The sequence below is a fragment of the Alistipes sp. Marseille-P5061 genome, from assembly GCF_900290115.1.
In the GTDB taxonomy this organism is placed as follows: domain Bacteria; phylum Bacteroidota; class Bacteroidia; order Bacteroidales; family Rikenellaceae; genus Alistipes; species Alistipes excrementigallinarum.
The window spans coordinates 135,978-180,285 of record NZ_LT985751.1; the positions used below are offsets into that span (position 1 = coordinate 135,978).

Consider the following 44,308-nt stretch of genomic DNA (forward strand, 5'->3'; position numbering starts at 1 on the left):
CCAGGAACTTCAGCACGTCGAAGACCCACGTGGGGGTGTTCTCCACGCCGATGACCAGCCGTCCCTTGTGGTGAAGCTGCACGCCGCCCGTCGAGTCAATCCCCAGCGCCGTGTTGTAGATGTCGATGTAGCCGCCACCCTCGTAGGGCCGCGCCGTCTCGGACTGCGTCCCGGCGGGGTAGTGGCGCAGCGTGTTGGCCCCCGTGATGAGCATCGCCCCCGACTGCCGCTCGCGCAGCAGCGCGGCGAAGCGCTGCACGGGGTCGGATGCACGGAGCGACGACTCCCACCAGTAGCCCGGCACGGCGGTCTCGGGCAGCAGGATGTAGTCGGCATCGGCGGGAGCCTCGCCCGCCAGTTCGAGCAGGTTCTCCATCTGCTGCCGTTCGGTGCCGGCGGCAAACTTGTCGTAGCAGTCGACGTTGGGCTGCACGAGCGTCACGCGCGCCCGGGCCTCGGGCTCCTCGTAGCCCGCATAGAGCCCCAGCGAGAGGAGCATCGGCAGGAGCACGGCGGCGGCCGTCGTGAGCGCCCGCCGGCGCGAGGGGCTGCGCAGCGTCTCGAAGAGGAGGATGTTGACGAGCAGCACCCAGAGCGAGCCTCCGAAGACGCCCGTGTATTCGTACCACTGCACCAGGCGGATGTCGTGCGAGAAGCCGTTGCCCAGGATGAGCCACGGCCACGAGAACTCTCCGGTCGTGTACCAGTATTCGGTGGTGAGCCACCCGGCGACGAGCAGCGTGTAGGCCAGTGCCTTCGGCGCCCGTTTCGAGACGGTGTGGAAGGCCATGAAGGCGAGCATGTTGAGGAATGTCGAGGCGAGCGTTGCGGCGATGGGGCCCACCGGCGTGGCGTTCCAAATCCACCAGACGGTCATCGCATTCCAGAGCACGAAGGTGAGCAGCGCCCAGCCGAACATGCCCCACCAGGCGCGGCGCGAGCCGTCGCGCTCGGCGCTGAGCCAGAGCAGCGGGACGAAAGCCACCAGCAGCGTGAGGCCCGTCATGCCGAGCCATCCCGTCGAGAGGAGGAGTGCGGAGAGAATTGCCGCCGCGAATTTTCGGAGCATGTGTGTCGTTTTAACGAGCACAAAAGTAGTCAAAGCAACCGAGAATTTCAAAATAATCCCTATTTTTGTATCATAACGACAACCAAAAACTCTTGCCTATGAAGAACTTCGCATGGATGGGGCTGGTGCTTTGCGCGCTGCTTGCCCTGAGCGGCTGCACGTCGCCGCACGAAGGGTACCGTATCGAGGAGGGGGTGCTCGTCTTCGACACGCCGCCCCGCGAGCCGGGCCAGCAGTCGGTGCTCGGTCTGGCGGTGGAGCCCATCCCCGTGGTGCGGGTGGGGTTCATCGGTCTGGGCATGCGCGGGCCGGGGGCCGTCGAGCGCTTCACCCATCTGGACAGCGTGCGGATTGTCGCCCTGTGCGACCTCTACCCCGAGCGGGTGGCCTCCGCGCAGCGGATTCTTGCGAAGCGGGGGCTCCCCGCCGCGGCCGAATACAGCGGCGAGGAGGGGTGGAAGGAGCTCTGCCGGCGCGACGACATCGACCTGGTCTACATCTGCACGCCGTGGCAGCTCCACGTCCCGATGGCGGTCTACGCCATGGAGCAGGGCAAGCATGTGGCCGTCGAGGTGCCGGCCGCCACGTCGCTCGAGGAGTGCTGGCAGCTGGTCAACACGGCCGAGAAGCGGCAGCGCCACTGCATGATGCTCGAGAACTGCGTCTATGACTTCTTCGAGCTCACGACGCTCAACATGGCGCAGCACGGGCTCTTCGGCGAGCTGCTCGAGGCCGAGGGGGCCTACATCCACAACCTCGAACCCTTCTGGGACTACTATCAGGGCAACTGGCGCCTCGAATTCAACCGCACCCACCGCGGCGACGTCTACGCCACCCACGGACTGGGGCCCGTCTGCCAGCTCTTCGACATCCACCGCGGCGACCGCATGCGCTACCTGGTGGCGATGGACACCCCCTCGGTCAACGGCCTCAAACTGGCCCGCGAAAAGACGGGTGCCGACTCGTTCGCCAACGGCGACCACACGCTGACGCTCATCAGGACCGAGCGCGGCCGCGTCATCCACCTCCAGCACAACGTCTACACGCCGCGTCCCTACAGCCGCATGTACTCCGTCACGGGGAGCGAGGGCTATGCGAGCAAGTATCCCGTCGAGGGGTACGCCTTCCGTCCGGCGCAGCTCTTCGGGGCGGGGGTTCCCGACCTTGAGAACCTGAGCGAACACGCGTTCCTGCCCGATGCGGCGCGCGAGGCGCTCATGCGGCGCTACGAGCACCCCATAGCGGCCGAAATCGCCGGGAAGGCGAAGCAGGTGGGGGGCCACGGCGGCATGGACTTCATCATGGACTACCGGCTGGTCTACTGTCTGCGCCACGGGCTTCCGCTCGACCAGGATGTCTACGATGCGGCCGAGTGGTCCTGCATCGGGGCGCTGACGGCCGCCTCGCTCGAGCGGAACAGCATGCCGGTGGCCGTGCCCGACTTCACGCGGGGCGACTGGAATAAGGTCGACGGCTACCGCCACGCCATGGCCCGCTGACCCGCCGGCTTTCTGATACGCCGGCTCGCTGGCCCGCCGATTGCTGCCCGTAGACGCGCCGCCTCGCCGGTCCGCAGACGTGCCGGCCGGAGTGTTTGATTTGCCCGTCGTGTCATGCCGGCCCGCCGACGCGCCGCCTCACCGCTCTGCTGCCCCGCCGGCCGGAGTGTTTGATTCGCCAGGTCGTGGCATGCCGGCCTGCCGATTGCCGGCCTGCTGATTGCTGCCCGCCGACGCGCCGCCTCACCGGTCCGCCGACGCGCCACCTCACCGCACCTCTGCCCCGCCGCCCGGGGGCGGGCTGAGCCTGCAGAAGTGGGGGCGGAGAAGTGTTCGTTTTGTCTCTTCCCGGAGGCTGCCGCAGGGCGGTTGCGGAGCCTTGGAGGGCGGAGGTTCGGTTTTTTGGCGAAATCGTTCGCCCGTTGTGTTTGATAATTAGATTTTTTTGGGATTATTTCCTACCTTTGCGGCTTCGTCGTCGCGCCGGCTCTGCGCAGCCCCCTCCGCACGGCATCGGAACGGGGTGCCGGAGAGCCTCCGGCCGCCTTCCCGGCCGTCCGGTAAAAGGCTCCGTACGGTTGTCGTGTTGAGGCGCCTGAAGAAGGCCTGGACGCAGGGGTGGAAGGACTCCGCCCGGCCGCCGGAGAAAGACCTCGGAGGCAGGGGTAGAAGAACTCCGCCCGGCCGCCCGGTTGGTGCGCGGATGTGGAATTTTTCCACGGAGGTGTGGCGCGCTCCCCACCCTCGGGGTGTCGCCCGGATGCGGCCCAGAAGGCTGCCCGAGAGCGCCTTGCGGCGGATGCGGCCCGGCCGGCATGGATTTTGGACCTTAAGGAACACTTGTTTTTTTAGAAGAAACTGAAGTCTCATCTATATGAATCTCGAACGGATTTTCGAACGAATCAAGTCGGGTGTCGTACGCTGGACCCCCGATTTCGTAAAGCGGGCGTTTGCCCGGATTCCCCGCGTGCAGATACATCTGAGCCGCCGGCAGCAGATTGCGGGCGGCGTGCTCCTGCTGCTGGTGGCGGGCGGCCTGCTCTGGCTCTGGCTGCGGCCGCGCCCCGAAATCGTGGTGCTGCCCGTGGTGGAGGTCGAGCCCGTCACGACCCAGGATGTCAACATCTACGGCGAATACGTGGGTCGCATCCGCGCCCAGCAGTTCGTCGAAATCCGCGCCCGCGTCGAGGGCTACCTCGAAAAGATGCTCTTCGCCGAGGGTACCTACATCCAGAAGGGACAGACGCTCTTCGTCATCGACCCCCGCCTCTACCGCGCCCGCGCCAACAAGGCGGCCGCCCAGCTCAACAAGGCCCGCGCGCTGGAGACCAAGGCCAAGCGCGACCTGGACCGCATCCGCCCCCTCTACGAGCAGAATGCCGCCAGCCAGCTCGACCTGGACAATGCGGTGGCCACCTACGAGAGCGCCGCGGCCGACGTGGTGGTCTGCGAGGCCGACCTCACGCAGGCCGAGATGACGCTCGGCTACACCACCGTGCAGTCGCCCATCGCGGGCTACATCTCCGAACGCCACGTCGACATCGGTACGCTGGTCGGCCCCGGCGGACAGTCGCTGCTGGCCACCGTGGTCAAGAGCGACACCGTGCGCGTCGACTTCAGCATGACGGCCCTCGACTACCTGCGCAGCAAGGAGCGCAACGTCAACCTGGGCCAGAAGGATACCGCCCGCAAGTGGAACCCCTACATCACGGTGACGCTGGCCGACGGCTCGCAGTACCCCTACCGCGGTCTGGTCGACTTCGCCGACCCGCAGGTCGACCCCCAGACGGGTACCTTCTCCGTGCGCGCCGAGATGGCCAACCCCGACCACATCCTGCTGCCGGGCCAGTTCACCACCGTCAAGCTGCTGCTCGACGTGCGTGAGGACGCCGTGGTGGTCCCCACCAAGGCGGTGGTCATCGAGAAGGGCGGCGCCTACATCTTCGTGGTGCGCCCCGACAGCGTGGTCGAGAAGCGCTTCATCGAGACGGGCCCCGAAATCGGCAACAACATCGTCGTCGAGCGCGGTCTGGCCCCCCGCGAGGACATCGTCATCGAGGGCTATCACAAACTTTCGCACGGCATGCGCGTAGAGCCCGTGGCGGCCGGTTCGCGCACCGGAACGCGCGACGAGGAGGCGGAGCCGGAACAGTAAGAGGAGGAACACGAGCCTATGAAAAGCGACTTCTTTATCGACAGGCCCGTCTTCTCGACGGTGCTCTCCATCATCATCGTAATCGTCGGCTGCATCGGCCTTGCGCTGCTGCCCGTCGACCAGTACCCGCAGATTGTCCCGCCCGTGGTGAAGATTTCGGCCTCCTATCCGGGAGCCGACGCCCAGACCGTATCGCAGGCCGTGGCCACCCCCATCGAGCAGGAGCTCAACGGTACGCCCGGCATGATATACATGGAGTCGTCGAGCTCCAACTCGGGCGGCTTCTCGGTGACGGTGACCTTCGACATCTCGACCAACCCCGACCTGGCGGCCGTCGACATCCAGAACCGCATCAAGGAGGCCGAGTCGCGCCTGCCGGCCGAGGTGGTGCAGAACGGCATCTCGGTCGAGAAGCAGGCCTCGAGCAAGCTGATGACCATCACGCTGCTCTCGAACGACCCGAAATTCGACGAAATCTACCTCTCGAACTACGCGACGCTCAACGTGCTGGACATGCTGCGCCGCATCCCGGGCGTGGGCCGCGTGTCGAACGTCGGCAGCCGCTACTATGCCATGCAGATTTGGGTGCAGCCCGACCGTCTGGCCGCCCTCGGCATCACGGTCAAGGACCTGCAGAACGCCCTCAAGGACCAGAACCGCGAGTCGGCCGCCGGCGTGCTGGGTCAGGCCCCCATGTCGGGACTCGACGTGACGACCCCCATCACGGCGCAGGGACGCCTCTCGTCTGTGAGCCAGTTCGAGGACATCGTCGTGCGGGCCAACCCCGACGGCTCTATCATCCGCCTGCGCGACGTGGCGCGCATCTCGCTCGAGGCGCAGTCCTATTCGACCGAGAGCGGCATCAACAGCGACAACGCCGCCGTGCTGGACATCTACATGCTGCCGGGCGCCAACGCCATGGAGGTGGCCGAGTCGGTGCGCGCGGCGATGGATGAAATCAGCCGCAACTTCCCCGAAGGCATCTCCTACGAGATACCGTTCGACATGACCACCTACATCGCCGAGTCGATTCACCACGTCTACCGCACGCTCTTCGAGGCGCTGCTGCTGGTGATTCTGGTGGTCTTCCTCTCGCTGCAGAGCTGGCGCGCGACGCTCATCCCCATCGTGGCGGTCCCCATCTCGCTCATCGGTACCTTCGGCGTGATGCTCATCTTCGGCTTCTCGCTCAACATGCAGACGCTGCTGGGTCTGATTCTGGCCATCGGTATCGTCGTCGACGACGCGATTGTGGTGGTCGAGAACGTCGACCGCATCATGAACGAGGAGCACCTCTCGCCCTACGAGGCGACCAAGAAGGCGATGAGCGGCATCGGCGGCGCACTGGTGGCCATGTCGCTCGTGCTGTGCGCCGTCTTCGTCCCCGTGAGCTTCCTCTCGGGCATCACCGGACAGCTCTACCGCCAGTTCACCATCACGATTGCCGTTTCGGTCATCATCTCGACCGTCGTGGCGCTGACGCTCAGCCCCGTGATGTGTTCGCTCTTCCTGCGTCCCGAAGGCGAGGGCCGCAAGCCCCGCATCTTCCGCCTCATCAACCTTGGCCTGGCCCGCGGCAACAACCTCTACAGCCGGATGATTGGCCGCTCGCTGACCCGTTCGCGGCGGATGTTCGCCGCCTTCGGCATCGTGCTCGTCGGCATCTGGCTGATGAACCGGCTGGTGCCTCAGAGCTTCATGCCCCAGGAGGACCAGGGATACTTCACCGTCGAGCTGGAGCTGCCCGAGTCGGCAACCATCGAGCGTACGCGCGAGGTGACCGACCGTGCGATGAGCTACCTGATGAAGGACCCCGACGTGCGCTACGTGCTCAACGTCACCGGTTCGAGCCCCCGCGTGGGTACGAGCCAGGCGCGCAGCCAGCTGACGGTGATTCTCAAGGAGTGGAACGAGCGCGAGACGGAGGACGTGAGCGAGGTGATGGAGCGCGTGCGCGAGGAGTTTGAGCGCTACCCCGAATGCAAGGTCTACCTCTCGCGGCCGCCGGTGATTCCGGGTCTCGGCACCTCGGGCGGCTTCGAGATGGTGCTCGAGGCGCGCTCCGATGCCGGCTACGCCGACCTGCAGCGGGCCGTCGACACGCTGATGCACTACGCCGAGCGGCGCCCCGAACTGACGGGCCTCGCCTCGTCGATGCAGAACGACATCCCGCAGCTCTACTTCGACGTCGACCGCGACAAGGCGCAGATGCTCGGCGTGCCGATGTCGGACATCTTCTCGACGATGAAGGCCTTCACGGGCTCGATTTACGTCAACGACTTCAACATGTTCAACCGCATCTACCGCGTCTACATCCAGGCCGAGGCGCCCTACCGTGCGCAGCGCGACAACCTGAACCTCTTCTTCGTGCGGGCCTCGGGGGGTGAGATGGTGCCCGTCACGGCGCTCGGCACGACCCACTACACGACGGGTGCCGGCACCATCAAGCGCTTCAACATGTTCACCTCGGCGGTCATCACGGGCGAGGCGGCCCACGGCTACAGTTCGGGCCAGGCGATGGACGTGCTGCAGCGCATCGTGCGCGAGCATTTGCCGGCGAACATCGGCGTCGAGTGGAGCGGCCTCTCCTACCAGGAGAAGCACGAGGGCGGACAGACCGGCACGGTGCTGGCGCTGGCCTTCCTCTTCGTCTTCCTCTTCCTGGCGGCGCAGTACGAGAGCTGGTCGGTGCCCGTGGCGGTGATTCTCTCGCTGCCGGTGGCCGGTATCGGCGCCTACCTGGGCATCTGGCTCTGCGGGCTGGAGAACAACATCTACTTCCAGATTGGCCTGGTGATGCTCGTGGGTCTGGTGGCCAAGAACGCCATCCTGATTGTCGAGTTCGCCAAGGAGGAGGTCGAGAAGGGTCGCGACGTGGTCTCGGCGGCGCTCACCGCCGCGCGGCTGCGCTTCCGCCCCATTGTGATGACCTCGCTGGCCTTCATCCTGGGTCTGCTGCCGCTGGTCTTCGCCTCGGGTCCCGGTTCGGCAAGCCGTCAGGGCATCGGTACGGGTGTCTTCTTCGGCATGCTGGTGGCCATCTCGGTGGGCATCGTCTACGTACCCTTCTTCTTCGTCTGGATATACCGGTTAAAAGCCAAGCTGAAAAAATGAAACATCGTACGATACTTGCTCTGCTTCTGCTTCTGACGGCCCTCGCCGCCACCTCCTGCTCGGCGGTGCGCGAATGCCGGAGCCCCGAGCTGAACCTCCCCTCGACCCTTGCCGAGGGGGATGCCGACTCGCTCACGGTGGCCGACCTGGCCTGGTGGGAGTTCTACGGCGACCCGGCCCTGCGCCGCATCATCGAACGGACGCTCGAGAACAACAAGGACATGCTGGCCGCCGCGTCCCGTGTCGAGGAGTACCGCCAGCTCTACCGCGTGAAGAAGGCCGAGCGGCTGCCCTCGTTCAGTGCCCCGGTCTATGCCAACCGCGAGACGAACGACTACTACGGCAAGAACTTCATCAACGACCCCGAAATCGGCGTGAAGGCCTCGGTGAGCTGGGAGCTCGACATGTGGGGCAACCTGCGCTGGGCCAAGCGCAAGGGGGGTGCCGAATACATGGCCACGGTCGAGGACGAGCGTGCGATGCGCATGACGCTGGTGGCCGAGGTGGCCACGGCCTACTTCAATCTGGTGGCGCTCGACAACGAGCTGACCATCGTGCGGCAGACGCTCAAGACCCGCAGCGAGGGGGTCAAGCAGGCGCGGCTGCGCTTCGAGGGGGGGCTGACCTCCGAGACGGTCTTCCAGCAGGCGAAGGTGGAGTACGCCTCGACGGCGGCGCTCATCCCCGACCTGGAGCGGCGCATCGAAATCACAGAGAACAGCATCTCGCTGCTCATGGGCGAATACCCCGACTGGGAGGTGGTGCGCAGCGGCATGGATACCGAGGTGATGCTCTCCGACACGGTCCCCGTGGGGCTCCCCTCGGAGCTGCTCCAGCGGCGTCCCGACGTGCGTTCGTCGGAGCAGCGGCTGCGTGCGTCGATGGCGGCCGTGGGCGTGGCCTACGCCGACCGCTTCCCGCGGCTGATGCTGACCCTCACGGGCGGCGTTGAGGACGGATACTTCAACCACCTCTTCGAGGCGCCCTTCACCTACATGGCCGGGACGCTCTCGGCACCGCTCTTCGCCTTCGGGCGCAAGAAGGCGCGCTACCGCGCCGCCGTGGCGGCCTACGACCAGGCGCGGCTGGGCTACGAGCAGAAGGTGCTCGAGGTCTTCAAGGAGGTCAACGACGCCGTGGTGACCTACCGCAGCGTCCGCAGTTCGGCGACGCTGAAGGCCAACCTGCGCGATGCGGCCCGCAAGTATGTCGACCTGGCGCAGCTGCAGTACCGGGCCGGCAGCATCAACTACCTCGACGTGCTCGACGCCCAGCGGCGTTATTTCGACGCCCAGATTGGCGTGAGCAACGCCGTGCGCGACGAGCATCTGGCACTGGTGAATCTCTACAAGGCGCTCGGTGGCGGCTGGACCACTCCGGAGGAGCAGTCGGCCGGTGAGCCGGAGGGCGCGGCCGACGGGAAGAAGCCCTCGGAGACCCCCTCGGAGAAGAGCTCCGGGCGGCAGTCGGAGCGGTAGTGACGCGCTGCGGCGCAGGAGGAAAGAAGCGGGAGCTTCGGAACATTGTCCGAAGCTCCCGCTTCTTTTTGCAGCCTTGCTGCCGGTCCGGATGGTCGCGGCCGACGTCCGGGGCTCAGTGCAGCTCCGGGGATTGCTTGCTCCTCTGCTCCGGCACCTGCTCGCTTCTTTGCTATCGCCCGGCGACCGGTCCTCCCCGCTCCATTCCCGGGGCGGGGCGCTCTCTTCCCGGCCGGCACTCCTTCGAGGCCCTTTCGCTATCGGCCGGCCCGGTTCTTCTCCGCCCCTTTTCACGGGGCGGGGCGCTCTCTTCCCGGCCGGTACTCCTTCGAGGCCCTTTCGCTATCGGCCGGCCCGGTTCTTCTCCGCACCTTTTCACGGGGCGGGGTGCTCCCTTCCCGGCCGGCACTCCTTCGAGGCCCTTTTGTTGCCGTCCGATGCCCTTTTTTACTCCTTCCCGGGGCGCTCCCTTTCCGGCCTGCCGGTGCTCCTTCGGGCCTGCCGGTGCTCCTTCGGGCCTGCCGGTGCCCCTTCGGGCCCCCGTCGCTACCGCGCGGCGGCGAACTCCTTGAGCAGGGCAATCTCCTCGGGCCAGCGCTCCTCGTCGGGGGTCTCGAGGATGAGCGGAATGCCGTCGAAGCGGGCATCCGAGGCGATGTAGCGGAAGCAGGTGATGCCGAGCGTCCCCTCGCCCAGCGGCGAGTGGCGGTCGACGCGGCTCTCCAGCGGCTTCATCGCGTCGTTCAGATGCATCCCCTTCAGATAGCGGAACCCCACCACGCGCTCCAGTTCGGCGAAGGTGCGCTCACACGCCTCCTCCGTCCGCAGGTCGTACCCCGCGGCGAAGGCGTGGCAGGTGTCGATGCAGACCCCCACGCGCGACTTGTCCTCGACGCGGTCGATGATGTAGGCCAGATGCTCGAAGCGGTAGCCCAGGTTGGAACCCTGCCCCGCCGTGTTCTCGATGACGGCCGTCACGCCGTGCGTGCGGTCGAGCGCCATGTTGATGGACTCGGCAATCAGGTCGAGGCTCTGCTCCTCGGTCACCTTGCGCAGGTGGCTCCCGGGGTGGAAGTTCAGCCGGTCGAGCCCCAGCTGCTCGCAGCGGCGCATCTCGTCGAAGAAGGCCTCGCGCGACTTCTCGAGCCCCTCGCGCTCGGGATGGCCCAGATTGATGAGGTAGGAGTCGTGGGGCAGAATCTGCGCCGGGGTGTAGCCCAGTTCGGCGCAGGCAGCGCGGAACGAGGCTATTTCTGCCTCGGTGAGGGGCTTGGCCATCCACTGGCGCTGGTTTTTGGTGAAGAGTGCAAAGGCCGTGGCGCCGATGCGGTGCGCGTTGCGGGGGGCATTCTCCAGCCCGCCCGAGGCGCTGACGTGTGCTCCGATGTATTTCATGGTTGCGTTTTTGCGGTGTTTGGTTGACGATTAACAGCCGTAAAGTTAATGTATTTGCAAATAAATTCCTAAATTTGCAAGGTATTGTTTCAGTCAACTGCTTCATTATGAAATACATTGCTCCGTTGTTGCTGCTCGCGGCCCTCGGCCTGGCCCTTCCGGCCGCCGCCCAGATATCGATTGACGAGGTGAATGCCGAAGAGGAGGAGGTGACCTTCCGCGACGAGCTCAAGCCCACGTCGGTCGACCTGACCTACTTCAACCGGGCACGCTACCGCGCCGAGCGGGCCGCCATCCGCAAGGAGCGCAACTACCTCGAAATAGGCTCGAGCCTCCAGGGTACGCTCTCCTCCTACAACGACCCGTGGATTGCCGTCTCGGGCGGTGACAACTCCATCGCGCTGATGGCGTCGCTCTACCTGCGCCACACCTTCACGAAGAACCTCTTCTCCATCACGACGACCGTCGACGCCATGTTCGGCTACAACCGGATGAAGGTCGAGACGACCGACGCCGAGGGCAATACGACCAGCAACGGCGTCTGGTACAAGAACCAGGACGAGTTCGCCATCTCGGTGGCCCCCTCGTTCAAGATGTCGAAGAACTGGTCCTACGGTTCGATTTTCAAGTTCCGCAGCCAGTTCGCCAACGGCTACATCTCGCGTACGCAGCAGACGTCGGATTATCGCAAGAGCACCTTCATGGCGCCGGGCTATCTTGACATCTCGTTCGGTATCACTTACAAGAGTCCTCAGCCTAAGTTCCCGATTTCGATTAACATCTCGCCTTTTGCCCTAAGTGCCGTCTTCGTAGAGAGCGCTATTGTGCGCCATAACAAGTGGGACGATAAGGAGGGCTGGGAGGCCTACGGTCTGGCTGACCCCGACCGCACGTCGAAGTACGAGGGCGGCTCCTCCATCCAGCTCGATTTCGACCGCTCGTTCGGCAAGAACGGCTTCCTGCGCTACCGCACGACGCTCTTCTCCTTCTACGGTTGGATATCCGACATCGGCGTGAAGAACAAAATCAGCGACTACTCGTCGTGGAAGAGGGCCTACGACGCCTGGAACGGCATGGAGAACAAGGACCCCAAGCAGAAACCCGTGCTGCCCATCCATCCGACGGTGCGCTGGGAAAATACGATTGAAATCAAGGCAACAAAATTCATCGCCACAACGTTGACATTCCAGCTCTACTACAACCGGGCGCAGAACGTCGACGTGCAGACGCAGACGCTGCTGAGTGTCGGTCTGAGCTATACGTTCAAGAACAAGTAACCAGTAATACCAAAACCGCAGTTCCGGCCCCGAGGGCCGGAGTCCGCTCCCGACGGTGCGACCGTGCGGGGGCGGCTTTGCATCTGAGAACTATGTACAAGAATTCGAAACGCACCGTGATTTTCCCGCTGCTGCTGGCCGCGGGGGTGGTGCTCGGGCTGCTCATGGGTCAGTTCATGGGGCGCAACAGCGTCGAAGCCCGCATCAAGGGGGTGCTGAGCCACATGGCCTTCCCCAACAACAAGCTCACCTATACGCTCTCGCTCATCGAGAACCAGTACGTCGACTCCATCTCGATGGATTCGCTTGCCGAGCATGTCATCCCGCTGCTCGTGCGCGAACTGGACCCCCATTCGGTCTACATCCCCGCCTCGGAGATGCAGGCGCTCAACGAGCCCCTCGAGGGTGAGTTCGACGGCATCGGCGTGGTCTTCAACATGGCCACCGATACGGTCATCGTGCTCAACGTCATCCCCCACGGTCCGAGCGACAAGGCGGGGGTGCGGGCCGGGGACCGCATCCTCGAAATCGGCGACTCGCTCGTGGCCGGACGCGGCATTCCGCAGCAGAAGGTGGTCAAGATGCTGCGCGGTCCGCGCGGCACGAAGGTCCGTCTGGGGCTGGGCCGGCAGGGGATTCCCGACCTGGTTCCGGTCGAGGTGGTGCGTGACGTGATACCCATCCGAAGCGTCGAGTCGGCCTTCCGCATCGCCGACGGCATCGGCTACATCCGCCTGGGGCAGTTCGCCCGGACGACCCACGAGGAGCTGGCGCGGGCGCTCGACACGCTGCGCGGCGAGGGGGTCCGCAAGCTGATTTTCGACCTGCGCGGCAATTCGGGCGGCTTCCTCGACCAAGCGATTCTGGTGGCCAACGAGTTTCTCCACAAGGGGCAGCTGATTGTCTACACGGAGGACCGCCACCACGAGCAGCTGCGCCAGTATGCCGACGGCACGGGGCGCGCCCAGGATATGGAAGTGGCGCTGCTCATCGACGAGGGGAGCGCCTCGTCGAGCGAGATTCTGGCTGGCGCGCTGCAGGACAACGACCGGGCCACCATCCTCGGCCGCCGCTCCTTCGGCAAGGGGCTCGTCCAGCGGCAGATACCCTACAGCGACGGCTCGGCGCTGCGGCTCACCACGGCCCGCTACTACACGCCGACGGGCCGCTCCATCCAGAAGCCCTACACCATCGGCGACGGCGAGGATTACGAGGCCGACCTGTGGCACCGCTACGAGAACAACGAGTTCTTCACGGCCGACAGCATCCACTTCGCCGACTCGCTCAAGCGCATCACGCCGGGCGGCAAGGTGGTCTACGGCGGGGGCGGCATCATGCCCGACATCTTCATCCCGGCCGATACGACCGACGTGACCCCCTACTACGTCGAGGTGGCCGGGCGCAACATCCTCTACCGCTATACGATTGAGTATGCCGACCGCCACCGCGACGCGCTTAACGCCGTGCGGAGCGTCGACGGGCTCAAGGCGCTGCTCGACTCGGACCGCAACCTGGTCGAGGATTTCGTCCGCTACGCCGCCCGCAAGGGGGTTGCCCCGCGGCGCGGCGACATCGCCCGCTCGCGAAGGCTCATCGAGGCGCAGCTACGTGCCTACATCGGCCGCAATACGGCGCTCGAGGATGACGGCTTCTATGCCAACATCTATCCGGTCGACAACGTGATTACGGCGGCCATCAAGGTGCTCCGCGATTCGACGCAGCAGACGGCGGCAGCTTCTGCTGCTGCCCCGACGGCTGTTCCGACGACATCGGAGGGCTCGGCCGAATCGGCTGCTGCCTCGGGCAGGTAGTGAGCTGCACGGCCGTTTCGGGCAAACGGTAAGCCTTAGCCGCGGCCGGGACGGTGCGGCTCCGAAATATGGCGCGGCTCCGGAACGCGTTGCGGATGCGTAAAGGCGGCGCAGATACAAAAAAAGAGCGGCGGCATCGCTCCCTTGAAGGGAAGGATGCCGCCGCTTCTTTTTATCGCCTTATCGTCGGGTTCCGGCGGGGCCGTGAACCTTGCAGCGCCGGTTTAGAAGAACTTCACCTGCTTGCCCTCGATGGCCGTGAGCAGGTTGTTGGCGGCCGAAGAGGCTCCGATGCGGAAGAGCTCGGTCGTGAGCCACTCCTTGCCCAGAATCTCCTCGACAATCGTGTAGTAGAGCACCGCCTCCTCGGGGGTGCGGACACCGCCGGCAGCCTTGAAGCCCACCTTGCGGCCCGTGCGGGCGTAGTAGTCGCGAATCGCCTCGCACATCACCACGGCAGCCTCGGGCGTGGCTGCCACGTCAATCTTGCCCGTCGAGGTCTTCACGAAGTCGGCACCGGCGAACATCGAGAGCAGCGAGGCCTTGCGAATCAGCTCCGGCGTCTTGAGCGCCCCCGACTCGATGATGACCTTCAGCACGATGTCATCGTCCATCTCCTTGCGGATGACCTCCACCTCGTTGGCAGCCTCGTCGTATTCGCCCGTGAGCATGTGGCCCACGTTGAGCACGATGTCTATCTCGTCGGCGCCGTTCTCGATGGCCATGGCCACCTCGAGTGCCTTTACCTCCAGATAGGTCTGCGAGGCGGGGAATCCGCCGGCCACGCTGGTGATGCGCATCGGCGTGCCGTCAACGGCCACCCCGACCGTCTCGACGAACGAGGGGTAGATGCAGATGGAGGCGACGTTGGGGATGTGGGGGAATGCCTTGTAGAACTCCACGGCCTTGCGGGCAAGCTCCGTCACGGAGGTCACCGAGTCGTTGCACGAGAGGGTGGTGAGGTCGATGGCCGAGTAGCAGAACTTGTAGACGTCGGTCGTGGCGTTGCGGGCTGCGAGGCCCTTGATGCGGGCGACCTCTTCGGCAACCTGAGCCTCGCTCGGTGCCGGGGCATATTCGTTGAGGTGATTGGCGTATTCCATAGGTACAGTCGCTAATTTTTACAAAAATAGGAAAATAAATCGAGACGTCGGGCACAATGCGGGTGAATATTTTCGTCCGCGGCGCTCTTTTCCCTCATTGGACCCGGAAGCGGTCCGGAGGGGTTGTTGCGAGCGTGTCGGTTGGGGTGTCTTGGATTGGACGAGTCGACCCGAATGGGTTGGCTCGGAGGGGTTGTTGTGAGCGTGTCTGTTTGGATGCCTTGGAGCGGACGAGTCGACCCGAATGGGTTGGTCCGGACGGGTTGTCGCGAGCGTGTCGGTTGGGATGCCTTGGGCCGTCCGAGCCGACCCGAATGGGTTGGTCCGTGCACGGTTTGGATTCGTTCATTTTGGTTCGAGACGGCCGTTCCCGGCCTGCTTTTCCCCTGCGCTTCGGGCCGCTGCCTTCCGTGCTTTGTTCCGCTGTCTCCTATGCCTCGCCCGCACCTCCTTGCACCCGGGCGTTGCCTTCCTGTGCTTCGGACTGCTGCCTTCCGTGCTTTGTTTCGCTGTCTCCTATGCCTCGCCCGCACCTCCTTGTACCCGGGCGTTGCCTCCTGTAGCCCACGGCCCGCTTCTCTCAGTCCACGGCCCCGCTCTTTCCTGTTCTTCGGCCCGCTCTTTCCTGCCCTTCGGCCCGCTTCCTCTTGCTCTTCTCACTCTGCCCGCGCTCCTCCCCGTGCAAAAGAAAACCCCCGAAGGCCTGGCCTTCGGGGGTTTCCGGTTATTGTCGGTCGCGAATTACTTCGCAAGAGCCTTCAGGTTGACATCCTTGGCTGCCTTGTCGGCCAGCTTCGGGTTCTTCGAGATGGCGCTCTTGAGCTGTGCCTCGGCTGCGGTGAGGTCACCCTCCTTGACAGCGATGACGGCACGCAGGTAGTCTGCCTCGGCCGAGTTGTCCTTGGCAATCGACTTCTTGGCACCTGCCAGGTCGTTGTTCATCACCTGAGCGATGGCAGCGTTGTAGCCCTCAAGACCGTTGGCAGCGCTCTTGTAGTCGCCCTGAGCGGCGGCCAGAGCAGCCTTCGACTGTGCGTCGGCAGCCTGAGCGTACTTCTTGGCCTCGGCCGTGTTGCCGTTCGACAGGTTGGCCAGCACGAGGTTCTTGTTCAGCTCGGGAGTGGTGTTGCCCAGCTCGGCAGCCTTCTCGAACGACTTCAGAGCGGCAGCCTTCTCACCGGCTTTCTCCTGAGCGATACCCAGGTTGTTGTAGGCGCGGGCGTCGTTGTAGGTCTTGGCGGTGTACTCCAGAACGGCAATCTGTACGTTTACATCGTCGGTCAGCGACTCGGCGGCGTAGAGCAACTCCTCGTTGGTGAGCTGGTCGTACTGCTTGTTGTTGACGAAGGCCATAATCTCGGCATCGGTCTTGCCCTGGATGTCCGACGTGTTGATAATCTGCGAGCGGCGCAGCTCGGGCAGAACCTCGGTCTTCAGCTCGTTGAATACCGACGAGAGGTTCTTAATCTGAGCCTCACGCTCGGCGGGCGAGTTGTACATCTTCAGCACCTGGAGAATGAGGTCCTTGTCCTTGATGTCCGACTTCTCGACCAGCTCCTTGAAGCCGTCCCAGTCCTCACCGTAGGCAGCGGCGTCCACATCCAGACCCGAGTCCTTCAGCAGCTTGGCCACAACCTTCTTACCCGACTCGCTGCGGGCCTGCGAGAGCTTGTCGTTGAACTTCACCGGACCATCGGGCGAAGCATAACCCTTGACGGCGATGCTCTGCGAGATGCGGTCGTTGCCCAGCTGCTCGTCCACGTTGGCCTTGAATGCCTCCAGGTCGGCCTTCTCCTCGTTCTTCTTCGTTACCTTCGACGAGTTGATGGCGTAGAGCAGGTCGGTCTTGTCGACAACGGTGGTCACCTTCTTGTAGTTGTTGGCCATCGGAGCCATCAGGTCCGAGTACTTGAGGTCCTGCTGCAGGGTGTTGACACCGTAGGCAACCGTCAGACCGAACTCCTTGGCAAGAGCGGCCTTGGCAGCCTCGTCGTCACCGGCCAGCACGGCAGCCTGCTCCTTGGTGGGCAGCGCGCCGTTGTTCAGGTTCACGAGCGTGAACTCCTTGCACTTGCCCTTCGGGCACTTAATCTCGGCACGCAGCTGGAGCATGCTCTGGGCCATGCGTGTGTCGTAGGGGAACTCCACGTGCAGCGTGTAGTTGCCGCCGTTGTTCTTGTCAACGACCGTGTAGTTGTCGTCAACCTTCGAACCCTGGAAGTATTTGGTCGTACCGGCAACCTCGCCGCCCTCGAATACGAGTACGGGCGTTACCTTCAGCACGGCTTTGGCGTTGAAGTACTCTACGGGGAAAGTAACCGTGACGTCGGCGGCAACGACGCCGTTGTTGAGGGCCAGAATCTCGGGTGCGCAGGTCACGTTGACCTCGTCCTGATGCTTGGCCATCTTCTTGAAGCAGTTACAGCTCGAGAACGCCAGCGAGGCGGCTACGAGCACAACGCTCAACTTAAAAAGATTTTTCATAGCGAACTAAAGATTAATGTTTAATGTTTTTTCGTCCTTGCTTGCCGGTCGTTTCCGGCCGGAGGATGAACCGTTTGGCTCTTCTTCGTCCGGGAACAACGCAAATATAGAAAACTCCCGCTAAATGTGCAACATTTCGAAGAAATTTTCACCGAATGCCGCTACGCCCTGCCGGGCCTCCGGAGAGGCCCCGCAGAGTGTTCTGCGGGGGTCGGGGCTCAATCTTACTTCTCCTCGGGACGGCGCTCGCGGTGGCCGCGGCGCTCGCCGCGCTCCTCGCGCGGGCGGCGTTCACGCTCGACCCAGCCCTCGGGCTTGGGAAGCAGCGCCTTGCGCGAGAGCTTCAGCTTGCCCGTCTTGGGGTCGACGCCGATGAGCTTCACGTCGATTTCGTCGCCCTCCTTCAGGCCCGTCTCCTCCATCGTCTCGAAGCGCTTGTAGTCGATTTCCGAGATGTGGAGCAGCGCATCCTTGCCCGGCATAATCTCGACGAAGGCGCCGAAGGCGACAATCGAGCGAATCTTGCCGTGGTAGGTCTCGCCCACCTCCGGAACGGCCACGATGGCCTTGATGCGGGACAGAGCGCCGTCGAGCGCGGCCTTGTCCTGGCCGAAGATGTCGACAATGCCCTTGTTCTCGACCTCGGTGATGGTGATGGTCGTGCCGGTGGTCTTCTGGATGTCCTGGATGACCTTGCCGCCGGGGCCGATAACGGCACCAATCATATCCTGCGGGATGGTAATCTGGACGATGCGCGGTACGAAGGGACGGTACTCGGCGCGCGGCTCGGCGATGCACTCCGTCAGCTTGTCGAGGATGTACATGCGGCCTACGCGGGCCTGCTCGAGCGCCTTGGCCAGCACCTCGTACGAGAGGCCGTCGACCTTGATATCCATCTGCGTGGCGGTGATGCCGTCGCGCGTACCCGTTACCTTGAAGTCCATGTCGCCCAGGTGGTCCTCATCGCCCAGGATGTCCGACAGCACGGCCCAGCGGCCCGTTGCCGAGTCGGAAATCAGACCCATGGCAATGCCCGAAACCGGCTTCTTGAGCTTCACGCCGGCATCCATCAGCGCCAGCGTGCCGGCGCAGACCGTAGCCATCGACGACGAGCCGTTCGACTCGAGGATGTCCGATACGACGCGCACGGCGTAGGGGTTCTCGTCGCCGACGGGAACCATCGGCTTCAGGGCGCGCCATGCCAGGTGGCCGTGGCCGATTTCGCGGCGGCTCAGACCGCGTGCTGCCTTCGCCTCACCCGTCGAGAAGGGCGGGAAGTTGTAGTGGAGCACGAACTGCTCGGTACCCTGTACGAGCACCTCGTCCTTGACCTTCTCGTCGAGCTTCGTGCCGAGCGTCACCGATGCGAGCGCCTGCGTCTCGCCGCGGGTGAAGATGGCCGAGCCGTGGGCGGCGGGCAGGTAGCCCACCTCGCACCAGATGGGGCGGATTTCGTCCGTACGGCGGCCGTCGAGACGCTTGCCCTCGTCGAGAATCATGTTGCGCATGGCCTTCTTCTGGACGTCGTCGTGGAAGTACTTGTGGATGAGGGGGGCCTTCTCGACGAGCTCCTCCTCCGTATAGCGCGATGCGAACTCGGCCTCCAGGGCGTTGAAGGCATCCTCGCGCTCGTGCTTCATCGTGCCGCTGGTGGCGATGGCGTAGGCCTTGTCGTAGAGCTCGCGGATGATGGTCTGGCGCAGCTCCTCGTCGTTGACCTCGTGGCAGTAGGTGCGCTTGACATCCTTGCCCAGCTCCTTCGAGAGCTCAATCTGTACGGCGCAGTGCTTCTTGATCTCCTCGTGCGCGAACTTGATGGCGCCGAGCATCACCTCCTCGGAGACCTCCTTCATCTCACCCTCGACCATGAGGATGTTGTCAATCGTACCGCCGACCATGATGTCGAGGTCGGCCTCGGGCATCTGCGAGAAGGTGGGGTTGATGACGTACTGGCCGCCGATGCGGGCCACGCGCACCTCCGAGATGGGGCCGCCGAAGGGGATGTCCGATACGGCGAGGGCGGCCGAAGCGGCCAGACCTGCCAGTGCGTCGGGCTGAATATCCTTGTCTGCCGAGATGAGGTTGACCGTCACGTATACCTCGGCGTGGAAATCCGCGGGGAAGAGCGGGCGCAGGGCGCGGTCAATCAGACGTGCAACGAGAATCTCGCTGTCGTTGGCCTTGCCTTCGCGCTTCATGAAGCCTCCGGGGTAGCGGCCCGCGGCGGCATATTTCTCCTTGTACTCCACCTGAAGCGGCATGAAGTCGGTGTCGGGTTTTGCATCCTTGGCGGCAACGACCGTGGCCAGGAGCATCGTGTCTCCCTGCTTCACCACGACGGAGCCGTCGGCCTGTTTGGCCAGTTTGCCCGTTTCAATCTCAATCTGGCGACCGTCGGCCAGCGTGATGATTTTGCGGACTGCGTTGTACAGCTTCTTTTCTTCCATAAAAATATCCTAAATGTGTTCGAATTGTCCTAAGCAAATGAAGGCAATCCCTCGGTGGGGAATTGCCCTCATTCGGTTCCTCGCGACTACTTGCGGAGGTTGAGCGTCTTGACGATGGCGCGGTAGCGCTCGATGTCCACCTCCTTGAGGTACTCCAGCAGCTGGCGGCGCTTACCTACCAGACGCAGCAGTGCGCGCTGCGTGCCGAAGTCGTGCTTGTTGTTCTTGAGGTGCTCAGTAAGGTGGCTGATACGGTACGAAAACAGGGCGATTTGGCTCTCGGGAGACCCCGTGTCCTTGTTAGACTTGCCGTACTGACCGAAAAGCTCTTGCTTTTTCTCAGCTGTTAAATAAGCCATTTTGATAAAAGTTTATTTAGTTCCACTCTACGACGCATCCCCCTTACCGTGGATAACGCCAGAGCGTCCGACAAAGGTACGAATATAATTGAGAATTAAGAACTAAAAATGAAAAATTATTGTTCGCCCGACGCTTTTCTCCGGCAAAAGGGCCGAGATATGCCGGAAAATATTATTTTTGCCATTAGAATGAGGAACTTTATGCTCAAACCGTTCATGCGCGCGGCGGCGGCCGCGCTTCCGCTCCTTGCGCTCCTTGCGGGGAGCTGCAACTCCCCGGCGCGCTACGTGACCGTCGACGGGACGATGCTCGGAACGACGATGCACGTGGTGGCCGACGTCGGCCCCTCGGCCCGCCAGGAGCTCTACCGCGCCGCCATGCGGCTCGACGCCGAGGCCAAGGCCTCGATGTCGATTTTCGATTCGACCTCGCTGCTGAGCCGCCTGAACCGCAACCTCACCGACTCGGTCGACCGCCACATCGCCTTCAACCTGGCGCTGGCCGACAGTATCGGCCGTCTGAGCGGCGGCCGATACGACGTGACGGTCAAGCCGCTGGTCGAGGCGTGGGGCTTCGCCGGGCGCGAACGCACGCTCCATCCCAACCTCGACTCGCTGCTCGCCTTCGTCGGCCGCGACAAGGTGCGCATCGTCGACGGGCGGCTCGTCAAGAGCGACCCGCGCGTGCAGCTCGACTTCAACTCGGTGGCCAAGGGCTACACGGTCGACCTGCTGGCGCAGCTGGTCGAGCAGCTCGGCGGGCGGAACTACATCGTCGACATCGGCGGCGAGGTGCGCTGCCGGGGCGTCAACCGCGAGGGTAACCCCTGGCGCATCGGCATCGAGACCCCCTTCGACGGCAACATGTCCGACGGGGCCTACCTCCAGAAGCGGCTCTGCATGAGCTCGGGCGGCCTGGCCACCTCGGGCAACTACCGCCGCTTCTACCGGACCGACGACGGCCGGAAGGTGGCTCATACGATTGACCCCCGCACGGGACGCAGCGTCATCTCGCGGCTGCTCTCGGCGACGGTCGCCGCCCCGACCTGCGCCGAGGCCGACGCGCTGGGGACGATGTTCATGGCCCTGGGGGCCGACGACGCGCTGCGGATGGCCGACTCGCTGCCCGGGCTGAAGGCCTACTTCATTCTTGCGGGGCAGGGCGACGCATACGAGGAGTATGTCACCCCGGCCATGCGCGCACTCATCATGGAATAGCGACTTACCGATGAAGAAAGCGATTTTTCTATACAACCCGCAGTCCGGCAAGGGACGCACTGACCGCAAGGTCGAGGATATCTGCGAGGTATTCTCCTCCTACGGATACGACATCGAACCGCTTCAAATCGATTTCGACGCCAACCCCTTCGACGGGCACGAGCAGGTCGAGCTGGTGGTGGTCGCCGGCGGTGACGGCACGATTAACTTCGCCGTCAACGCCATGAAACGCAAGGGGCTCGACGTGGCGCTGGGGGTTATTCCCGCCGGTACGGCCAACGACTTCGCGGGGGCGCTCGGCATGTCGAAGAACCCGCTCGAGGCGGCGCGGCAGATAGCCACGGGCGTCGAGGAGCGGGTCGACTGCGGACGGGTCAACGGGCTCTACTTCGTCAACGTCTTCAGCTTCGGCATCTTCACGACCACCTCGCAGCGTACGCCCGACGAGCGGAAGCACCGCATCGGCAAGCTGGCCTACCTCATCGAGGGCATCAAGGAGTTCCGCTCGATGCATGCCGTGCCGCTGCGCGTGACGGCCGACGGCGAGGAGTTCGACTTCAACTCGCTCATGGTGCTGGTCTTCAACGGAGAGACGGCCGGCGGATTTCCGCTGGCGCGCCGCGCCTCCATCAAGGACGGCATGTTCGACTGCGTGCTGCTCGAGAAGCGCAACCCGCTGCTGTCGACCCTCTCGATGGGGCGCTACCTGCTGGGGGGCAACCCCCGCGAGGTGCGGCTGGTTCGGGCGCGCTGCATCGAGATAACCTCGCCGGTCAACGAACCGACCGACGTCGACGGGCAGCCCGGAGCCGACTTCCCGCTCCACATCGAGTGCCTTCCGGGCGAGCTGCGGGTCCTCTGCCAGCCCTGACGGGGCGGCGGAGCGTGCGGGGACCGCGGGTGAATGAAGGTGCCCCCGTCGAGCGCAGCGCGCGGGTACGCGGGAAGTATTAAGGTAAGAAGTGTTAGACGGATAAGGAGAAGAGCATGAAGCCGGCGGAGGGGAGTTGTGACCCGCTCGGCCGGCGGAAGCGAGATAACGAAAGCGGAGGGCTCCGCCGTGCGGGGCCATCCATCCGGGCGACCGGAGGCTGCGGGCGACCCCGCCGGCCGAGGGGCGCTCCGGTGGGACAGGTTAGGATACGGAAGCAGGGATGAGAGCCCGCCCCGGTTTGCGGGACGGGGTACCGACCGCGTTGTGAAACGGAAACGTGTACCAACCCTAAAAAAGCTATTATGGCGGAGCGTGTCAAAACGACGAAAACCGCACCGGGTGCGGGGCGTGAGAATCTCCACAAGGTTTCGATTTCACGCATCAAGAAGGAGATGAGCGACGTATTCTATCTGTCGGACGATTTGGTCATCACGGCGCTCGACCCCCAAAGCAATACGACGAGCAACTATCCGGCCTCCATCGACGGCTTCTCGGCCGTCATCATGATGAGCGGCGAGGCGACCGTCTCCATCGACATGCAGACCTATCAGGTGCGGCCCAACATGGTGGTGCTCTTCAATCCGGGGAGCATCATCCGCACGGTGAAGTGCTCGGCCAATGCGGCGGCCTACTTCCTGGCCTGCTCCAAGTCGTTCGTCAACGAAATCCAGATAGACCTTTCGACCTCGCTGCCGGTCTACATGCGCTTCGGCAAGGCTCCCGTGCTGGAGGTCTCGCCGCAGGATGTCGACGAGATTCGCCAGCTCTTCCAGCTCATCAAGACGATGCTGCGCAGTGACAAGGAGCGCTACCGGCATGAAATCATCCGGACGCTCTTCACCACGGCCTTCTACATCATCACGGAAATCAACCTGCGCGAGCAGACCGACCCGATGAAGCAGGGGCGGTGCGAGGTGCTCTTCAACCAGTTCATGGCACTGCTGCAGCAGTACAACAAGCGGGAGCGCAACGTGAGCTTCTATGCGCGGCAGCTCAACATCACGCCCAAGTACCTCTCGTCGGTGGTCAAGGAGGTGAGCGGCAAGACGGCTGCGCGGTGGATTGACGAGTCGGTGATTCTCGAGGCGAAGGCGCTGCTCAAGTACTCGGGGCTGAGCATCCAGGAGATAGCCTACCAGCTCAACTTCTCGACGCAGTCCTTCTTCGGCAAGTACTTCAAGCAGCATACCGGCACCTCGCCCTCGCGCTACAAGCGCAAGGGGTGACGCGCGGCGGCCCCCGGCGACTTTAGGCCCTTTCCCATCTTGGGCCCGTCGGCTTCCGTCGACGGTTTCTGGCCCGTACTCCATCGTCGGCCCGTCGGCTTCCGTCGGCAGTTCCCGGTCCGTCCACCTTCAACGGTCCGTCGGCCCCGTCGGCGGTTTCTGGCCCGTCTCCATTTTCGGCCTGGTGCCCCACTGGCGACGGTTTCTGGCCCGCCCTCCATTTTCGGCTTGGCGGCAGACAAGAACAGACCCGAAGCGGTTTTCCGCTCCGGGTCTGTTCTGTTTTGGAAGGCGCCGGGTAGCCGTGTCAAAGGAGCTGGGTCAGAACCCGTCGCTGAAGGAGGAGACCAGCCAGAGCAGCAGCCCGGCGGCGATGAGCCCTGCCAGCAGCGTGAAGAGCACGAAGACCCACACCGTCTTGAAGAGGGTCCGCCACCATCCCAGTCCGTAGACCCGGCGCGACGAGAGGAGCATGTAGAGGAAGACCAGCGCGAAGAAGCCCTTCACCACGCCGCTCGGGAACGACAGGGTGCTCTCGGGGGCGAACGCGTAAATCAGCAGGAAGGCCGGCACCGAGAGCAGAATGAGGAAGAAGCAGTTGATGTGGATGGCGTGGACGAAGTGCTGCATGTAGTTCATCCGGCAGCGACGGTAGGCCCGGGCGAGCAGCAGCGCGAAGAGCGGCAGCAGGAACATCATGTAGAGGGGCGTCCACTTCGAGAGCTGCGCCAGCAGGTTGTTGAGCAGCGTCTGCTGGCTCATCTGCTCCAGCCGTTCGCTCTGGCTTTGGGGCGGCTGCCAGGCGTAGACGGTTGTCCGCTCGGGGTCGAAGGCGAGCAGCGCTCCGATGACGGCGAGCTCCTCCTCGTCGACATCCACCCCCTTTATCGAGGCCATCGCCTTGTCCAGTGCGGCCTCCTCCGTGTCGGCCTTTATGCCGGCTTCGGACCCGGGCACGCCTCCGGCTGAGGCCGCAGTCTTGGCTCCGGCTGTAATCCCGACCCCGTGCCCGCTCTTGGCTCCGTCTCCGCTTCCGGACTCGGGTACGACGTCGGCGTCGGCTCCGGCCTTGGCACCCGCTTCACCCCCGTCTCCGTTTTCGGCTCCGGATTCACTCCCGGCCGCCTCTTCGGCCGCCTTTCCGAGCGCCTCGCGGGCCCCTTCGAGGTTGATGCGGTCCTGCTCGGCGAGCGTCGTGACGCGGAGGCACGAGTCGAAGAGCATGCGCGGCAGCTCGACGCGCGCGACGCCGTGACGCGAGCCAAGCGGCGTGATACGGAGCAGCGAATCGCTCCTAAGGTCGTTGAAGTCGAGCATCTCGGCCAGTCCGGCGCCGTCGTAGAGGTAGACGCAGGTGTCGGCCCCGCCCCGTCCCGTGCGGAGCGCCTCGACCACCCCCTTCGGAAGGCGGCTCGTGCGGTAACGCTCGTGGCGCAGCTGCTGCTCGGCGGTGCTCGACGCCACCATGAAGAAGAGGGTGAAGAAGACCACCGAGATGAACATGTAGAGGCGGAAGGGGTGGACGTAGGAGTTGATTTTTCCGGCGTTGAACTCCGTGGTCAGGAAGCCCGGGCGGCGGAAGAGCAGCCAGAGCGTCTGCCACACCTTGCTGTCGAACTGGTAGACGTTTTCGAAATACTGTTTGATGTACTTCCAGAAGGGTTGCTCGATGTCGAGGGCATACTGTCCGCAGCGGTGGCAGTACATTCCCTGCAGCCGCTCGCCGCAGTTCTTGCAGTGGGTGTAGGCCGGTACGGTGAGCTTGCGCAGCCGGCGCAGGCGGCGGTATTCGAGCCGTCGGCTCAGAGCGCGGCGCCGGCGTTGCAGCCGCTCACGCAGCCGTTCGCGCAGGCTCCGCGGCCGGGCAGTGCCGGCCTCGGTTGCGGGTTTGGTTGCGGTTGCCGGTTCGGCTCCAGCCTCCTCTCCGGCTGCTCCGGCTTCTCTGGCTGCTTCTGCTTCGGTTGCGGTCCCGGGTTCTGTTGAGGTTTTGGCCTCGGGTTCTGTTGAGGGTTTGGCCTCGCTCCCGGCCTCGGTTGCGGCCTCGGCTCCGCCCCTGCCGGCGGGCTTGGTTCCGTCCATGCTCCCGGTCTCGGGCGCAGCTTCGGACGCGGGAGCGGCTTGGGTCTCCGGGTTGCCCGCTTCGTGCCGGGTGCAGTCGCCGGAGGCCGGTTCCATGGGTTTGTTGCTCTTCATCGGGCAAAAGGGTTCGAATGTCGTTTTTTGAACGAATTTTCCACAAAGATAACATTTTTCTACCAGCGCGCCTCCTCTCTGCCTCCGGAATCGCTTCCCGCGGCGAAGCCCCTTCGCGGCCCCCTTCCGCGGCCTTTTTCCGCGGTCCCTTCTGCGGGCAGCGGAAAACACAGCGGCGGGATACCTCCCCTGTGGGGGACATCCCGCCGTTGTTTGTCGTCTGGCCCATCTCAGGCCCTGTTTCAGGTTCCCGCTTCAGGCACCCGGTTCCGGTTCCCGTCTCCGGCCCTTGTTCCAGGCTCCGTCTCAGGCACCCTTTTCAGGCACCCGCCTTAGGCGCGCTTGCGCGCAGCCTTGGCGGCGACGGCCTTGTCCAGCTCGATGATGAAGTCCGAGAGGACGTTCATGTAGTTGATGAAGGCGTCGTAAGCCGAGTCGTAGGGGTTGAAGTAGGAGTGAACGTCGCCGTCCGAGAGCCACTTGGTCGCCATGTAGTAGAAGTGGTCCGAGGTCTGCATGAAGCTCCAGACGTAGTCGAAGTCGGGGTTCTTCAGCGCCTTGACCTTCTCCTTCTGGGCGTAGAGCTTCGAGAAGGCCTCGTTTTGCAGTTCGTTGCCCAGCCATGCCGTCACGTCACGCTCCTCGTCGGCCCACGACATCACGTGCGGGCAGTGGAGCACCGAAACGGGCTGGTACTTCTTGGCCGTCTCGCTCACGGTGGCGAACTCCAGCTCGCCCTTCTTCTCGATGATGGCCTTGGGCAGCGCCTTCATGAACTCGAAGATGCCCGTATCGGCGCTCTGGTGCTCGCCGAAGGTCTCGTAGTCCATGAAGAGGTTGATGACCTCGCCCGGCGTATTCTCCGACGTGAGCCAGCCGACATACTTGTCGACCGTCAGCGGGTACTGGTCCCAGTTGCGGTCCGAGAAGCGGAAGGCGATGTCGTCCGAGAGTTTGTAGTTGCGCAGCAGCAGGCGCAGCTTCTGGTCGATGGCGTTGGCATAGACGTAGTTGGGCGACTTCCAGCCCAGCACGTGCTTGGCACCCTCGGCCAGCATCGTCTTGAAGCCCATCTCGGCCACCATCGCGCCGATGTCGTCCGAGTAGATGAGCTCCGTGTTGCGGAAGGCGGTGGGCTTCACGCCGAACTCCTTCTTGAGCATGGCGGTGTGGAGCTTGACCTGCTCGCGGAAGTCCTCCTTCGAGGCCAGCGAGGCGAGCGAGTGCGAATAGGTCTCGGCCAGGAACTCGACGCAGCCCGTCTCGGCCAGCGCCTTGAACGAATCGAGCACCTCGGGGGCAAAGGCGCGGAACTGCTCGACGGCCGTGCCGGTGATGGAGAACGAGCAGCGGAACTTGCCCTTGTTCTCCTTGATGAGCTTCAGCAGCAGGGCGTTCATCGGCAGGTAGCACTGCCGTGCGACCTTCTGCATGATGGAGCGGTTGAGCAGGTCGTCCAGATAGTTGTGGTCCTTGCCCATGTTGAAGAAGCGGTATTTCTTCAGACGCCACGGCTGGTGCACCTGGAAGTATAAGCAAACGGTTTTCATAGAGGTTGTTTTTGGTTATTTCTTGTCGTTAATCGCGGCCTCGTAGACGGCCTTGATTTTGGCCGCTGCGTCGTTCCACTTGAGGTTGGTGACCTCCTCGAGGCCCTTCGAGGCGAACATGTTCGCTAGTGCCGGGTACTTGATGAGGGCGTAGATGGCGTCGGCCATGGCGTCGACGTCCCAGTAGTCCACCTTGATGGCGTAGTCGAGCACCTCGGCCACACCGCTCTGCTTGGAGATGATGACCGGGACGTTCGAGCGCATCGCCTCCAGGGGCGAGATGCCGAAGGGCTCCGAGACCGAAGGCATGATGTAGACGTCCGAGAGCTGGAACATCTTGTGGACATCCTCGCCGCGCAGGAAGCCCGTGAAGTGGAAGCGGTCGGCGATGCCGAGCCGTGCCACGCGGCGGATGACGTGGTTCATCATGTCGCCCGAGCCTGCCATCACGAAGCGCACGTCGGGCACCCGCTTGAGCACCTTGGCCGCAGCCTCGACGAAGTAGTCGGGACCCTTCTGGTAGGTGATGCGGCCCAGGAAGGTGACAATCTTGTCCTTCACGCCGCGTTCGGGCGCCTCGGTGTTGTTCTCGGCGAAGCGCACGGCGTTGTGCACCGTGACCACCTTGTCGGCCGGGATGCCGTAGCGCGTGATGACGATGTTGCGCGTGAGGTTCGAGACGGCAATCACCCGGTCGGCGGCCATCATGCCGGCGCGCTCGATGGCGTAGACCTGCGTGTTGATGTTCTCGCCGCTGCGATCGAACTCCGTGGCGTGCATGTGGACCACCAGCGGCTTGCCCGAGACGCGCTTGGCGGCGATGCCGGCGTAGTAGGTCAGCCAGTCGTGGGCGTGGATGACGTCGAACTGACCCTCGAGGTCGCGGGCCACCTGCGCCGCAACCACGGCGTAGCGGGCCACCTCCTCCATGAGGTTGGCGCCGTACTTGCCCGAGAAGGTGTAGCGCTGCTTCCAGGCGTCGGTGCTCTCCCACACCTTCTTGCCGCTCTTGACATACTCCTCGTGGTACTCGTCGTACTCTTCGGGCGAGATGTAGGGGACCATGTTCGAGTCGATGTGGATGAACGACATGCGGCTCAGGATGTCGTCCTCGCCGCTCGCTGTCGAGCCGTAGAGGGCCTCCACGTCGCTTGCGTTGACGATGTGCAGAAAGCGCTGGTCCTCATCACCGTAGGCGTGCGGCACCACGAAGGTGACGTCCACGCCGTTGTGCGCAAGACCGCGTGTCATGCCGTAGCATGCTGTTCCGAGACCTCCGGCGATATGGGGCGGAAACTCCCATCCGAACATTAAAACTCTCATAGCTTATTCTTTTTTTGTTTTCTTCGTAGCTTGGGCCGCGGGTCTCTTCGCAGCGGCTTTCGCCGTTTTCGCCGTGGTCTTGGTGGCCGGTTTCCCGGAGACCGTCTCCGCGGTTTCGGCCTTGGCTGCCGTTGCAGCCTTGCGGGTTGCGGGGCTCTTCGCCGCCTTGGGTTCGGCGGCCGTCTTGCGGCTCCGCGTCTTGGGTGCGGGCTCCGCGGGGCGGTGCGCTTTAATCATGCGGTAGATGTCCAGCACGGCTGCAACGCTCCATGCCTGCGATACGGCGCCGCGCGGCGTGTAGGGCGGGTCGGCATCGAACATCTCGTTGATGGAGCCGATGCAGTAGCTCTGAATCTCCTCGTTGAACGAGGCGAGCATCTCCTCGGCCTCGTGCAGGAAGCGGCCGCCGTCGATGTCGAAGCAGGCCTTGACGTAGAAGGCCAGGGGCCATACCCACACCGTGCCGTTCATGGCGGCCAGGTTGCGCTCGTCGGGCGTACCCTCGAGCATGCCCTTGTAGAGCGGGTTGCGCGGCGAAAGGGTGCGCAGGCCGCGCGGGGTGAGCAGGTGCTGGCGCACGACGCGCAGCACGCTCAGCTGCTGCTCCTCGTCGAGCATCTTGTAGTCCAGACTGCAGGCGATGACCATGTTCGGACGGATGAACTTGTTGCACTCCATCTGGTTGACGTAGTCGGCCAGATAGCCCTCCGGCAGCATGAAGTGCTCGATGAACGAGACCTTCGTGCGGGCGGGAAGCTCCTCCCACTCGCGGACGAAGGGGGTGTCGCCGAACCGGCGGGCCAGCGACAGCGCGTAGCATACGGCATTGTACCACAGTGCGTTGACCTCCACCTGGTAGCCGTTGCGCGGGGTGACGGCGCGGCCGTTGACCATCGCGTCCATCCAGGTGAGGGGCTCCGCGTCGGACCAGGCCCAGATAAGGCCGTTGTCGTGGAGCCGTACGCGGCCGTCGATGCCGCGGCGGTAGGCTTCGAGCAGCTGCTTCATCACCTCGCCGTAGCGCTTCCAGATTTCATCGGCGCCCACCTGCTTCTCGAGCTGCTGCAGCGTCCAGAAGAACCACAGCGGGGCGTCGGCCTCGGCCGCTGCGGAGTAGGAGCCGGTGAACATGCCGTCGCGCATCTCGCGCACGAGCGTGTCGAGCACATCCATGCAGTCCTCCTTGTGGTCCTGCTCGAGCGTGATGCCCGGCAGCGCGATGAAGGTCTCACGGCCGATGACGCCGAGCCACGGATAGCCGGCCAGCACCTCGGTGCGGCCGCCCGGACGGCGGATGACGAACTGGCGCGCCGAGTGGCGCAGGCAGCTGATGAAGTCAATTTTGTGGGTGCGGCGGGCAATCGAGGCTTCGAAGACCTCGCGGATGGTCTTCGTCGAGCCCATCTCGTCGAGCGAAGCCGAGAAGATGACGCTTTCGCCCTTCTTGAGCTCCATCTCGAAGTAGCCCGTGGTGAGCAGGTCCTCGTGGCCCTCGTAGCCGCGGGCCAGCTCCTGCTGGTACTCGAAGTTGTAGTACCAGTCGGGTGCCGGTACGAATTCGGCATCCTCCTTGTCGGTCTGCAGGTAGAGCCAGGGGAAGGAGCCGTAGAGGCGGCACTTCACGCCGTTGACGGCCGGATAGGAGTGGCCGTCGGCCTCCATGTTGGCCTTCGAGAGGGCGTGCTTGTCGCGGAAGGCGAGGAACGGACGCAGCCGCAGCCGGGTCTGGGAGTGCGCGTCGACGAGCGTGTAGCGTATCATGAGCTGCGTGCGCTTGTGAATCCAGAGCATCTCCTTGCGGAGTATGACGCCGCCCACACGGTAGGTAATCGTGGGGGTCGGCGTGTACTCGAAGTCGGTGATGTACTTGTGGCCGCGCGGCTCATAGACGCCGGGGTAGCGGTGCAGGGCCAGGTTGAAGGACTGGTCGTGCTGGATGACTGTCTCGTCGAGCGAGGATAGCAGCACGTAGGTACGGTCGCTGTCGTCGATGGGCGAGACCATCAGACCGTGGTACTTGCGGGTGTTGCAGCAGACTATCGTCGTGCTCATGTAGCCGCCCAACCGGTCTGTCGAAAGCATTTCGCGCTGGAGCGAGTACTCCAGGTTGCCTAATTCGCTTTTGTCGAAGGTTAATGCTGACATATAGTAGTATTAAGTATATTCGGTCTCTAAAATTAATCAAAAAAGCTCAAACGAGCAACGGTTTTGTCGAAAAATTGCTTCGACGCCCGGCCCCTGCTCCGCCGCCTCAGGCCCACTTCACCAGCGCGAAGTCCATGCGGTGGGGCAGGTGCGGATTCTGCGGGAAGACGCGCAGCGCGAAGTCGTACGTACCGGTCTCGCTGGGGGTGTAGTCGAGCGTGTAGGTGACCAGTCCGTTCTCGACGGCCGTCTGCGTGAAGGGAATCGTCCGCAGCACGTTGACGCTCTGTCCGCCGACAATCTGCCGTGCGATGACCAGCTCGGCGCCGATGTCGCCCGGGTTGAGGCCCGCCACGTCGACCTTCAGCTCGAAGTGGTACTTCTCGCCTACAAAGACCGCCTCCTTGTCCATCTTCAGACGCTGCGACTCGACGACGCGCACGCGGTCCCATGCGGCCGAAACCTTGCGCTTCCAGGCGGCGATTTCACGCGCCAGGCGGTAGCCGTCGGCCACAATCTCATGCTTGCGGGCGGCCAGCTTGTTGTAGAAGCGCTCCTCGTAGTCCTTGAGCATGCGGTTGGTGGTGAAGTTCGAGGCGATGTCGGCCACGCACTTCTTGATGGAGGCGACCCACTCGTAGGGGATGCCCTCGCTGTTGCGCTTGTAGTACTTCGGGGCAATCTGCTCCTCGATGGTGTTGTAAATCATCTCGGCGTCGAGCTCGTCCTGATAGTGCTGGTCGGCGAAGGTGCGCTCCATGGGCAGAGCCCATCCGGCATCCTCGCGGTAGCCCTCGACCCACCAGCCGTCGAGCACCGAGAACTGCATCACGCCGTTCATCACGCACTTTTCGCCCGACGTACCCGAGGCCTCGAGCGGACGCGTCGGGGTGTTGAGCCATACGTCGACGCCCTGGACCATGCGGCGGGCGAGCTCCATGTCGTAGTTCTGCAGGAAGATAATCTTGCCCACGAACTGAGGCATGGCAGCCACCTCGACGATGCGCTTGATGAGGTCCTGACCCGGCTTGTCGTTGGGGTGGGCCTTGCCGGCGAAGATGAACTGCACGGGGCGCTCCTTGTTGTTGACGATGGCCGACAGACGGTCGAGGTTCGTGAAGAGCAGGTAGGCGCGCTTGTAGGTGGCGAAGCGGCGTGCGAAGCCGATGGTCAGCACCTCGGGCTTGATGCCCTCGATGACCTGAAGCATCTGGCGCGGCGATTCAAGCCGCACCTGCGAGGGGTCGCTGTAGCGCTTGCGGATGTGGGTGATGAGCTTGTTCTTGAGGAACATGCGCTCCTCCCACAGCTCACGGTCGGGAATCTCGTGGACCTTCTGCCAGGCCGGGATGTCGTAGTCGTGGTTCTCGAAGCCCTCGGGGAAGTAGCGGGCGTAGAGGCGGCGCAGGCTCGAGGCAATCCACGTCGGGAAGTGCACGCCGTTGGTGACGTAGCCGATGTGGAGCTCGTTCTTGAAGTAGCCGGGCCACATGCTGCCCAGAATCTCCTTCGAGACCTCGCCGTGGAGCCACGATACGCCGTTGACCTCCTGCGAGAGGTTGCAGGCCAGCACCGACATCGAGAACTTCTCGTTGGGGTCGTTGGGGTTGGTCTTGCCCAGGTTGATGTACTGCTCCCACGTAATGCCCAGCACGTCGGGGTAGTGGGCCATGTACTGGCGAATCATCGACTCGGGGAAGGCGTCGTGGCCGGCCGGCACGGGGGTGTGGGTGGTGAAGAGCGACGAGGAGCGGATGACCTCGAGGGCCTCCGAGAAGCTGAGCTTCTTGTGGTTCACCAGGTCGCGGATGCGCTCGATGCCGATGAAGGCGGCGTGGCCCTCGTTGCAGTGGTAGACATCGTTCTTGATGCCCAGCTTGCGCAGGGCGCGGATACCGCCGATGCCGAGCAGAATCTCCTGCTTGAGGCGGTTCTCCCAGTCGCCGCCGTAGAGGTAGTAGGTAATCTGGCGGTCCTCCTCGAGGTTGGCCTCATAGTCCGTATCGAGCAGGTAGAGGTCCGTGCGGCCCACCTGGCACTTCCAGACGCGGGCCGAGAGCGTACGGCCCGGGAAGGCGATGGTCACCGTGACCCAGCCGCCGCTCTCGTCACGCACGGGCGAGATGGGCAGCTTGTAGAAGTTCTGGGCCTCGTAGGTGGCCTCCTGCGCACCCTGGGCCGAGAGGCGCTGCGTGAAGTATCCGTAGCGGTAGAGCAGGCCCACGGCCGTCATCGGGACATTCTTGTCCGAGGCCTCCTTCAGGTAGTCGCCGGCCAGGATGCCCAGACCGCCCGAGTAGATTTTCAGCGACGAGTGGAGTCCGTACTCCATCGAGAAGTAGGAGATGCTCGTGGCGCCCGGAGCGGGCTTCTCGGCCATGTAGGCCTGGAACTGGGCGTATACCGTATCGAGGTGAGCGAGGAATTCGGGGTCCTTCTCCAGCTTGTTGAGCCGCTCGACGCTCAGCTTGTCGAGGAAGGCGATGGGGTTGCGCTGGCACTCGTTCCAGAGCACGGGGTCAATCTCCTCGAAGAGGTCGCGGGCGCCGGGATTCCAGCACCACCAGAGGTTGCGCGAGAGCTCCTCGAGGGCGCGCAGTCGTTTGGGCAGCGTCTTGTCGACCATCATGCGGTTCCAGTTGGGCTTCTCGACGAAGAGCTGCTGGCGGACGAAGTTGATTTGCTCGGTCTTGCTGCCGCCGTCGGTGGGCACGGTGCGGTTGGTGCGCTCCACGGAGCTCTCCACCGCCTCGGCATAGGCGCGCTCATAGGCTGCGTAGAGGTGCTCCCAGAGCGCCGTCTTGGCCGTTTCGCCGGCCGAGGCGCGCACCTCCCTGACGCGCTCCTCCGGGAGCTCGCTGAAGCGGATGAGGGCGTCGGCGATTTTGCCCTCGACCTCGCGGGCGTTGAAGTCGTCGCGGCGGATAATCTCCACGCCGTCGTGCTCCTTGTGCGAGGCGACCCACAGTCCGAAGCCGGCCAGCGTCGTGGTGATGGTCGGCACGGAGAAGGCCACCGACTCGAGCGGCGTGTAGCCCCACGGCTCGTAGTAGGAGGGGAATACCGTGACATCCATGCCCACGAGCAGCTCGTAGTAGTTCTTGTTGAAGATGCCGTCGTTCTGGTTGAGGTACGTGGGGACGAATATGACCTTGACCTTCGAGCCGGCCGTGGTCAGCACGCTGCCGTTGATGGCGTTGACGATGGGGTCCCACGTCTGGTTCTCGAGGTAGTGGGTCGAGTACTTGTACTGGCTGCCGTCGATGGGTTTCGAGGGGTCGGCCAGATGGGCCTGCAGGTCACGGCGCGGGCCGCGGTTGCCGGCCGGCACGGTGATGTAGGCGAGCACCTCGCGCTGGAGACGGTCCGACGAGGCCAGCTGCTTGAGCGACTCGATGAAGACGTCGAGCCCCTTGTTGCGGAACTCGTAGCGGCCGCTGGTGCCGACGATGAGCGGGTCCGAGGCGAACTTCTCGCCCAGGCAGGCCTCCGCTACCGTAATCATCGCCTTGCGGGCCTCGGCGCGCTTGGTGTCGTACTCGGCGCCGCTCCATACGAAGTCGTTCTCGAAGCCGTTGGGCGTCACGCCGTCGACCTCGCGGCCCAGCAGGTACTTGCACTCGTTGGCCGTGATGTCGCTCACGGTCAGGAAGACGTCGTGGTACGTGGCGGCCATCTTCTCAATCGAGTGTTTGGCCACGACGTTGAACTGGCGGGCCAGGCTGTCGGCGTTGAACTTCGTCAGCTCGCTGTAGAGCGAGAGTCCGTTGCCGGCGATGCAGCGGCCGGTGACCGTGGCGTGGGTGGTGAAGACGGTGGCGATGTAGGGGGTGGCCTGGCGCAGGTAGAGGCCGGCGGCGGCGGTCATCCACTCGTGGAAGTGGGCCACGACCTTCTCGGTGGCCGTGCAGAAGTTCTTGGTGTAGGAGGCGATGACGATGCCCGCGGCGTAGCCGAAGAGCACCGGCTCGATGTAGTCCCACTGACCCGAGATGGAGTCGACGTGGTAGGTCTCCCAGAGGTGCTTGAGGATGTCGTCCTTCTTGGGGATGAGCGAGGTGAAGTCGACGAGGATGACCAGCGGACTGCCCTGGACCTTCCAGCGGCCGACGCGGATGCGCAGTCCCTCGCTGTAGACGCTCTGGCGCCACGACTTCAGCAGCTCGAGGTCCTCCTCGAATTCGGGGTTCGTTCCCTCGTGCTGGAAATCGGGACCGATGAGGATATAGTGGTCACCGAACTTGCGGGTTGCGGTCAAGGCTTTGGTGGAGATGACGGTGTGGATGCCGCCCACCTTGTTGCATACCTCCCAGCTTACCTCGAACAGGTAGTCGGGAGTTGTTTTCGCGTTGCTCATGGTATGATTCGTTAGTCTGAAATTTTGGTTTCAAGCAGGGATGGAAAAATCCCGACCGCAAAGGTAACACTTATATTTATATAAAACAACTAAAAAAATAACTTAAAGTCATGTGCCCTGCGTGGCCTTATGCTTTAAGTTACATTTGGTTGCGTTGCGGAGTTACGTTTCGAAGAAATGCTCGATGACATCGTCCGAGACGAGGAACCGTTCGGGGGGTATTGCGAGCCTTCCCCTCTGCTCGGCGAGCTCTCCGGCGCGGATGAACCGTTCGGCCGTGCGCCGCACGCTTTCGAGGCGGTGCGGACCGAAACGTGCGGCGAGCCGTTCGAGGTCGATGCCCTCGGCCGTGCGCAGTGCCGTCATCACATATTCGTTGTAACGGTCGCGTTCGGTGAGCCGCTCGCTGCCGCCCTCCTCGCCGGCCAGGTAGCCCTCGACCGAGGATGGGTTCCAGCGGCGCACGGCGCCGTCGTAGGAGTGGGCCGCGGGGCCGATGCCCAGATAGGGGTCGCCGCTCCAGTAGGCGCTGTTGTGGCGGGCGCGGAAGCCGGGGCGGGCGAAGTTCGAGACCTCGTAGTGTTCGAATCCGGCCCGGGTCAGCGTCTCGTGGATGAGCAGGAATTCGCGCACGCTCTGCTCCTCGTCGACGGCGTGCAGCGCGCCGCGCGCCTCGCGGCGGCCGAAGGCCGTGCCGGGCTCGATGGTGAGGTGGTAGGCCGAGACGTGCTCGACGCCCGCCTCGAGCAGCTGCGCGAGGCTGCGGCGGAGCGGCTCCTCGCCGAAGCCCGGGATGCCGAAGATGAGGTCGGCTGTCAGATTGCGGAACCCCGCGCGCCGTGCCTCATGCAGCGCCTCCAGCGCCTGGCGGGCCGTGTGGCGGCGGCTCATCATTCGCAGGCAGTCGTCGTCGAANAGCAAACTTTATCCATTCAGAGTGAGAGAAAGGGGGACATTGTCTCTCTTTCCTCTCTGAAAAATAAATGTTTTTATTGCTTATTATCCGCACCCAAAAAGTTGCATTTATAAGTTGAACTCAAGTTTTTTTCACATTCCTAAAAGTTTTTATACCTTTGTGCCGTCGAACTCCGTGCTGCGGGCCGCTGCCCGCCGGGGCGCGGGGCGACGACCGGGCCCGGCGCCGCAATGCGCTGACGACCACCGGACAAAGGATTTGAGGTTTTATTAAATAAGTTTAGTTATGGACAAAATGGATTTGAAGAAGTACGGGATTACCGGTGTGACGGAAATCGTGTACAATCCCTCCTACGACGAGCTGTTCCGTGAGGAGACGAAGAAGGGCCTTCGCGGCTACGAGAAGGGTCAGCTGACCGACATGGGCGCCGTGAACGTGATGACGGGTGTCTATACCGGCCGTTCGCCCAAGGACAAGTTCTTCGTAATGGACGAGACCACCAAGGATACCATCTGGTGGACTTCCGACGAGTATAAGAACGACAACAAGCCCGTAACGAAGGCTGCCTGGAAGGAGCTCAAGAAGATTGCCTCGAAGGAGCTCTCGGGCAAGAAGCTCTACGTGGTTGATACCTTCTGCGGTGCCAACGAGAACACGCGCCTGAAGATTCGCTTCATCATGGAGGTTGCCTGGCAGGCACACTTCGTGAAGAACATGTTCATCCGTCCGACGGACGCCGAGCTGGAGAAGTACGGCGAGCCCGACTTCGTGGTACTCAACGCCTCGAAGGCCAAGGTGAAGAACTTCAAGAAGCTGGGTCTGAACTCGGAGACGGCCGTTGTCTTCAACCTCACCGAGAAGATGCAGGTGATTATCAACACCTGGTACGGCGGCGAGATGAAGAAGGGTATGTTCTCCTACATGAACTACCTGCTGCCGCTCAAGGGCATCGCTTCGATGCACTGCTCGGCCAACACCAACGAGAAGGGCGAGACGGCCATCTTCTTCGGTCTGTCGGGTACCGGCAAGACCACGCTTTCGACCGACCCGAAGCGTCAGCTCATCGGTGACGACGAGCACGGATGGGACGACGACGGCGTATTCAACTTCGAGGGCGGCTGCTATGCCAAGGTCATCAACCTCTCGAAGGAGAACGAGCCCGACATCTGGAACGCCATCCGCCGCAACGCCCTGCTGGAGAACGTTACGGTTGACAAGAAGGGCGCCATCGACTTCGCCGACAAGTCGGTAACGGAGAACACCCGCGTATCGTACCCGATTTTCCACATCGAGAACATCGTAAAGCCGGTATCGAAGGCTCCCGCTGCCAAGAAGGTCATCTTCCTCTCGGCCGACGCCTTCGGCGTACTGCCCCCGGTTTCGATTCTGACCCCCGAGCAGACGAAGTACTACTTCCTGTCGGGCTTCACGGCCAAGCTGGCCGGTACGGAGCGCGGCATCACCGAGCCGACGCCGACCTTCTCGGCATGCTTCGGTGCCGCATTCCTCTCGCTGCACCCCACCAAGTACGGTCAGGAGCTGGTAAAGCGCATGCAGCAGTCGGGTGCCACGGCATACCTCGTGAACACGGGCTGGAACGGTACGGGCAAGCGTATCTCGATTAAGGATACGCGTGGCATCATCGACGCCATCCTCGACGGCTCGATTGACAAGGCTCCGACCAAGCAGCTGCCGATTTTCAACTTCACGATTCCGACCGAGCTGCCGGGTGTTGATTCGGCTATTCTCGACCCGCGCGACACCTACAAGGATGCTGCCGAGTGGAATACGAAGGCCGTTGACCTGGCCAACCGCTTCGTGAAGAACTTCACCAAGTTCACCGGCAACGAAGAGGGCAAGTCGCTGGTTGCAGCCGGCCCGAAGGTTGACTAAGCAGAGCGGTTGCATCCTGCAAGGGGTGTGATTCGATAGAGAGATTCCCGGAGCGATATGCTCCGGGAATTTTTTTGTCCCCGTGTACGGCGGAGAGAGGGGTGAGAGGGGGGGAGAGGACGGCCGCGGGCTCCGGAGGGGTCGGGGACGAAGGCCTCTGGAGGGGGCCGCGGGTCCCGGAAGGTGCGGACGCGAACCTCGGAGGGTGCGGCTGCGGTTCCCGGATGGGGCGGCTGCGGTTCCGGATGGGGCGGGGACGGAGGCCGTGGAAGGAACGGCGGCGTCTCTTGGAGGGTGCGGGGTGAGGCTTACGGATGGAGAGAAACGACGGTGCGTGTCGGAAAGGCCGGGTGTGGCTGCGGAGGCGTCCGGACCCTGGCGGCAGCGAAAACGGGGCGGCCCGCCGCAGGCGGCTACTCCCGTCCCGTGTGGCGGAAGTAGTCGCTGCGGATGATTCGGTCGGAGAGGCTCCAGGCCTGCCTCAGGTGTTGTTCCGTCGTGCTGTCAACGGCCGCCCCCACCCGTTCGAGACGCGGGTCGACGGCCGCCCGCGGCGCATCGGCACGCAGCAGGCTGCGTCCCAGCCCGTGCCAGTGGTAGTCGTCGAGCCCCAGCAGGTCGAGCAGCGTGGGGTAGATGTCGATTTGCCCCACCGTGTCGGTGCAGCGCATCGCTGCGGGGGCGTTGACCACGATGAGCGGCGTGAAGCGCCCCTCGCTGACCAGTCCCCGTCCCGCCGCACTGGAGGCCAGGGCCGGGCGCTCCGAGGCGAGCCCCTCGTGGTCTCCCGTGATGACAATCATCGCATCGGAGAGGCGCGGATTGCGCCGCAGCGCCGCGATGAACTCCCCGAGGGAGTGGTCGACGTAGTTGACCGCCGTGAGGTAGTCGCGCAGCCGCCGGGGCATCTCCTGCCGCAGGCGGATGCGGTGCAGCTCCTCGGGGATGACGAAGGGGTGGTGGCTCGAGTAGGTGACGAACTGCAGGTAGCAGGCCCCCGCCGTGTCGGGCAGCATCTGCGGCTCGGCGAGCTTCTCGAGGCACTGGTCGAAGAAGGCCCCGTCGCAGAGCCTCCGCCGGGAGCCCGTTCCGGTGGTCCGGTCGTTGCGGAAGTGCTTGTGCGAGAGGAGCGAATCGAAGCCGAACTCGCGGGCGACAATCATCTGGTTCCAGACAATCTCCTTGTCGGGGGTGAAGAGCAGGGCGCGGGCGCCGGGGTGGCGCTGCCGGAAGGCCTTGACCAGCGAGGGGTAGGCCGTATGGGGGCACCGGGCGCTCCAGCAGCCGTTCTCGAGGGGGAGCAGGCCGGCCGTGACGAGCAGCTGTGCGTCGATGGAGCGGCCCCCCTTGACCTGCGTCACCACCTGCGGGGCGTAGAGCGTCCGCTCCTCGTGCAGCAGCCGGTTGAGGCCGGGGGTGAGCTCCTGCCCCTCGACGCTCCGCTCGAGCACCCAGCTCTCGAGCGACTCGACAAAGATGACCACCACCCGGCGCCGGTCGCCCGGGAGTGTTTTCGGCCGAGTGGCGGGGTGTGCGCTGGGGCGTGTGACGGCAGGTGCGGGGGAATGGGCATCGGGGCCTATGCTGGAGTCTGTGCCGGGCTGCGCGGCGTGCGGTGCGTCAGCGAGCGCGCCGGTGCGCGGTGCATCGGCCTCTTCGCCATCGCTGCCGGTCGACAGCGCGTCGGCCTCTTCGCCATCGCTGCCGGTCGACAGCGCGTCGGCCATGCTGTGTCCTCTGACTGTCGTCAACTCGCCGATCGCGCTGCCTCCGCCTGCCGACAGCCCCTCTGCGGCCTCTTCAGCATCGGCTGCCGGGCGCCCGGCGGCGAGCTAGCGTTCGACCTCCCCGGCCAGCTCGGGGGTGAACTCCACCCGCTCGCGCAGCGCCTCGTAGAGCAGCGTGCCGAAGAGCGAGTAGGTGGTCGTCGCGCTCAGCTGCCTGTGGACGAGCATCGCCTCGTAGCTGCGGCGGAAGCCCCCCTTGCCGACCAGGAGCGCCGCCGTGAGCAGCGAGCTCAGCAGCAGGGCGTTGGCGTAGCGCACAAGCCCCCGCCGCGGGAGCCGCGGCTGCGGCATCCGGCGCGCGGCGAGGAGCGCCGCGGCGGTCGAGAGCGGGAAGAGCAGGTCGGGCCACCGCAGCGACTCGGTGACGCTTGCGGTGAAGTCCCTGAGGTTGCCCGCCAGTGCGTAGGATTCGAGCGGAATGGCGGTGTAGTAGGTGCGGAAATAGAGCAGATTGGCCACCAGAAAGAGGTCCGTGGCCAGCGCGACGACCGCCTCGACCCAGCGGGGCGCCCGCAGCACGAGCGGCAGGGTGAGCAGTAGCGCAAGGATGCTCTTGCTCAGGTAGGCAATCGGATAGGAGAACGACGAGAAGGTGGTGTCGAGACACCACAGCAGGTCGAACAGAAGGAACTTGAGGAAGAAGAGCAGGCAGAAGAGCTGGATGAGCCGGTTGCGGCTCATCTCCTGCGCGGTCTTCTCTTCGGCCCTTTTGCGGCGGGCGGTTTCCTGCGGAGAGAATCGGTTGTTCTTCATGGGGACAACGATGCTTTCCGGGCAGGGGGTGGTACTCCGGAGTTTTGTTAGGTGCGGTTAAGGGTGAATCGGGGTTCCGGGGACGGTCAGAACTCCGACGTAAAGTGGAAACGGATATCCTTGAAGTTCTCCTGGGCGAGCGCCAGCGCATAGCTCGTGTCGGCCAGGAAGACGTCGCGGCCGTGCTTGTCGACAGCCATGTTGGTATGCTTGCGGCGCTTGAAGTCGGCCAGCTGCTCGGCGTTGTCGCTCTCAATCCAGCACGCCTTGTAGATGGAAATCGGCTCCCATCGGCACGAGGCGTTGTATTCGTGCTCGAGGCGGTACTGAATCACCTCGAACTGCAGGGCGCCCACCGTGCCGATGATTTTGCGGCCGTTGAGCGACGAGGTGAAGAGCTGCGCCACGCCCTCGTCCATCAGCTGGTCGATGCCCTTGGCCAGCTGCTTGAACTTCATCGGGTCGGCATTCTCGATGTAGCGGAACTGCTCGGGAGCGAAGGAGGGGATGCCCGTGAACTTGAGCTTCTCGCCCTCGGTGAAGGTGTCGCCGATTTTGAAGTTGCCCGTATCGTGCAGACCCACGATGTCGCCCGGGTAAGCGACGTCGATGACCGACTTCTTCTCGGCCATGAAGGCCGTCGGCGACGAGAACTTGAGCTGCTTGCCGCTGCGCACGTGGAGGTAGTTCTTGTTGCGCTCGAAGATGCCCGAACAGATTTTCAGGAAGGCGATTCGGTCGCGGTGGTTGGGGTCCATGTTGGCGTGAATCTTGAAGACGAAGCCCGTCATCCGCGGCTCCGAGGGCTCGACCATGCGCGTCTGGGTCGGGGCCGGACGGGGCGAGGGGGCGATGCGGATGAAGCACTCGAGCAGCTCGCGCACGCCGAAGTTGTTGACCGCCGAGCCGAAGAAGACGGGCGCCAGCTCGCCGCGCAGGTAGGCCTCGCGGTCGAACGGGTCGTAGACTCCCTCGACGAGCTCGACATCCGAGCGCAGCTGGTCGGCATACTGCTTCCCCACGCGGGCGTCGAGCTCCGCGGAGTTCAGGTCCGAGATTTCGACCGTCGAGGCGTCGGCCGTCAGCTTCTCGTCGGAGGTGAAGAGCGAGAGGTGCTTCTCGTAGAGGTTGTAGACCCCCTTGAAGGTGGGGCCGTTGGAGATGGGGAAGGCCAGCGGCCGGACGCGGATGTGGAGCTCCTTCTCCACCTCGTCGAGCAGGTCGAAGGGCTCCTTCGAGGGGCGGTCGAGCTTGTTGACGAAGACGATGACCGGCGTCGAGCGCATGCGGCAGACCTCCATCAGCTTGCGCGTCTGGGCCTCGACGCCCTTGGCGCCGTCGATGACGATGATGACCGAGTCGACGGCCGTCAGCGTGCGGTAGGTATCCTCGGCGAAGTCCTCGTGGCCCGGCGTGTCGAGGATGTTGATTTTGCACCCCTCGTATTCGAAGCCCATCACCGAGGTGGCCACCGAGATGCCGCGCTGGCGCTCGATTTCCATGAAGTCCGAGGTGGCTCCCTTCTTGATTTTGTTGCTCTTGACGGCTCCCGCCACATGGATGGCGCCGCCGAAGAGGAGCAGTTTCTCCGTAAGGGTCGTTTTACCCGCGTCGGGGTGTGCGATGACGGCGAAGGTGCGCCGGCGTGTAATCTCTTCCTGTAAGGTCATGCGTTCGTTGTCGTGTCGTTGTTGTGGCGGCGCTGTCGTCTCTCGCCGCACCGTTGTTGCCGCTTTCCGGGTCTCCCGGTTCTCTCCCGGTCGTCTTCCGGTCCGGTTTTCCGGCCATTTCCCGGCCGTCTTGGGGGCAAACCTCCCGGCCGTCTCCGGCTATCTTTTCCGGTTCCTCCGGTTTCTCTGGTCCTTCTCAGTTCTTCCCGGTCCTTCCCGGTCTTCCCGGTTCTCCTTCCTCCGGTCCGATTTCCCGGCCGGATGCTCGCCCCTCCCTCTCCTCACGGATGGTCCGGGCGGGGAGGCTCCGGGTCCGCAACGTATTGCCCGGGAAGCGGCTCCCGGGCAATGCGCTCACCGCCCCCGAGGGGCGGTGAGAAGGGCTCTTCATGCCGCCGCTGCCGCGCCTGCGGAGCGTACAGCCCCCGGGCCTCAGGCCTTCGGGTAGTCCATGTTGTAGTGGCAGCCCACCGACTCCTTGATTTCGCGGCCCTGCTTGATGACCAGGTAGGCCACGGCAATCATGTTGCGCAGCTCGCACAGCTCGCGGTTGGGCTTCGTCTTGTTGTAGAGCTCCTCGGTCTCCTCGTAGAGAATCTCGAGCCGGCGCATGGCGCGCTTGAGCGAGAGGTTCGAGCGTACGATGCCCACGTAGTTGGACATAATCTGCTGCACCTCGCGCTTCGACTGGATGAGCATGAGCATCTCCTCGGTGTGCTGCGTCCCCTCGAAGTCCCAGTCGGGAATTCCCTCCTGAAAGTCGGTGTGCTCGAGCTGCTCCGAGGCGTGGCGGGCGGCCTGGTCGGCGTAGACCAGCGCCTCGATGAGCGAGTTGGAGGCCAGACGGTTCGCACCGTGCAGCCCCGTGCATGAGGTCTCGCCCAGCGCGTAGAGCCGCTTGATGGAGGTCTCGCCGTTGGTGTCGACCTTCACGCCGCCGCAGCAGTAGTGCGCTGCCGGGGTGACGGGAATCCACTGGCGCGTGATGTCGATGCCAATCGAAAGGCACTTCTCGTAGATGTTGGGGAAGTGGCTCTTGACCGATTCGGGGTCCTTGTGCGTCACGTCGAGGTAGACGAAGTCCTCGCCCCGCTTGGTCATCTCGCGGTAGATGGCGCGGGCCGTCACGTCACGCGGCGCGAGCGACTTCATGGGGTGGTATTTGTCCATGAACTCCTCGCCGTTCTGCAGCCGCAGGATGGCGCCGAAGCCGCGCATGGCCTCCGTGATGAGGAAGTTGGGCTTCTCGCCGGGGTGGTAGAGCGTCGTGGGGTGGAACTGGATGAACTCCATGTTCTCGGTGATGGCCTTGGCGCGGTGGCACATGGCGATGCCGTCGCCCGTCGCCACGACGGGGTTCGAGGTCGAGGAGTAGATGTTGCCGCAGCCGCCCGTCGCCACGACGGTCACCTTGGCAAGCATGGTTTCGATTTCGTTCGTGTCGAGGTTGAGCACGTAGGCGCCGAAGCAGGCCAGGCCGCGCGTGTGGCGGGTGACGAACTCGCCCAGATGGTGCTGCGTCAGCAGGTCGATGGCGAAGTGGTGCTCCAGTACGGTGATGTTGGGGTGGCGGCGCACCTCCTCGATGAGGGCGCGCTCGATTTCGGCACCCGTGAGGTCCTCGTGGTGGAGGATGCGGTGCTCGGAGTGTCCGCCCTCGCGGTTGAGTTCAAAGCGGCCGTCGGGGGTCTTGTCGAAGCGCGTGCCCCAGGCGATGAGGTCGGCGATGAGCTCGGGGGCGCGGCGAACGACCAGCTCGACCGCTTTCCGGTCGCATTTGCCGGCGCCGCAGACGAGCGTGTCCTCGATGTGCTTCTCGAAGGTGTCGGGAGCGTAGGTCACCGAGCAGATACCGCCCTGTGCGTAGTTGGTGTTGCATTCGTTCATTTCGCCCTTGGTCACAAGGGTGACGTGCCCGTGGGAGGCGGCCTTCAGTGCAAAGCAGAGACCTGCCGCGCCGGAACCGATAACCAGAAAGTCGGTTTTCATAAGTTTTCAGAGCATTAAAGCGCTGCAAAGTTACAAAAAATCTCTGGAATAACCTCGAAAAACGGGTGAAATGACACTAAACGACTTAATATCAGAGTTGTTACGGTGTCAAATGATGACAAGCCGAAAAAGCGGAAAACGCAAAGAAAAGCGGATTTAAGAA

The 44,308-nt window shown here is 63.6% G+C and carries 26 protein-coding genes (1 of these 26 running past the window's edge); 10 read left to right on the plus strand and 16 right to left on the minus strand.

What is annotated here, in order from left to right; translation table 11 throughout:
* Positions 1-1,069 carry the 5' portion of an apolipoprotein N-acyltransferase gene (lnt, locus tag C8267_RS09950; RefSeq protein WP_106634508.1) on the minus strand. The gene continues 491 nt to the left of window position 1, outside the view, so 1,069 of the gene's 1,560 nt are visible here — the first part of the coding sequence; it begins with the start codon at positions 1,067-1,069; its stop codon lies beyond the left edge, outside the window.
* Positions 1,070-1,167: 98 nt separating this feature from the next.
* Between lnt and C8267_RS09955 the strand changes: the two genes are divergently transcribed.
* From C8267_RS09955 to C8267_RS09970, 4 genes are all read left to right on the plus strand, one after another.
* Entirely contained in the window at positions 1,168-2,568 is a 1,401-nt protein-coding gene (locus C8267_RS09955) for a Gfo/Idh/MocA family protein (RefSeq protein WP_106634509.1), read from the plus strand.
* An 874-nt stretch (positions 2,569-3,442) separates the two neighbouring features.
* Positions 3,443-4,723, plus strand: coding sequence for an efflux RND transporter periplasmic adaptor subunit (locus C8267_RS09960; RefSeq protein WP_106634510.1), 1,281 nt, complete (start codon positions 3,443-3,445; stop codon positions 4,721-4,723).
* 18 nt (positions 4,724-4,741) lie between these two features.
* On the plus strand, positions 4,742-7,837 hold the full coding sequence (locus C8267_RS09965; protein ID WP_106634511.1) for an efflux RND transporter permease subunit: 3,096 nt from the start codon (positions 4,742-4,744) through the stop codon (positions 7,835-7,837).
* Positions 7,834-9,315 (plus strand): efflux transporter outer membrane subunit, encoded by a 1,482-nt coding sequence (locus C8267_RS09970; RefSeq protein WP_106634512.1) that lies wholly within the window; start codon positions 7,834-7,836, stop codon positions 9,313-9,315. The genes C8267_RS09965 and C8267_RS09970 overlap by 4 nt, the downstream gene beginning before the upstream one ends.
* A gap of 546 nt (positions 9,316-9,861) precedes the next feature.
* Here C8267_RS09970 and nfo read toward each other — a convergent pair.
* Entirely contained in the window at positions 9,862-10,710 is an 849-nt protein-coding gene (nfo, locus tag C8267_RS09975) for a deoxyribonuclease IV (RefSeq protein WP_087362063.1), read from the minus strand.
* Between the two features lie 107 nt (positions 10,711-10,817).
* On the opposite strand from nfo, the gene C8267_RS09980 reads away from it, so the two are divergent.
* A complete protein-coding gene (locus C8267_RS09980; protein WP_106634513.1) occupies positions 10,818-11,987 on the plus strand; it encodes a DUF3078 domain-containing protein in 1,170 nt (389 codons plus the stop codon).
* A 92-nt stretch (positions 11,988-12,079) separates the two neighbouring features.
* The gene (locus C8267_RS09985; protein WP_106634514.1) at positions 12,080-13,798 is read left to right on the plus strand and encodes a S41 family peptidase; all 1,719 of its coding nucleotides are present in this window, start codon (positions 12,080-12,082) and stop codon (positions 13,796-13,798) included.
* Between the two features lie 224 nt (positions 13,799-14,022).
* Here the strand turns inward: C8267_RS09985 and deoC are convergent, their stop codons facing one another.
* From deoC to rpsO, 4 genes are all read right to left on the minus strand, one after another.
* Positions 14,023-14,901 carry a deoxyribose-phosphate aldolase gene (deoC, locus tag C8267_RS09990; RefSeq protein ID WP_087362060.1) on the minus strand — a complete coding sequence of 293 codons (879 nt, stop codon included), beginning with the start codon at positions 14,899-14,901 and terminating at the stop codon, positions 14,023-14,025.
* Positions 14,902-15,642: 741 nt separating this feature from the next.
* A complete protein-coding gene (locus tag C8267_RS09995; protein WP_087362059.1) occupies positions 15,643-17,385 on the minus strand; it encodes a hypothetical protein in 1,743 nt (580 codons plus the stop codon).
* 224 nt (positions 17,386-17,609) lie between these two features.
* The gene (gene pnp, locus C8267_RS10000) at positions 17,610-19,832 is read right to left on the minus strand and encodes a polyribonucleotide nucleotidyltransferase (protein WP_087362058.1); all 2,223 of its coding nucleotides are present in this window, start codon (positions 19,830-19,832) and stop codon (positions 17,610-17,612) included.
* 86 nt (positions 19,833-19,918) lie between these two features.
* Complete coding sequence (rpsO, locus tag C8267_RS10005) at positions 19,919-20,191, minus strand: 30S ribosomal protein S15 (protein WP_087362057.1); 273 nt, start codon at positions 20,189-20,191, stop codon at positions 19,919-19,921.
* 201 nt (positions 20,192-20,392) lie between these two features.
* On the opposite strand from rpsO, the gene C8267_RS10010 reads away from it, so the two are divergent.
* The 3 genes from C8267_RS10010 (at position 20,393) to C8267_RS10020 (ending at position 23,569) form a co-directional block, all read left to right on the plus strand.
* Complete coding sequence (locus C8267_RS10010; protein WP_087362056.1) at positions 20,393-21,409, plus strand: FAD:protein FMN transferase; 1,017 nt, start codon at positions 20,393-20,395, stop codon at positions 21,407-21,409.
* A gap of 10 nt (positions 21,410-21,419) precedes the next feature.
* Positions 21,420-22,280, plus strand: a complete 861-nt coding sequence (locus C8267_RS10015; protein ID WP_087362055.1) for a diacylglycerol/lipid kinase family protein — start codon at positions 21,420-21,422, stop codon at positions 22,278-22,280.
* Between the two features lie 365 nt (positions 22,281-22,645).
* Complete coding sequence (locus C8267_RS10020; protein WP_087362054.1) at positions 22,646-23,569, plus strand: AraC family transcriptional regulator; 924 nt, start codon at positions 22,646-22,648, stop codon at positions 23,567-23,569.
* A 321-nt stretch (positions 23,570-23,890) separates the two neighbouring features.
* Here the strand turns inward: C8267_RS10020 and C8267_RS10025 are convergent, their stop codons facing one another.
* From C8267_RS10025 to C8267_RS10050, 6 genes are all read right to left on the minus strand, one after another.
* Entirely contained in the window at positions 23,891-25,762 is a 1,872-nt protein-coding gene (locus C8267_RS10025; protein WP_106634515.1) for a DUF3667 domain-containing protein, read from the minus strand.
* 332 nt (positions 25,763-26,094) lie between these two features.
* Complete coding sequence (locus C8267_RS10030; protein ID WP_087362052.1) at positions 26,095-27,312, minus strand: glycoside hydrolase family 57 protein; 1,218 nt, start codon at positions 27,310-27,312, stop codon at positions 26,095-26,097.
* Between the two features lie 15 nt (positions 27,313-27,327).
* Positions 27,328-28,635 (minus strand): glycosyltransferase family 4 protein, encoded by a 1,308-nt coding sequence (locus C8267_RS10035; RefSeq protein WP_317046029.1) that lies wholly within the window; start codon positions 28,633-28,635, stop codon positions 27,328-27,330.
* Positions 28,636-28,638: 3 nt separating this feature from the next.
* A complete protein-coding gene (locus C8267_RS10040) occupies positions 28,639-30,780 on the minus strand; it encodes an amylo-alpha-1,6-glucosidase (protein WP_106634516.1) in 2,142 nt (713 codons plus the stop codon).
* A 106-nt stretch (positions 30,781-30,886) separates the two neighbouring features.
* Complete coding sequence (glgP, locus tag C8267_RS10045) at positions 30,887-35,137, minus strand: alpha-glucan family phosphorylase (RefSeq protein WP_087362049.1); 4,251 nt, start codon at positions 35,135-35,137, stop codon at positions 30,887-30,889.
* 162 nt (positions 35,138-35,299) lie between these two features.
* A complete protein-coding gene (locus C8267_RS10050; protein ID WP_317046030.1) occupies positions 35,300-36,058 on the minus strand; it encodes a coproporphyrinogen-III oxidase family protein in 759 nt (252 codons plus the stop codon).
* 280 nt (positions 36,059-36,338) lie between these two features.
* Here C8267_RS10050 and pckA point away from each other — a divergent pair, with 280 nt between their 5' ends.
* Positions 36,339-37,946, plus strand: coding sequence for a phosphoenolpyruvate carboxykinase (ATP) (pckA, locus tag C8267_RS10055; RefSeq protein WP_087362047.1), 1,608 nt, complete (start codon positions 36,339-36,341; stop codon positions 37,944-37,946).
* 413 nt (positions 37,947-38,359) lie between these two features.
* Here the strand turns inward: pckA and C8267_RS10060 are convergent, their stop codons facing one another.
* The 4 genes from C8267_RS10060 to nadB all read right to left on the minus strand — a co-directional run bounded on the left by C8267_RS10060 (position 38,360) and on the right by nadB (position 44,145).
* Positions 38,360-39,697 carry an LTA synthase family protein gene (locus C8267_RS10060; protein WP_158699772.1) on the minus strand — a complete coding sequence of 446 codons (1,338 nt, stop codon included), beginning with the start codon at positions 39,695-39,697 and terminating at the stop codon, positions 38,360-38,362.
* 81 nt (positions 39,698-39,778) lie between these two features.
* Complete coding sequence (locus C8267_RS10065; protein ID WP_106634519.1) at positions 39,779-40,486, minus strand: hypothetical protein; 708 nt, start codon at positions 40,484-40,486, stop codon at positions 39,779-39,781.
* Between the two features lie 86 nt (positions 40,487-40,572).
* Positions 40,573-42,156 carry a peptide chain release factor 3 gene (locus tag C8267_RS10070; RefSeq protein ID WP_087362045.1) on the minus strand — a complete coding sequence of 528 codons (1,584 nt, stop codon included), beginning with the start codon at positions 42,154-42,156 and terminating at the stop codon, positions 40,573-40,575.
* Positions 42,157-42,588: 432 nt separating this feature from the next.
* A complete protein-coding gene (gene nadB, locus C8267_RS10075; RefSeq protein ID WP_087362044.1) occupies positions 42,589-44,145 on the minus strand; it encodes an L-aspartate oxidase in 1,557 nt (518 codons plus the stop codon).
* Positions 44,146-44,308: the final 163 nt, after the last annotated feature.

Coding starts and splice junctions, on each gene's coding strand:
- C8267_RS09995 (WP_087362059.1), bottom strand. CDS start 17,385: ATGAAAAATCTTTTTAAGTTGAGCGTTGTGCTCGTAGCCGCCTCGCTG.
- C8267_RS09965 (WP_106634511.1), top strand. CDS start 4,742: ATGAAAAGCGACTTCTTTATCGACAGGCCCGTCTTCTCGACGGTGCTC.
- pckA (WP_087362047.1), top strand. CDS start 36,339: ATGGACAAAATGGATTTGAAGAAGTACGGGATTACCGGTGTGACGGAA.
- C8267_RS10035 (WP_317046029.1), bottom strand. CDS start 28,635: ATGAGAGTTTTAATGTTCGGATGGGAGTTTCCGCCCCATATCGCCGGA.
- C8267_RS09970 (WP_106634512.1), top strand. CDS start 7,834: ATGAAACATCGTACGATACTTGCTCTGCTTCTGCTTCTGACGGCCCTC.
- C8267_RS10010 (WP_087362056.1), top strand. CDS start 20,393: ATGCTCAAACCGTTCATGCGCGCGGCGGCGGCCGCGCTTCCGCTCCTT.
- C8267_RS10070 (WP_087362045.1), bottom strand. CDS start 42,156: ATGACCTTACAGGAAGAGATTACACGCCGGCGCACCTTCGCCGTCATC.
- glgP (WP_087362049.1), bottom strand. CDS start 35,137: ATGAGCAACGCGAAAACAACTCCCGACTACCTGTTCGAGGTAAGCTGG.
- C8267_RS10065 (WP_106634519.1), bottom strand. CDS start 40,486: ATGAAGAACAACCGATTCTCTCCGCAGGAAACCGCCCGCCGCAAAAGG.
- C8267_RS09980 (WP_106634513.1), top strand. CDS start 10,818: ATGAAATACATTGCTCCGTTGTTGCTGCTCGCGGCCCTCGGCCTGGCC.
- C8267_RS10040 (WP_106634516.1), bottom strand. CDS start 30,780: ATGTCAGCATTAACCTTCGACAAAAGCGAATTAGGCAACCTGGAGTAC.
- nfo (WP_087362063.1), bottom strand. CDS start 10,710: ATGAAATACATCGGAGCACACGTCAGCGCCTCGGGCGGGCTGGAGAAT.
- nadB (WP_087362044.1), bottom strand. CDS start 44,145: ATGAAAACCGACTTTCTGGTTATCGGTTCCGGCGCGGCAGGTCTCTGC.
- C8267_RS09960 (WP_106634510.1), top strand. CDS start 3,443: ATGAATCTCGAACGGATTTTCGAACGAATCAAGTCGGGTGTCGTACGC.
- C8267_RS10025 (WP_106634515.1), bottom strand. CDS start 25,762: ATGAAGAGCAACAAACCCATGGAACCGGCCTCCGGCGACTGCACCCGG.
- C8267_RS10015 (WP_087362055.1), top strand. CDS start 21,420: ATGAAGAAAGCGATTTTTCTATACAACCCGCAGTCCGGCAAGGGACGC.
- deoC (WP_087362060.1), bottom strand. CDS start 14,901: ATGGAATACGCCAATCACCTCAACGAATATGCCCCGGCACCGAGCGAG.
- C8267_RS09955 (WP_106634509.1), top strand. CDS start 1,168: ATGAAGAACTTCGCATGGATGGGGCTGGTGCTTTGCGCGCTGCTTGCC.
- C8267_RS10030 (WP_087362052.1), bottom strand. CDS start 27,312: ATGAAAACCGTTTGCTTATACTTCCAGGTGCACCAGCCGTGGCGTCTG.
- C8267_RS09985 (WP_106634514.1), top strand. CDS start 12,080: ATGTACAAGAATTCGAAACGCACCGTGATTTTCCCGCTGCTGCTGGCC.
- C8267_RS10020 (WP_087362054.1), top strand. CDS start 22,646: ATGGCGGAGCGTGTCAAAACGACGAAAACCGCACCGGGTGCGGGGCGT.
- rpsO (WP_087362057.1), bottom strand. CDS start 20,191: ATGGCTTATTTAACAGCTGAGAAAAAGCAAGAGCTTTTCGGTCAGTAC.
- pnp (WP_087362058.1), bottom strand. CDS start 19,832: ATGGAAGAAAAGAAGCTGTACAACGCAGTCCGCAAAATCATCACGCTG.